The 57,671-nt window shown below is 57.0% G+C and carries 51 protein-coding genes, 1 tRNA gene and 1 pseudogene (1 of these 53 running past the window's edge); 41 read left to right on the forward strand and 12 right to left on the reverse strand.

Annotation, left to right across the window (positions count from 1 at the left end; translation table 11 throughout):
• The first annotated feature begins 1 nt into the window (after position 1).
• The 5 genes from QN399_RS17305 (at position 2) to QN399_RS17325 (ending at position 3,262) form a co-directional block, all read left to right on the forward strand.
• A tRNA-Glu gene (locus QN399_RS17305) sits at positions 2-77 on the forward strand.
• A gap of 206 nt (positions 78-283) precedes the next feature.
• On the forward strand, positions 284-823 hold the full coding sequence (locus QN399_RS17310; protein ID WP_322179573.1) for a TetR/AcrR family transcriptional regulator: 540 nt from the start codon (positions 284-286) through the stop codon (positions 821-823).
• 69 nt (positions 824-892) lie between these two features.
• The gene (locus QN399_RS17315; protein ID WP_322215852.1) at positions 893-1,726 is read left to right on the forward strand and encodes an alpha/beta fold hydrolase; all 834 of its coding nucleotides are present in this window, start codon (positions 893-895) and stop codon (positions 1,724-1,726) included.
• Between the two features lie 60 nt (positions 1,727-1,786).
• Positions 1,787-2,227, forward strand: a complete 441-nt coding sequence (locus QN399_RS17320) for a thioesterase family protein (RefSeq protein ID WP_322179571.1) — start codon at positions 1,787-1,789, stop codon at positions 2,225-2,227.
• A gap of 75 nt (positions 2,228-2,302) precedes the next feature.
• Complete coding sequence (locus QN399_RS17325; RefSeq protein WP_322179570.1) at positions 2,303-3,262, forward strand: tRNA-dihydrouridine synthase; 960 nt, start codon at positions 2,303-2,305, stop codon at positions 3,260-3,262.
• A 69-nt stretch (positions 3,263-3,331) separates the two neighbouring features.
• Here QN399_RS17325 and QN399_RS17330 read toward each other — a convergent pair.
• Together QN399_RS17330 and QN399_RS17335 are read right to left on the reverse strand one after the other, a co-directional pair.
• Positions 3,332-6,160, reverse strand: a pseudogene (locus QN399_RS17330) (EAL domain-containing protein); the annotation flags it as partial.
• Between the two features lie 129 nt (positions 6,161-6,289).
• Positions 6,290-7,162: a LysR family transcriptional regulator gene (locus QN399_RS17335; RefSeq protein ID WP_322179569.1), complete on the reverse strand. Its 873-nt coding sequence runs from the start codon at positions 7,160-7,162 to the stop codon at positions 6,290-6,292.
• A gap of 149 nt (positions 7,163-7,311) precedes the next feature.
• On the opposite strand from QN399_RS17335, the gene leuC reads away from it, so the two are divergent.
• The 5 genes from leuC (at position 7,312) to asd (ending at position 12,610) form a co-directional block, all read left to right on the forward strand.
• Positions 7,312-8,736, forward strand: a complete 1,425-nt coding sequence (leuC, locus tag QN399_RS17340; protein WP_330201311.1) for a 3-isopropylmalate dehydratase large subunit — start codon at positions 7,312-7,314, stop codon at positions 8,734-8,736.
• A 10-nt stretch (positions 8,737-8,746) separates the two neighbouring features.
• The gene (gene leuD / locus QN399_RS17345) at positions 8,747-9,388 is read left to right on the forward strand and encodes a 3-isopropylmalate dehydratase small subunit (protein ID WP_322179567.1); all 642 of its coding nucleotides are present in this window, start codon (positions 8,747-8,749) and stop codon (positions 9,386-9,388) included.
• Positions 9,389-9,511: 123 nt separating this feature from the next.
• Positions 9,512-10,276: a class I SAM-dependent methyltransferase gene (locus QN399_RS17350; protein WP_322179566.1), complete on the forward strand. Its 765-nt coding sequence runs from the start codon at positions 9,512-9,514 to the stop codon at positions 10,274-10,276.
• Between the two features lie 81 nt (positions 10,277-10,357).
• A complete protein-coding gene (gene leuB / locus QN399_RS17355; protein WP_330201312.1) occupies positions 10,358-11,440 on the forward strand; it encodes a 3-isopropylmalate dehydrogenase in 1,083 nt (360 codons plus the stop codon).
• 57 nt (positions 11,441-11,497) lie between these two features.
• Complete coding sequence (gene asd / locus QN399_RS17360) at positions 11,498-12,610, forward strand: aspartate-semialdehyde dehydrogenase (protein ID WP_219060782.1); 1,113 nt, start codon at positions 11,498-11,500, stop codon at positions 12,608-12,610.
• An 81-nt stretch (positions 12,611-12,691) separates the two neighbouring features.
• On the opposite strand, the gene QN399_RS17365 is transcribed toward asd, so the two are convergent.
• The gene (locus tag QN399_RS17365) at positions 12,692-13,849 is read right to left on the reverse strand and encodes an acyltransferase (RefSeq protein WP_322179564.1); all 1,158 of its coding nucleotides are present in this window, start codon (positions 13,847-13,849) and stop codon (positions 12,692-12,694) included.
• A gap of 430 nt (positions 13,850-14,279) precedes the next feature.
• Here QN399_RS17365 and QN399_RS17370 point away from each other — a divergent pair, with 430 nt between their 5' ends.
• From QN399_RS17370 to QN399_RS17390, 5 genes are read left to right on the forward strand one after another with little or no spacing between them, the layout of a single operon-like run.
• On the forward strand, positions 14,280-15,272 hold the full coding sequence (locus QN399_RS17370) for a 2-dehydro-3-deoxygalactonokinase (RefSeq protein WP_330201313.1): 993 nt from the start codon (positions 14,280-14,282) through the stop codon (positions 15,270-15,272).
• Between the two features lies 1 nt (position 15,273).
• Positions 15,274-15,894: a 2-dehydro-3-deoxy-6-phosphogalactonate aldolase gene (locus QN399_RS17375; RefSeq protein ID WP_322179562.1), complete on the forward strand. Its 621-nt coding sequence runs from the start codon at positions 15,274-15,276 to the stop codon at positions 15,892-15,894.
• A gap of 45 nt (positions 15,895-15,939) precedes the next feature.
• A complete protein-coding gene (gene dgoD, locus QN399_RS17380; RefSeq protein ID WP_219060786.1) occupies positions 15,940-17,088 on the forward strand; it encodes a galactonate dehydratase in 1,149 nt (382 codons plus the stop codon).
• 55 nt (positions 17,089-17,143) lie between these two features.
• Complete coding sequence (locus QN399_RS17385; protein WP_322179561.1) at positions 17,144-18,454, forward strand: MFS transporter; 1,311 nt, start codon at positions 17,144-17,146, stop codon at positions 18,452-18,454.
• Positions 18,455-18,510: 56 nt separating this feature from the next.
• Positions 18,511-19,329 (forward strand): IclR family transcriptional regulator, encoded by an 819-nt coding sequence (locus QN399_RS17390; protein ID WP_322179560.1) that lies wholly within the window; start codon positions 18,511-18,513, stop codon positions 19,327-19,329.
• 1 nt (position 19,330) lies between these two features.
• On the opposite strand, the gene QN399_RS17395 is transcribed toward QN399_RS17390, so the two are convergent.
• Positions 19,331-20,383, reverse strand: coding sequence for an NAD(P)-dependent alcohol dehydrogenase (locus tag QN399_RS17395; RefSeq protein ID WP_322179559.1), 1,053 nt, complete (start codon positions 20,381-20,383; stop codon positions 19,331-19,333).
• A gap of 182 nt (positions 20,384-20,565) precedes the next feature.
• Here QN399_RS17395 and QN399_RS17400 point away from each other — a divergent pair, with 182 nt between their 5' ends.
• Positions 20,566-21,465, forward strand: coding sequence for an AraC family transcriptional regulator (locus QN399_RS17400; protein ID WP_322179558.1), 900 nt, complete (start codon positions 20,566-20,568; stop codon positions 21,463-21,465).
• An 81-nt stretch (positions 21,466-21,546) separates the two neighbouring features.
• Here the strand turns inward: QN399_RS17400 and QN399_RS17405 are convergent, their stop codons facing one another.
• Positions 21,547-23,211: an electron transfer flavoprotein-ubiquinone oxidoreductase gene (locus QN399_RS17405; protein WP_322179557.1), complete on the reverse strand. Its 1,665-nt coding sequence runs from the start codon at positions 23,209-23,211 to the stop codon at positions 21,547-21,549.
• Between the two features lie 402 nt (positions 23,212-23,613).
• On the opposite strand from QN399_RS17405, the gene QN399_RS17410 reads away from it, so the two are divergent.
• From QN399_RS17410 to QN399_RS17450, 9 genes are all read left to right on the forward strand, one after another.
• Positions 23,614-24,363: an electron transfer flavoprotein subunit beta/FixA family protein gene (locus QN399_RS17410; RefSeq protein ID WP_219060792.1), complete on the forward strand. Its 750-nt coding sequence runs from the start codon at positions 23,614-23,616 to the stop codon at positions 24,361-24,363.
• The gene (locus tag QN399_RS17415) at positions 24,364-25,293 is read left to right on the forward strand and encodes an FAD-binding protein (RefSeq protein WP_322179556.1); all 930 of its coding nucleotides are present in this window, start codon (positions 24,364-24,366) and stop codon (positions 25,291-25,293) included. It abuts the gene before it with no gap.
• 123 nt (positions 25,294-25,416) lie between these two features.
• Positions 25,417-26,241 (forward strand): transporter substrate-binding domain-containing protein, encoded by an 825-nt coding sequence (locus QN399_RS17420; RefSeq protein WP_322179555.1) that lies wholly within the window; start codon positions 25,417-25,419, stop codon positions 26,239-26,241.
• Between the two features lie 10 nt (positions 26,242-26,251).
• Positions 26,252-26,605: a DUF4398 domain-containing protein gene (locus QN399_RS17425; RefSeq protein ID WP_322215865.1), complete on the forward strand. Its 354-nt coding sequence runs from the start codon at positions 26,252-26,254 to the stop codon at positions 26,603-26,605.
• A gap of 8 nt (positions 26,606-26,613) precedes the next feature.
• Entirely contained in the window at positions 26,614-27,429 is an 816-nt protein-coding gene (locus QN399_RS17430; RefSeq protein WP_322179553.1) for an OmpA family protein, read from the forward strand.
• A gap of 217 nt (positions 27,430-27,646) precedes the next feature.
• Positions 27,647-29,086, forward strand: coding sequence for a PLP-dependent aminotransferase family protein (locus QN399_RS17435; RefSeq protein ID WP_322179552.1), 1,440 nt, complete (start codon positions 27,647-27,649; stop codon positions 29,084-29,086).
• A 270-nt stretch (positions 29,087-29,356) separates the two neighbouring features.
• Positions 29,357-29,815 (forward strand): translation initiation factor 2, encoded by a 459-nt coding sequence (locus tag QN399_RS17440; protein WP_323567051.1) that lies wholly within the window; start codon positions 29,357-29,359, stop codon positions 29,813-29,815.
• 98 nt (positions 29,816-29,913) lie between these two features.
• On the forward strand, positions 29,914-30,171 hold the full coding sequence (locus QN399_RS17445) for a YkgJ family cysteine cluster protein (RefSeq protein ID WP_322179550.1): 258 nt from the start codon (positions 29,914-29,916) through the stop codon (positions 30,169-30,171).
• Positions 30,172-30,243: 72 nt separating this feature from the next.
• A complete protein-coding gene (locus QN399_RS17450; RefSeq protein ID WP_330201314.1) occupies positions 30,244-30,849 on the forward strand; it encodes an START domain-containing protein in 606 nt (201 codons plus the stop codon).
• Between the two features lie 107 nt (positions 30,850-30,956).
• Here the strand turns inward: QN399_RS17450 and gltA are convergent, their stop codons facing one another.
• Positions 30,957-32,246: a citrate synthase gene (gltA, locus tag QN399_RS17455; protein ID WP_322179548.1), complete on the reverse strand. Its 1,290-nt coding sequence runs from the start codon at positions 32,244-32,246 to the stop codon at positions 30,957-30,959.
• Between the two features lie 364 nt (positions 32,247-32,610).
• Between gltA and sdhC the strand changes: the two genes are divergently transcribed.
• The 12 genes from sdhC to QN399_RS17515 all read left to right on the forward strand — a co-directional run bounded on the left by sdhC (position 32,611) and on the right by QN399_RS17515 (position 46,996).
• Complete coding sequence (gene sdhC, locus QN399_RS17460) at positions 32,611-32,985, forward strand: succinate dehydrogenase, cytochrome b556 subunit (RefSeq protein WP_322179547.1); 375 nt, start codon at positions 32,611-32,613, stop codon at positions 32,983-32,985.
• Positions 32,979-33,347 carry a succinate dehydrogenase, hydrophobic membrane anchor protein gene (gene sdhD / locus QN399_RS17465; RefSeq protein WP_219060803.1) on the forward strand — a complete coding sequence of 123 codons (369 nt, stop codon included), beginning with the start codon at positions 32,979-32,981 and terminating at the stop codon, positions 33,345-33,347. The genes sdhC and sdhD overlap by 7 nt, the downstream gene beginning before the upstream one ends.
• Before the next feature lie 3 nt (positions 33,348-33,350).
• A complete protein-coding gene (sdhA, locus tag QN399_RS17470; protein WP_219060804.1) occupies positions 33,351-35,123 on the forward strand; it encodes a succinate dehydrogenase flavoprotein subunit in 1,773 nt (590 codons plus the stop codon).
• Positions 35,124-35,134: 11 nt separating this feature from the next.
• Entirely contained in the window at positions 35,135-35,839 is a 705-nt protein-coding gene (locus tag QN399_RS17475) for a succinate dehydrogenase iron-sulfur subunit (protein WP_219060805.1), read from the forward strand.
• A gap of 277 nt (positions 35,840-36,116) precedes the next feature.
• Positions 36,117-38,948 (forward strand): 2-oxoglutarate dehydrogenase E1 component, encoded by a 2,832-nt coding sequence (locus QN399_RS17480; RefSeq protein WP_322179546.1) that lies wholly within the window; start codon positions 36,117-36,119, stop codon positions 38,946-38,948.
• A gap of 42 nt (positions 38,949-38,990) precedes the next feature.
• Positions 38,991-40,217, forward strand: a complete 1,227-nt coding sequence (gene odhB / locus QN399_RS17485) for a 2-oxoglutarate dehydrogenase complex dihydrolipoyllysine-residue succinyltransferase (RefSeq protein WP_330201315.1) — start codon at positions 38,991-38,993, stop codon at positions 40,215-40,217.
• A 124-nt stretch (positions 40,218-40,341) separates the two neighbouring features.
• Positions 40,342-41,778, forward strand: coding sequence for a dihydrolipoyl dehydrogenase (gene lpdA / locus QN399_RS17490; protein WP_322179544.1), 1,437 nt, complete (start codon positions 40,342-40,344; stop codon positions 41,776-41,778).
• A gap of 217 nt (positions 41,779-41,995) precedes the next feature.
• Entirely contained in the window at positions 41,996-43,162 is a 1,167-nt protein-coding gene (gene sucC, locus QN399_RS17495; protein WP_322179543.1) for an ADP-forming succinate--CoA ligase subunit beta, read from the forward strand.
• Positions 43,162-44,043: a succinate--CoA ligase subunit alpha gene (gene sucD / locus QN399_RS17500; RefSeq protein ID WP_322179542.1), complete on the forward strand. Its 882-nt coding sequence runs from the start codon at positions 43,162-43,164 to the stop codon at positions 44,041-44,043. The genes sucC and sucD overlap by 1 nt, the downstream gene beginning before the upstream one ends.
• A gap of 316 nt (positions 44,044-44,359) precedes the next feature.
• A complete protein-coding gene (gene brnQ / locus QN399_RS17505; protein ID WP_330201316.1) occupies positions 44,360-45,673 on the forward strand; it encodes a branched-chain amino acid transport system II carrier protein in 1,314 nt (437 codons plus the stop codon).
• A gap of 193 nt (positions 45,674-45,866) precedes the next feature.
• Positions 45,867-46,610 (forward strand): DUF599 family protein, encoded by a 744-nt coding sequence (locus QN399_RS17510; RefSeq protein ID WP_322179540.1) that lies wholly within the window; start codon positions 45,867-45,869, stop codon positions 46,608-46,610.
• Positions 46,607-46,996 (forward strand): MAPEG family protein, encoded by a 390-nt coding sequence (locus QN399_RS17515; RefSeq protein ID WP_322179539.1) that lies wholly within the window; start codon positions 46,607-46,609, stop codon positions 46,994-46,996. The genes QN399_RS17510 and QN399_RS17515 overlap by 4 nt, the downstream gene beginning before the upstream one ends.
• A 51-nt stretch (positions 46,997-47,047) precedes the next feature.
• Here the strand turns inward: QN399_RS17515 and QN399_RS17520 are convergent, their stop codons facing one another.
• Entirely contained in the window at positions 47,048-47,305 is a 258-nt protein-coding gene (locus QN399_RS17520; RefSeq protein WP_322179538.1) for a hypothetical protein, read from the reverse strand.
• A gap of 158 nt (positions 47,306-47,463) precedes the next feature.
• Between QN399_RS17520 and QN399_RS17525 the strand changes: the two genes are divergently transcribed.
• The 4 genes from QN399_RS17525 to QN399_RS17540 all read left to right on the forward strand — a co-directional run bounded on the left by QN399_RS17525 (position 47,464) and on the right by QN399_RS17540 (position 51,184).
• A complete protein-coding gene (locus QN399_RS17525) occupies positions 47,464-47,943 on the forward strand; it encodes a PaaI family thioesterase (protein WP_322215874.1) in 480 nt (159 codons plus the stop codon).
• Entirely contained in the window at positions 47,940-48,383 is a 444-nt protein-coding gene (locus QN399_RS17530; protein ID WP_322179536.1) for a PaaI family thioesterase, read from the forward strand. Before QN399_RS17525 ends, QN399_RS17530 begins: the two co-directional genes overlap by 4 nt.
• Before the next feature lie 103 nt (positions 48,384-48,486).
• Positions 48,487-50,391: a molecular chaperone HtpG gene (gene htpG / locus QN399_RS17535; protein ID WP_330201317.1), complete on the forward strand. Its 1,905-nt coding sequence runs from the start codon at positions 48,487-48,489 to the stop codon at positions 50,389-50,391.
• A 64-nt stretch (positions 50,392-50,455) separates the two neighbouring features.
• Positions 50,456-51,184 (forward strand): dienelactone hydrolase family protein, encoded by a 729-nt coding sequence (locus tag QN399_RS17540; protein ID WP_322179533.1) that lies wholly within the window; start codon positions 50,456-50,458, stop codon positions 51,182-51,184.
• A gap of 104 nt (positions 51,185-51,288) precedes the next feature.
• On the opposite strand, the gene QN399_RS17545 is transcribed toward QN399_RS17540, so the two are convergent.
• The 5 genes from QN399_RS17545 to fabB form a co-directional block, all read right to left on the reverse strand.
• Entirely contained in the window at positions 51,289-52,149 is an 861-nt protein-coding gene (locus tag QN399_RS17545; protein ID WP_330201342.1) for a pirin family protein, read from the reverse strand.
• Positions 52,150-52,206: 57 nt separating this feature from the next.
• On the reverse strand, positions 52,207-52,626 hold the full coding sequence (locus QN399_RS17550) for an OsmC family protein (protein WP_322179532.1): 420 nt from the start codon (positions 52,624-52,626) through the stop codon (positions 52,207-52,209).
• A gap of 50 nt (positions 52,627-52,676) precedes the next feature.
• Positions 52,677-55,661, reverse strand: coding sequence for an EAL domain-containing protein (locus QN399_RS17555; RefSeq protein ID WP_330201318.1), 2,985 nt, complete (start codon positions 55,659-55,661; stop codon positions 52,677-52,679).
• Complete coding sequence (locus QN399_RS17560; RefSeq protein WP_330201319.1) at positions 55,649-56,860, reverse strand: substrate-binding domain-containing protein; 1,212 nt, start codon at positions 56,858-56,860, stop codon at positions 55,649-55,651. The genes QN399_RS17555 and QN399_RS17560 overlap by 13 nt, the downstream gene beginning before the upstream one ends.
• Before the next feature lie 96 nt (positions 56,861-56,956).
• Positions 56,957-57,671: the 3' portion of a beta-ketoacyl-ACP synthase I gene (gene fabB, locus QN399_RS17565; protein ID WP_322179529.1), read on the reverse strand. Its footprint extends 506 nt past the window's final position; the window shows 715 of its 1,221 coding nt (coding positions 507-1,221); its start codon lies beyond the right edge, outside the window — the gene reads right to left on this strand; it ends in the stop codon at positions 56,957-56,959.

The raw sequence follows: 57,671 nt of genomic DNA on the forward strand, positions 1-57,671 counted from the left end.
CGTCCCCTTCGTCTAGTGGCCTAGGACACCGCCCTTTCACGGCGGTAACAGGGGTTCGAGTCCCCTAGGGGACGCCACGATTGCCCGTTCTACGGGACCAAGGGTCATTCAATTATTGAATGGCCCTTTTGTTTTTGTGCTGCGTTTTACCCCTCCTGCCGTATTTTCCGTCAACCCCTTCCTGCGCTGTATCGCATTCGTCCTGCCGACCGGCGGCATGACAATCTGCTTGCCAATAAATATTATGGAGATAATATTATATCCATAATATTTGGAGGCGAGCATGAACGATAAAAAGGCGCAAACCCGCGAGCGTATTCTTCAGGCCGCCAGCTCTGCTCTGATCCAGCAGGGTCCGGTTGAGCCGAGTGTCAGCAACGTGATGGGTGCTGCCGGCCTTACGGTGGGTGGTTTTTACGCGCACTTTGAAAGTAAGGATGCCTTGATGCTCGAGGCCTTTAGTCAATTGCTCGGCCAGCGCAGGGCGCTGATGGCGCAAATTGACGAGCACTTGGCTGGCGATGAGCGCCGAGCGCTGGTCGCTGCCTTCTATTTGTCGCGTAAGCATCGGGACGCTACGGAGCATGCCTGTCCGTTGCCATCAACCGTGGGTGAGCTGTCGCGTCTGCCTGACGGTTTTCGTGCGGTATTGGCCGAGCATGTGGAGTTGATGGTGGCGCAATTGGCGGACAGCCCTGAGGACGCCGACAAGGTCCTGGCGGACATGGCATTGATGACCGGCGGTCTGGCCTTGGCGCGCGCTTTAGGCCCTTGCGAATTATCTGACCGGGTGCTCCGGGCCGCAAAGTCGGCGGTACTGTGATCAACGCTGTTTGCAGTGCCAGAATTTAAAACACACAACGCAACGCAGTGGGTTTGCAGGAGAGAAGCGATGAGCAGGTTAGGCTGGATTCGCGGAGTCAATGGCACCTTGGGTCGGCTGGCACCCAGGTTGGTGGCAGCAAAAATGCATCTGGCGTTCACTACCCCGCAGCATCGATTGCCGTCTGACTGGGAGTTGCCAGTCCTGGCCCGTGCCGAGCGCGTGACCTTGCGCTTCGGTCTTTCCGCCTTGCGTTGGGGGGCGGGTCCTACGGTGTTGCTCATGCATGGCTGGGAAGGGCGCCCAACCCAATTCGCCAGTTTGATAGAGGCCTTGGTCACTGCGGGTTATACCGTCGTGGCGCTTGACGGTCCAGGCCATGGACAGTCCCCCGGTCATGAAGCTCATGTGGTGTTGTTTGCCAGGGCGCTGCTGGAAGCTTCGGCAGAGCTTCCGCCACTCAAAGCCGTAATTGGCCATTCCATGGGCGGCGCCAGCGTGCTGCTGGCGACTCAGATGGGCCTGCGCAGCGAAACCCTGGTGAGCATTGCCGCGCCGAGCCGTGTATTGGGGGTGCTGCGTGGTTTTGCGCATCGGGTTGGATTGCCACCTGTTGCGCGCTCTTCGTTCATCAGGCAGTTCGAACGCGAGGTGGGCATGGCGGCGTCTGCGCTGGATGTCAGCCGCTATGAGCTGAATGTGCCAGGCTTGATCGTGCATGCGGAGGATGACCTCATGGTGCCGGTGGACGAAGCGCAACGGATCCACGATGCCTGGTTTGACAGCCGCTTGTTGCTCCTCAAGCAGGGCGGACATCAGCGGGTGCTGGCCGATCCGAAGGTGATCGAGGGCGTGTTGGCGTTGCTGGCCGGCAGCGCACACCCGCAGCGCCAATCTGCCTGAGCTTCCGTTACACTGCTCGCGAGTTGCTCTCCACGTTGGGGCACACATCAAGGAGCGAGCATGAGCTGGGATCTGGCAACGCCATTCGTCATTGACCTGAGTGTGGTGGCTGAAGACATCGATGGGCTGGGTCATGCCAATAATGCGGTGTACGTGACTTGGCTGGAGCGTTGCGCATGGCGACATTCACAACGGCTTGGCCTGGATTTGAGCGAGTACCGTCGAATCGATCGGGCGATGGCGGTGGTCCGGCATGAAATCGACTACCTGGCCAGCGCCTACGAGGACGACGAGCTGCAATTGGCAACCTGGATCGTCGATTGGGATCAACGCCTGAAGATGACCCGCCGTTTTCAGCTCAAGCGGCCAAGTGACGGTCTGACGTTACTGCGCGCGCAAACCACCTTCGTCTGCATCGAACTGTCCAGCGGTAAACCCAAACGTATGCCTGCCGAGTTCATCGAAGGCTATGGTCCGGCGCTGGTCAACCCGCAAGCCTGACGCCAAACGGCGTATAAGCGTTTCCAATCCAGTGGACGCCCCGTAAACTGCCGGACTTTTTTTCGAGTGTGACCCATGCAAATTGCCTTGGCGCCCATGGAGGGGTTGGTCGACGACATCCTGCGCGATGTGCTGACTCAGGTTGGCGGCATCGATTGGTGTGTGACCGAATTCATTCGTGTGTCCGAGCGCCTGATGCCGGCCCACTACTTCTACAAATACGCCTCGGAGTTGCACCAGGGGGCGAAGACCGATGCGGGTGTGCCCTTACGCCTGCAATTGCTGGGTTCCGATCCTGTGTGCCTGGCCGAAAACGCAGCCTATGCCTGTGAGCTGGGTGCCCCCGTGCTGGACCTGAACTTCGGTTGTCCGGCCAAGACCGTCAATCGTTCCCGTGGCGGCGCGATCCTGCTCAAAGAGCCGGAGTTGCTGCACAGCATCGTCAACCATGTACGGCGCGCTGTGCCTGCGCATATCCCGGTGACGGCGAAAATGCGTCTGGGTTATGAAAGCCCGGAGGGCGCTCTCGATTGCGCCCGGGCACTGGCCGATGGTGGTGCGGAGCAGATTGTGGTCCATGCTCGGACCAAGGTCGATGGCTACAAACCGCCAGCGCACTGGGAATGGATCGCGCGTATCCAGGAAGTGGTCAAGGTCCCGGTCGTTGCCAACGGCGAAATCTGGACCGTTGACGACTGGCGACGCTGCCGGGAAATATGTGGCGCCCGAGACATCATGATCGGTCGCGGGTTGGTCGCGCGCCCTGATCTGGCCCGGCAAATTGCGGCTGCCGAGGCGGGCGAAGACGTGATCGAGATGACCTGGACGCAACTGCAGCCCTTCCTGCAAGACTTCTGGCAACAGGCGTTGAACAAAATGACCCCGATTCAGGCCCCCGGCCGTTTGAAGCAATGGCTGGCGCTGCTGACCAAAAGCTATCCCGAGGCGACAACGCTGTTTAACACCCTGCGGCGTGAGACCGATTGCGAGCGGATCGGACAGTTGATTGGATTTGTTCACAGCGAGGCGGCTTGAAATCATTCTGGCTCAAGAAAGGCGCCCTGATCGGCGCCTTTCTTGTTTATGGGCTTATGGCGGCCAAACTCATGGCTCTTGTTCCTGACTCAGCATCCCCATAAACCCCTCCAGCGGCAGCGCCTCGCTGAACAAATACCCTTGATATAAATGGCAACCCAATTGTTCGAGAAACCTCAGTTGTTCCGGTTTTTCCACGCCCTCGGCGATCACTGCCAGGTTCAGACTCTGGGCCATGGCCACGATGGCGCGGATGATTTCGGCGTCGTTGGGGTCAGTGGTTGCATCGCGCACGAACGATTGATCGATTTTGAGCGCGTCCACCGGCAAGCGCTTGAGATAGGTCAGCGACGAGTAACCCGTGCCAAAATCATCCATCGCGAAGCTGACGCCCATTTTCTTCAAGCGACGCATTTTGGCGATGGTGTCGTCCAGGTTCTGGATTACGATGCCTTCGGTGATCTCCAGCTTGAGAAGCCGGCTGGGTAGGCGATGAACGCGCAGGCTACGTTCGACGCGCTCGACGAAGTCATTCTGGCGAAACTGCCGGGGACTGATGTTGACGCACATGCTGAAATCATCCGCGTCGATCAACGCTTCCCTTAATAGCTGTCCGCCTGCCTTGCACGCTTCATCAAGAATCCAGCTACCGACTTCCAGAATCATTCCGCTTTCTTCCAGCACCTGAATGAAGTGACTCGGTGCCATCGCGCCCAATTGCGGACGCTGCCAGCGCAGCAACGCTTCGGCACCGACGATGCGGTTGTCTCGTGCGTCCACCTGAGGCTGGTAGTGTAAGCTGAACTCGCCGCGGGGCAGGGCCAGGCGTAAATCGTTTTCCAGGCTCAGGCGCTCACTGGCGGCTTTCTGCATGGTGCTGTGGAACAGTTGTGTGGTGTTGCGCCCAGAATCCTTGGCCCGGTACAAGGCAATGTCCGCACGCTTGAGCAGGTCAGCCGGGGTTGACCCATGATCGGGGATCAAGGCCACGCCAATGCTCGGTGTCACCTGCAGACGTTGACCGTCGAGGAACATCGGCTCTGCCAGTAACTCACGCAGGGTGTCAGCCAGGCCGCGTACCTGATGGGTGACTTCGGCCCGCGTGCCTTCCAGTCCGGTGATCAGGACCACGAATTCATCGCCGCCCAGACGCGCCACCGTATCCTCGGTGCGCACGCTGGCTTCCAGGCGTGCGGTGATGACCTTCAACACGCTGTCGCCGACCGGGTGACCGAGAGAGTCGTTGATGTGCTTGAAGTGGTCGAGGTCGAGAAACAATAGCGCGCCCCGCAGGTTATGACGTTTGAGCAGGGCAATCTGCTGGCTTAGACGATCCATCAGCAACGCGCGATTGGGCAGGTCGGTCAGCGGGTCGTGGTAGGCCAGGTGCTGAATCTGCGCCTGAGCGTTCTTCAATTGGCTGATGTCGCGGGCAGTCATCAGCAGGCACGGCGTTTCATTCAGGGTGATGGGCTCCACTGACACATCAACCGTCAGCATGTCTCCATTTTTATTGCGTGCCAGCATTTCCCGGTGATGGACGCGGCCTTGGTCCTGTAAATCACTGATTATCAGGCTGCGCTGCGCCGGTTCAGCCCAGATGCCCACGTCGTAGGCAGTGCGTCCTATCACCTCTTCGGAGCTGTAGCCGGTCAACCGGCAGAAACCGTCGTTGACCTCAAGGTAGCGACCCGAATCGCGCTCGGTGATGGTGATGGCGTCGGGGCTGGAGTGGAACGCTTTGGCAAACTTCTCTTCGCTGGCCTTGAGCGCCGCTTCGGCACGTTGCTGTTGGGTGATGTCGCGCAGGGTGGTAACAATGCACGGTTGTTCGTCGACCACGATCAAGCGGCTGGAGATGACGCAGGTCAGCAGTTCGCCTTCCTTGTTCTTCAGCAGCACCTCAAGATTGTCCAGGCCCTTGTCGCGGATGATTTGCTTGTTGCGTTGCTGGCGTTTTAACGGGTCCGCCCAAAAACTGATATCCGTAACGTTCAGGCCGATGATTTCATCGGCTTTCCAGCCAAATGTCTGGGTGAAACTGGGGTTGATCTCGACGAATTGGCCGGTCTCGAAATGGGTGACACATACCGGGTCAGGGCTGGCTTGAAACAGGCTGGCGAACTTCTCCTCTGAACTGCTCAGGCGTTGCTCGCGCTCGACCTGGTCGCTGATGTCCAGCAACGTACCGGCCATGCGCAGCGGTTCGCCGTTTGCATCACGGTAGAGCCGGGCGCGGCTTTCGAGAAAGCGCGAAGTGCCGTTCTCCAGCTGAATGCGGTAGGTGATCTGATAATTGCCCGCCGGACCTTCGCGCAGGCTGCGATAGGCCTGACGCATGTGGTCTCGGTCTTTGCCGGGCACACCCTCGAAAAAAGCATCGAATGATTCGTGAAAAGGCTCCGGTGCCAGGCCGTGCAACTGCGCGGCTCGGGCTGACCCATACAACATGCCGGTGGGGATGTGCCAGTCCCACGTGCCCAGTTGCGCCGAATCCAGTGCCAGGTCCAGACGCTCCTGACTTTCTTTGAGGGCCAGTTCGGCACGCTTGTGTTCGGTGTTGTCCAGAAAAGTGCTGAGAAGATAGGCGCAGTTATCCAGCACGATCTTCTGTGCGCAGAGCGTGCCATCGTGAACCCGGCCATTGCTGGCGTGCAATTGCACCTCAAGGGTAACGGGTTTGGGTTCGCCCTTGACCATGTCGTGAACCTGTTGACGTTGTGCCGGAACAGCCCACAGCCCGATTTCCACGCTGGTACGGCCCAGAATATCTTTGATTGGCCAGCCCAGCAGGCTTTCGAAATGTCGATTGGCCTCACAGATAAGGCCGTCTTCCAGCCGGGTCAGAAGGACTACATTGGGACTGAGGTTATACAGAGTCTCAAAGCGTTTTTCCGACTCGCTGGAGTCGGTGACCTGGTGAAACGCCGGGAGTAGGAGGCCGTCAGCTGTTTTGGGCATCGGTCAACAAGCCTTGAGAAAGTGGGCAAAGACGTTGATTGTTTTAAGCGCTTTTATGCTCGGAGACTACGTTATTTGCGCATCCAGTAATGCCATGAATGCTCGTGCGGCATTGGAGAGTGTCCTTTCAGTGTGCACAATGTAGCCTAGCTGGCGAGTGAGCTGAATGCCCGGCAAAGGGATGCGCGCTACTTGATCATCAAGCATGGTGCGTGGCAAGACGCTCCAGGCCAGGCCAATGGAGACCATCATTTTGATGGTCTCCATATAGTTGGTGCTCATGGCGATGTTCGGTTTCAGGCCTTGAGCTTCGCACAGGCGGCTGACGATGTGATGGGTGAATGTATTTTCTCCGGGAAACACCGCTGGATAGCGCGCTATATCCATCAGGCTTACAGCGCCGCTGTTGGCCAAGGGATGTTCTGGGGCTGCGACGAAATCCAGTGGGTCGTCCCAGACCACTACCGCCTTGACCAGCGTATGCGGTTGCGGAGCGAGGGTGATCACCGCCAGTTCGGCGCGCCCATGGAGGATTTCATCGTAGGCCACTTCCGAGTCGAGAAACTGGATGTCCAGCGCGACCTCGGGGTATCGCCGTGTGAACTCGCGCAATAAGGGAGGCAGGCGATGCAGGCCGATGTGGTGGCTGGTTGCCAGGGTCAGGCGTCCGCTGATCTCGCCGCTGAGGTTAGTCAATGCGCGGCGAGTGTCGTCCAGCACGCTAAGGATTTGATAGGCTCTGGGCAGCAGTGCCCGGCCAGCCTCGGTCAGGCTGACTTCACGACCCAGTCGGTCGAACAGCCGAACCTTGAGTTGCTGCTCCAGACCGGCAATTCGTTTACTGATCGCTGGCTGGGTCAGATGCAAGCGTTCCCCTGCCGCTGAGAAGCCTCCTGTCTCGGCAATGGCAATAAACGCGTTGAGATTGGCTAGATCCATTTTAGGATTCCAATTGGTTATCCAAAGCATAAAAAATATGAATTTGAGTTATTTAATCATACCCCATAGGATCTTCCTCACAAGCCAAAGGGTTATTGAGCCACGTCATCGATAACCGGCATAGAAACAAGCTGATGAGGAAACGTCTGATGGCCGGCAAAACGCTCTACGACAAGCTCTGGGATTCGCATTTGGTCAAACAGCGCGACGATGGTTCGGCGCTGATTTATATCGACCGTCACATCATTCACGAAGTGACCTCGCCGCAAGCCTTCGAGGGTCTGCGTCTGGCCGGGCGCAAGCCATGGCGGATCGATGCCAACATTGCCACTCCAGACCATAACGTGCCGACGACACCGGAGCGTAAAGGCGGGATTGAGGCCATCGTCGATCAAGTGTCTCGTCTGCAGGTGCAGACCCTTGACGACAACTGCGATGAATATGGCATTACCGAATTCAAGATGAATGACCCACGTCAGGGCATCGTTCACGTCATTGGCCCTGAGCAAGGCGCTACGTTGCCGGGTATGACCGTGGTCTGCGGCGATTCGCACACCTCGACTCACGGTGCGTTTGGCGCGTTGGCCCATGGCATCGGCACTTCCGAGGTCGAGCATGTGCTCGCTACGCAGTGCCTGGTCGCCCAGAAAATGAAAAACATGTTGGTGTCGGTCGAAGGCACATTGCCGTTTGGCGTCACGGCCAAAGACATCGTTCTTGCTGTTATCGGCAAGATCGGTACGGCGGGCGGCAATGGTCATGCTATCGAGTTCGCAGGCAGCGCGATTCGCGACCTGTCCGTCGAAGGGCGTATGACCATCTGCAACATGTCCATCGAAGCCGGCGCTCGCGTGGGCCTGGTGGCGACTGATGAAAAAACGGTCGCTTACGTGAAGGGTCGTCCGTTTGCCCCTAAAGGTGCGGAGTGGGACTTGGCTGTCGAAGCCTGGAAGGACCTGGTGTCCGATGCCGACGCCACCTTCGATACCGTGATCAAGCTCGATGCCGCTCAGATCAAGCCGCAAGTCAGTTGGGGCACTTCACCGGAAATGGTGTTGGCCGTCGATCAAAGCGTGCCTGACCCGGCCAAAGAAACCGATCTGGTCAAGCGGGGTTCTATCGAGCGCGCGTTGAAGTACATGGGCTTGCATGCCAATCAGGCGATCACTGACATTCAGCTGGATCGTGTGTTTATCGGCTCCTGCACCAACTCGCGGATCGAAGACTTGCGTGCTGCGGCAGAGATCGCCAAAGGCCGCAAAGTTGCTTCCACCGTCAAACAGGCCATCGTGGTGCCAGGCTCGGGTCTGGTGAAGGCGCAGGCGGAAAAAGAAGGGCTGGACAAGATTTTCATCGAGGCCGGTTTTGAATGGCGTGAACCGGGCTGCTCGATGTGCCTGGCGATGAACCCGGACCGTTTGGAGTCCGGCGAGCATTGCGCGTCCACATCCAACCGTAACTTCGAAGGCCGTCAAGGCGCCGGTGGCCGTACTCACCTGGTCAGCCCAGCCATGGCGGCAGCGGCGGCGGTCAACGGTCGATTCGTCGACGTTCGTGACTTGATCCAACACTAAGGAGCCCAGCATGAAAGCATTTACTCAGCACACCGGCCTCGTCGCTCCTTTGGATCGTGCCAACGTCGACACTGATCAGATCATTCCCAAACAGTTTCTCAAATCGATCAAACGCACGGGCTTTGGTCCTAATCTGTTTGACGAGTGGCGCTATCTGGATGTGGGGCAACCTTATCAGGACAACTCCAAGCGTCCATTGAACAAGGATTTCGTGCTCAATAACGCGCGTTATCAAGGTGCCAGCGTATTACTGGCTCGCGAGAATTTTGGCTGCGGTTCCAGCCGTGAACACGCGCCTTGGGCGCTGGAAGAATATGGCTTTCGCAGCATCATTGCGCCGAGCTATGCCGACATCTTCTTCAACAACAGCTTCAAGAACGGTCTGCTGCCGATCATCCTCAGCGATGCGGAGGTCGATGAGTTGTTCGAACAGGTCGAGGCCACGCCGGGTTATCAATTGAACGTTGATCTGGTGGCGCAGACCGTGACCCGTCCTGACGGCAAAGTCTTGAGCTTCGAGATCGATGCGTTCCGCAAGCACTGCCTGCTCAACGGCCTGGACGACATTGGTCTGACGCTGATGGATGGCGAGGCGATTGCCCGCTTCGAAAGCATGCATCGCGCCAGCCAGCCGTGGTTGTTTCGCGACTGATTGATAGACCGCGTCAAGCTGACCGCGGGCAAGCCCGCTTCTGCAGAATGCGTACTGTTCTTGTAGGAGCGGGCTTGCCCGCGATAGCGTCCCGACAGTCGAAGCCTATTAAGGAACTCCATGATGACCCACACCGCGCACACCCAAGTCGTCCAGCGTCAATTCGGTGAACAGGCAGCGGCCTATCTGAGCAGTGCTGTGCACGCTCAAGGCACCGAGTTCGCGTTGCTACAGGCCGAAGTGGCCGGGCGTGGCGATGCGCGAGTGCTGGATCTGGGCTGTGGCGCCGGCCATGTGAGTTTTAATGTGGCGTCGTCGGTGGGCGAGGTGGTGGCTTACGACCTGTCGCAGCAGATGCTCGATGTGGTCGCCAGCGCGGCGGTAGAGCGTGGACTGAGCAACGTGCAAACGGTCTGTGGGGCCGCCGAGCGCCTTCCGTTCGAGGACGGCGAGTTCGATTTTGTGTTCAGCCGTTACTCGGCGCATCACTGGAGCGATCTGGGCCTGGCCCTGCGTGAAGTGCGACGCGTGCTGAAACCGGGTGGCGTTGCGGCGTTTATCGACGTCATGTCGCCAGGCAGTCCGCTGTTCGATACGTATCTGCAAAGTGTTGAAGTGCTGCGCGACACCAGCCACGTCCGCGACTATTCTGCGGGTGAGTGGTTGCGCCATGTCAGCGAGGCCGGGTTATTCACCCGCAGTCACAGCCGTCAGCGCTTGCACCTGGAGTACAGTTCGTGGGTCGAGCGTATGCGCACGCCACAGGTGTTGCGTGTCGCGATTCGTGAGTTGCAGGAGGCAATGGGTGCAGAAGTGCGCGAGTATTTTGAGATCACTGACGACGGCTCCTTCAGCACCGATGTGCTGGTGTTGTGGGCAGAACGTTAGTCTTGTTGCTTCTATAAAAAGCAGTGATGGTTCTTTTTGCAGGCGCACGATCGCGCGCCGTTTAAATGGATTGAGGAACGTATGAGCAAGCAGATTCTGATTCTCCCAGGTGATGGTATCGGTCCGGAAATCATGGCCGAAGCGGTCAAGGTGCTGGAGTTGGTCAATGACAAGTTTCAGTTGGGCTTCGTGCTCAGCCATGACCTGATCGGTGGCGCGGCCATCGACAAGTATGGCGTGCCTTTGGCCGATGAAACCCTAGCCCGCGCCCGCGCTGCCGATGCTGTGCTGCTCGGTGCCGTCGGTGGCCCGAAATGGGACACGCTGGACCGTGCAATTCGTCCGGAAAAAGGCCTGCTGAAGATTCGCTCCGAGCTGAAACTGTTCGGCAACCTGCGGCCAGCCATTCTGTATCCGCAATTGGCTGAAGCGTCCACCTTGAAACCGGAAGTGGTGTCGGGCCTGGACATCCTGATCGTTCGTGAGCTGACCGGCGGTATCTACTTCGGTACGCCACGGGGTATTCGTACCCTCGACAACGGCGAGCGCGAGGGTTACAACACTCTCCCGTACAGCGAGAGCGAAATCCGTCGTATCGCCCATGTAGGCTTTGACATGGCCCGGCTTCGCAGCAAGAAACTGTGCTCGGTGGACAAAGCCAACGTCATGGAATCCAGCCAGCTCTGGCGTGAAGTGGTCGAACAGGTCGCCAAGGATTATCCTGATGTCGAGCTGAGCCACATGTACGTCGACAACGCGGCGATGCAACTGGTACGTGCACCCAAGCAGTTCGATGTGATCGTCACCGATAACCTGTTCGGCGATATTCTGTCAGACGAGGCTTCGATGCTCACCGGTTCTATCGGCATGCTGCCTTCGGCGTCGCTGGATGCCAACAGTAAGGGCATGTACGAACCCTGCCACGGCTCGGCTCCAGACATCGCAGGGCAGGGCATTGCCAACCCGCTGGCAACGATTCTGTCGGTCGCGATGATGCTGCGTTACAGCTTCAATCAGCTGGCTGCTGCTGAGGCGATCGAACGGGCTGTGAGCCTGGTACTGGATCAAGGTTTGCGTACCGGCGACATCTGGTCGATTGGTAACGCCAAAGTAGGTACGCAGGAAATGGGCGAGGCCGTAGTCGCCGCGCTGCTCAATCTGTAATATCTCGGGCCCGCTCTTATCGGAGCGGCCCACTTTTTCGTTAAAGGTGCAGTTGCGATGAAACGTGTAGGTCTGATCGGTTGGCGCGGTATGGTCGGTTCCGTGCTCATGCAGCGGATGCTGGAAGAGCAGGATTTTGATCTGATCGAGCCGGTGTTCTTCACCACGTCCAACGTCGGTGGCCAAGGCCCGGCCGTGGGCAAGGATATTGCGCCCCTGAAGGACGCTTACAGCATCGAAGAACTCAAAACCCTCGACGTGGTTCTGACCTGTCAGGGTGGCGACTACACCAATGAGGTCTTCCCGAAACTGCGCGAAGCCGGCTGGCAGGGGTACTGGATCGATGCCGCTTCCAGCCTGCGTATGCAGGATGACGCGGTAATCGTGCTGGACCCGGTAAACCGCAAGGTGATCGATCAGCAGCTCGATGCCGGGACCAAAAACTTCATTGGCGGCAACTGCACGGTCAGCCTGATGCTGATGGGCCTGGGCGGTTTGTTCGAAGCCGGTCTGGTGGAGTGGATGAACGTCATGACGTATCAGGCGGCCTCCGGTGCCGGCGCGCAGAACATGCGTGAACTGATCAAGCAGATGGGTGCTACTCACGCTGCCGTGGCCGACGACTTGGCCAACCCGGCCAGCGCGATCCTCGACATCGACCGCAAGGTTGCCGAAGCCATGCGCAGCGAAGCCTTCCCGACTGAGAACTTCGGCGTGCCATTGGCCGGCAGTTTGATTCCGTGGATCGACAAAGAGTTGCCGAACGGTCAGAGCCGTGAAGAGTGGAAAGGCCAGGCCGAGACCAACAAGATCCTGGGTCGCTTCAAGAACCCGATCCCGGTCGATGGTATCTGCGTGCGCATCGGCTCCATGCGTTGCCACAGCCAGGCGCTGACCATCAAGCTGAACAAGGATGTGCCAATCGCCGACATCGAAGGCATGATCAGCCAGCACAACCCATGGGTGAAGCTGGTACCGAACCACCGTGAAGCGAGCATTCAAGAGCTGAGCCCAACGGCGGTAACCGGGACAATGAGCATTCCGGTGGGACGTCTGCGCAAGCTGAACATGGGCTCGCAATACTTGGGCGCGTTCACTGTTGGCGACCAGTTGCTCTGGGGCGCCGCCGAACCGCTGCGTCGTATGTTGCGGATTCTGCTGGAACGTTAATGCGTTAGCTGTTTCAAAAAAAACCGCTTCTCGTTTGAGAAGCGGTTTTTTATTGCGCGTGTGAAAGCGTAGCGAGCGAATTCATTCGGGAAGGCGTGGTGCCAGGCTTGCCGCGGTCAAGCGGTCCTTGCTCCATCGCTTGCCAAGCGCGATGCCGCGCAGTTCGATGTGGCGATAGCTCAGCACCGAAACAGCCAGCACCGCCGCCACTTCAATGACCATCAGTAGATTGTCGAGTGCCATGCTGCCGGTATCGATATAGCGGATAACCACGCCAACGATTTCGCTGGGTAGGTCTATCAGCAGCGGCAGGTGGGTAAGCTTGGCGACAATCATCACCCCGATCGACATCGCGAAAATCACCGCTGCGTGGGTCATATAGATAGAAAACGACAGCATGCCAAGCCAGGTGAACAGAGATTTTCGCAGCAGCGTCGACACCCAGCCGGCTTCGAACGCAAACACCCAGATCGCCACGCAGAACAGCAGGCTCAGGAGAATATCCTGGGGCGTATCGCTGTAAATCATGATCAGGTAGATCACACCCAGAACCAGCACCTCAAGCGCGCTGCCAAGCAGTGGACTCAGGTGCAGGCTTGGCAGTTTTGCGTATACCCGGTAAGTAACGCCCCCCGCAAAAAAACAGCCCAGACCTTTCAGCGCATTGTCCGTTACCAGCGTGCTCTTGAAGTAGAGCGCGAGGAAAGCGAGTACCGCGATGGCTACGAAAACCTTGCGCGCCTGCGTCGGCAAGGCCAGGGCGATCAGGCCGAAGATCAGGTACAGGTAGTATTCGACGCTGATGCTCCACGACGGATAGTTGAACGACAGCGCGTTGAAACTCGGCCACCAGGACTGAATCAACAGCAGGTTCGGCACAATCTCGTCGGGCGCCCGGGCGCCGGTGAAGCTCGGGGCGTTGAAGGACATCCCGTAGCGCTCGACCACGACTTTCAATACTTCGAAGCCGATGAATACCGCCAGCATCACAACGTGCAGCGGGTACAGGCGGCAGGTGCGAGTGATCACGAAACGGCGCAACTGCTCGACCGAGCCCAACCGGTTCGCATAGGTGTGATAAAGCACAAAGCCGCTGAGGACGAAGAAGAACTCGACGAGGTAGTTAGCGTTCTTGAAAAACGTCAGTTCAGTAAAGCTGCGCAGCGCGTGGGAGTGATGCATCACCACCGCCAAGGCACACAGACCGCGAAAACTATCGAGCACCAGAAATCGCTTCATGGCAGTTGTCCTTGCAGATGAGAAGTGGGTCTGACGACTTTTTTGGCAACGCGGCAATGGCCGCACAAACGCAATGCGCACGGCATGACCACAACCCTGGAAACCTGTGCGCGACAAAGCGTCAACAGGCCAGAGACAGAGAACACACGGGGAGGGAACGGGCGAAGAATTTAAGGATAGTTACCACCCTCGGCGCAGGGGCCGATTGGAGGGTGGATCAACTTGGGGAATGCTTGGGCAGTATGCCGTATTTGGCAGAAATGATGCCAGTGCTGACGTGCTGCGTACAGGCGCGTTTGTCGGCACTTTATGTATGGCTTGTAATTCCCTATATATGGGATATGAATTTACATATTGAGACGATGCAGGCTTTGGGTCTATAGTCGTCGCGCACTCACTTATCTCGCAAAAAAATAAAACAGGTGAAGCGATGCACGCGCAATTGATCGCGCTCGATTGGGGGACAACCTCTCTGCGTGCCTATCGGCTCGGGGAACAGGGTCAGGTTCTGGAACAGCGCTCACTGAGCGCAGGCATCATGCAGTTGCCGACGGCCCCTCGGCTGATTGCCGGCGTGATGTGTGTCGATGGATTTGAGCTGGCGTTCGATCAGGCGTGTGGTGATTGGCTCGACGCCGAGCCCGGGACGCCTGTCATCGCCTGCGGCATGGTTGGCAGCGCCCAGGGATGGAGTGAAGCGGTGTACCGCGAAACCCCTGCGGATGTGGCGGGTCTCAGCGCAGCCCTGCAAACCGTACGCAGTGTCCGTGGGGTCGATGTACACATCGTTCCTGGCGTGCTGCAGCGTTCTGTGTTGCCCAATGTGATGCGCGGTGAAGAAACCCAGGTTATGGGTATTCTCGCCAGCTTGCCCGCCGAAAAAAATCACGACCCATTGTTGATCGGCCTGCCTGGCAGCCACTCGAAATGGGTGCAGGTCACCGATGGCTGCATCGTGCATTTCGACACGTTTATGACGGGCGAGGTCTATGCCGCCCTGAGTGCACACACCATCCTCGGTCGAACCCTGCAGCACAGCGAGGCGTTCGACGCCGAGGCATTTGATCGCGGTGTCGCTGTCGCAGGGTCTGCCGACGGTGCAGCCGGGCTGCTGTCGACGATATTCAGCTGTCGGACCCTTGGCTTGACCGGTGAACTCAGCGCCACCGCGCAGTCCGACTATCTGTCCGGTCTGTTGATCGGTCACGAATTGGTCGCGCTTGTCGCCTTGCAGCAGCGAGCCCGCGAACACCTCCCTCCCATCATCCTGATCGGCAATAGCCAGCTGTGCGCGCGTTATTCACGTGCGCTGGCCGCCTGCGGTTTCGCTCAGGTGACCGTGGCCGAACAGGCTACCGAACGCGGTTTATGGCAATTGGCGGTACAGGCCAACTTGCTCAAGCCCACTCTTGTAGAGGTCTGACATGCTCAAACAAACACTGGCTAAAAACGGCTTGATCGCGATCCTCCGTGGTCTGCGTCCTGAAGAGGCGGCGTCCATCGGTGAGGTGCTGTATCAAGCGGGTTTTCGCGTCATCGAAGTGCCGCTTAACTCACCTGAGCCTTACGACAGCATCCGTATTCTGCGCGCAACGTTGCCCGCCGATTGCCTTATCGGCGCTGGCACGGTGTTGACGCCTGAGCAAGTGGGGCGGGTCAAGGAGGCGGGCGGTCAAGTGATCGTCATGCCGCACAGCGACCCAAAGGTGCTGCGCGCAGCCAAAGCGGCGGGCTTGTACCTGTCGCCGGGTGTTGCCACGCCGACCGAGGCCTTCGCCGCACTGGCTGAGGGCGCGGACGTACTCAAGCTGTTTCCCGCCGAGCAAATGGGGCCCGCAGTGGTCAAGGCCTTCCTTGCTGTATTGCCAGCCGGTACCGCACTGATCCCGGTGGGCGGCATTACCCCGGACAACATGCAGGTCTTTATCGACGCCGGTGTGTGCGGTTTCGGACTTGGCTCCGGGTTGTTCAAACCGGGGATGAGCGCCGCTGAGGTTGCCGAGCGCGCCGATGCCTACGTATCTGCATGGAATCAATTGAGCTGAGCTGATCGGCGCCCTGAGCGTCGCCTCCAATAAGAGAGCGCACACATGAAAATCACCAAACTCACGACGTTTATTGTTCCGCCACGCTGGTTGTTCCTGAAAATCGAGACCGACCAAGGTGTGACCGGTTGGGGCGAGCCGGTGGTCGAAGGCCGTGCGCACACGGTCGCTGCGGCGGTGGATGAATTGTCCGATTACCTGATTGGCAAGGACCCGCGCAACATCGAGGACATCTGGACCGTGCTCTATCGCGGCGGTTTTTATCGGGGTGGGGCGGTGCACATGAGCGCCCTGGCCGGGATTGATCAGGCGTTGTGGGACATCAAGGGCAAGGCCCTGGGTGTGTCGGTCAGCGATTTGCTCGGCGGTCAGGTGCGCGACAAAATCCGAGTGTATTCCTGGATCGGCGGTGATCGCCCAGCCGACACCGCTCGCGCTGCCAAAGAGGCCGTGGACCGTGGTTTTACCGCCATCAAGATGAACGGCACCGAGGAGTTGCAGTTCCTCGACTCCTTCGAAAAAGTCGACCTGGCGCTGGCCAACGTCGCCGCCGTGCGGGATGCCGTCGGGCCTAACGTCGGCATTGGCGTCGACTTCCATGGCCGGGTGCACAAACCCATGGCCAAGGTGCTAATGAAGGAACTCGATCCGTACAAGTTGATGTTCATCGAAGAACCGGTGCTCAGCGAGAACTACGAAGCACTCAAGGAACTGGCGCCCCTGACCAGCACCCCGATTGCCTTGGGTGAGCGATTGTTTTCGCGCTGGGACTTCAAACGAGTCCTGAGCGAAGGCTACGTCGACATCATTCAGCCCGATGCCTCGCACGCAGGCGGGATCACCGAAACCCGCAAAATTGCCAACATGGCTGAAGCTTACGATGTCGCCCTCGCGCTGCATTGTCCGCTAGGGCCGATTGCCCTGGCTGCCTGTTTGCAACTGGATGCGGTTTGCTACAACGCGTTTATCCAGGAGCAGAGCCTGGGCATCCATTACAACGAAAGTAACGACCTGCTCGATTACATCAAAAACCCGGAAGTATTCGACTACGACAAAGGCTTCGTGAAGATCCCCAACGGCCCGGGCCTGGGCATCGAAATCAACGAAGAATACGTCAAGGAGCGCGCCGCCATCGGCCATCGCTGGCGTAACCCGATCTGGCGCCATGCCGATGGCAGTTTTGCCGAGTGGTGATTCAGTAATCCCCCGCTCCGTGTTGTCCTCAAATAATCATAATAAGAGGCACCCCATGCAACCTCAGACCTTCGCAGGAAAGACGTCATTAGTGACGCCGAGCCGTAAGCGTTTTTTCATCATGGTGCTGTTGTTCATTACGGTAGTGATCAACTACCTGGATCGCGCCAACCTGTCGATTGCTGCACCGGCCCTGACCACGGAGCTGGGGATCGATCCGATTCATGTCGGTTTGATCTTTTCCGCTTTCGGCTGGACCTACGCCGCGATGCAGATCCCCGGCGGCTGGCTGGTGGACCGCGTACCGCCGCGGATTCTCTATGCCGTCGCGCTGTTGCTGTGGTCACTGGCGACCATCATGCTCGGCTTCGCGGCCAGTTTTATCGCGCTGTTTGTTCTGCGTATGGCAGTGGGCGCCCTGGAAGCGCCGGCTTATCCAATCAACAGCCGCGTGGTGACCACTTGGTTCCCGGAGCGTGAACGGGCGACGGCGATTGGGTTTTATACGTCCGGGCAGTTTGTCGGGCTGGCGTTTCTGACGCCGGTTCTGGCCTGGTTGCAGGCGCAGTATGGCTGGCACATGGTTTTCGTCAGCACTGGTGCCGTGGGTGTCATCTGGGCACTGGTGTGGTTTTTGGTGTATCGCGAGCCGCGTGATTTCAACGGCGTCAATCAGGCGGAAATCGAGCTGATTCGCGACGGGGGCGGGCTGGTGGATATCCAGACCAGTACCGAGAAAAACAAACGCGGTTTCAGCTGGCCGGATCTGGGGATCGTCCTGAGCAAGCGCAAGCTCTGGGGCATCTATTTGGGCCAGTTCTGTCTGAACTCGACGCTGTGGTTCTTCCTGACCTGGTTCCCGACTTACCTGGTGAAGTACCGTGGCATGGACTTCATAAAGTCCGGTTTACTGGCCTCACTGCCGTTTCTTGCGGCATTCGTGGGTGTGCTCTGTTCGGGTTTCTTCTCCGATTGGCTGATCCGTCGCGGCAGCAGCGTGGGTTTTGCCCGCAAGTTGCCGATTATCGGCGGGTTGCTGATTTCGACCTCAATCATAGGCGCCAACTACGTCGAGTCGACACCGCTGGTGATCGCCTTTCTCGCGCTAGCGTTCTTCGGTAACGGGCTGGCGTCGATCACCTGGTCGCTGGTGTCGACTCTGGCGCCAGCCCGATTGCTGGGATTGACCGGCGGCACCTTTAATTTCATCGGCAACCTGGCGGCGATCACCACACCCATCGTGATCGGTTTTCTGGCAACAGGGGATTCTTTTGCGCCCGCGATCACCTACGTAGCCGTGTTGGCGCTGGTAGGGGCGCTGTCGTACATTCTGTTGGTGGGGAAGGTCGAGCGCATCGAGTTGTAACCGAGGCAAGCTGGCGACAATAATGCCGTCAGCTTTCTGAATGAATAAGGCGTGATATGCAGCACGATTCACTCAACCCTGCGATAAGCAACGCCACCAAGGACGTCTCGCCAACCGGTACCCAAACCCTGTTGCGTGGGCTTGGTGTGGTTCAGGCCGTGGCCAGCGGTGCCCGTGACCTCAAGGAAATTGCCCGGGTTATCGGCACCACGCGCAGCACGACCCATCGCCTGGTCAGTTGTCTGGTGGAGGAGCGTTATCTGCGGGTTTTGCCACAGGTGGGTTACCTGCTCGGGCCCAAGCTGATCGAGCTGGGTTTTCAGGCCCGTGAGGAAGTGCCGCTGGCAATTTTGGCGCGTCCATACCTCGACGAGTTGTCAGCGCTGACCGGGGATACCGTGCACTTGGCGATTCGTGAGGGTGATGACGTGCTGTATCTGCACAAAAATCCAGGTCGCAATGGTCCCGAAATGCGCTCGCGGGTCGGTCATCGCATGCCGTTGGCGCGCACCGGGATTGGCAAGGCGTTGATGATTGATTGCACGCAGGACGAGTGGCAGCGTCTGTATCAGGTCAGTTTGCCAGTCGACGGAAAATCCATGGTGTGGCCGCAGCATCAGGAACAGTCCTGGGAACAGTTCCAGCAGCGAATGCAGGACTATGTCGCGGGGGGCTATGCGTTTGATCTGGAGGACAACGAACCGTCGATTCGCTGTGTCGCCGCGCCGGTACGTGATGCCAGCAACCGAATCGTTGCTGGCATCAGTATTGCCAGTACCGTGCCTTATATGCCCCTGGAGAAAATGGCCGAGCTGATCCCGCTGATCAAACAGACCGCAGCGCGACTCTCGGCCGAGTTAGGGGCCAAAGCCTGAATCAGGCTTTCAAGCTCGCCATGTCGATGACGAAACGGTACTTCACGTCGCCCGCGACCACTCGAGTGAAGGCGTCGTTGATGTTGCGGATGTCGAGCATCTCGATGTCGCAGGTGATGCCATGCTCGGCGCAGAAGTCCAGGACTTCCTGGGTTTCCGCCATGCCACCGATCATCGAGCCTGCCAGCACGCGACGTTTCGTGACCAGGTTGGCCGAATGCACTGGAGGTTCCACCGGCTCGACCAGCCCCACCAGAATATGCACGCCATCGAAACGCAGGGTTTGCAGGTAGGGGTTGAGGTCGTGTTGCACCGGAATGGTGTCCAGCAGGAAGTCGAAATGGCCGGCTGCGGCTGCCATCTGTTTGGCATCGGTTGACACGATTACATGGTCGGCGCCCTGACGACGGCCTTCCTCTGCCTTGGCCTCGGAGCGGGTGAACAGGGTCACTTCGGCGCCCATGGCTTTGGCGAATTTGATACCCATGTGACCCAGACCGCCCATGCCGAGGATGCCGACCTTGTCGCCCGGTTTCACGTTGTAGTGCTTGAGTGGCGAGTACGTGGTGATCCCTGCGCAGAGAATTGGCGCCGCGCTGGCCAAGTCCAGTTTCTCTGGGATGCGCACGACGAAACGCTCGCTGACCACGATACTGTCAGAGTAACCACCCATGGTGATACTGCCGTCGACGCGGTCTTTCGACGCGTAAGTCTGGGTCGGTCCTTCCAGGCAATACTGCTCCAGGTCAGCGTTGCAGGCTTCGCATTGGCGGCAGGAATCGACCATGCAACCGACCCCGACCTTATCGCCGACTTTGTAGCGGCTGACGTCTGCGCCGACAGCGGTCACCTTGCCAACGATCTCGTGGCCTGGCATCAAGGGATAGACGGCGATCCCCCATTCGTTGCGTGCCTGGTGGATATCGGAGTGGCAGACGCCGCAGTAGAGAATCTCGATGGCCACGTCATCGGCCCGAGGGCTGCGGCGTTCGAAGTTCATGGGGGCGAGGGGGGCGGTGGCCGACTGGGCGGCGTAACCGATGGCTTTATACATAGTGAACCTCGCAAAACAATGACTGGGTGATGCGAGCTATTGTCCCCGTGCAAGGCATGACCGGCCATGGTCATTCCTCCGGCTATCTTGCCTATTCCTCCGGCATCAGCGCTGATTGGCTATTTTTTTGGGCGGATCTGCGATGATGGCGCTGTCTATTCCTCTTGCGAAGCTGGATTCCCATGTTGTTGACCCGCCACCTTGATGCCAATGCAACACTGGTCTCGTTGATCCAGCCGCTCGCCACTCGTCCGGGGTTTCTGCCGACGCTATTGCCTGAGGTGCAAATCGTTTCGGCTCGCAGCAATGTGGCGCGTTGCCCGCAGATTTACGAGCCAAGCCTGATGATCATTGCTCAAGGCAGCAAACTGGCCTACCTGGGGCCGCGCACTCTGGAATATGGCGCGGGGCGCTATCTGGTTCAGGCGTTGTCGATGCCCTTCGAGTGCGAAACCTTTGCCACACCCGAAGTGCCGTTGCTCGGCATCTCGATTGGCATTGACCGGATCATGCTGGGGGAGTTGGTGCTGGCCATGGGGCTAATGCCGGGGCGTGACACTCAACCCCAGACCCTGGAGTCCATGAGCTCCGCCGCGCTTGACGCGGGCATGCGCGAAAGTGTCGAGCGCTTGTTGCGCTGCCTGCATGATCCGATGGAGTGTCAGATCATGGGCCGCACGCGTTTGCGAGAGGTACTGTATGCCGCGCTGCGTGGCCCTCAGGCGAGTGTGTTGCGGGCGCTGGTCGAGCAGCAAGGGCCGTTTGCCCGTGTTGCTGCATCGTTAAGCCATTTGCATGCGCATTATGCGGAACCGCTCAGCGTCGAGACCCTGGCTCGCTGCGCAAACATGAGTGCCTCGACCTTCCATGAGCACTTCAAGCGCGGCACCCTGTTGTCCCCGGTGCAGTATCTGAAGCGTCTACGACTGCTCAAGGCGCAGCGGATGTTGATCGCCGAAGGCATCGGTGTGGCGCAGGTTGCCCTGCGCGTGGGGTATCAAAGTACGTCGCAATTCAGTCGGGAATATAAGCGTTACTTCGAGCACAGCCCGGGGGATGAAGCGATGGGTGCTCATCCATAATGCTGATCGTTCAGGTGCAGGCAGGTGGTTTTTCGGACTCAACAAAAAGGCTCCCGAAGGAGCCTTGATGTTTGATCAGCCTTACATGTTCGGGTAAGTCGGACCGCCACTGCCTTCAGGCGCTACCCAGGTAATGTTCTGGGAAGGGTCTTTGATGTCGCAGGTTTTGCAGTGCACGCAGTTCTGCGCGTTGATCTGGAAGCGCTTCTCGCCGTCTTCCTTCGTCACCACTTCATACACGCCGGCAGGGCAGTAGCGCTGCGCCGGTTCGTCGTACAGCGGCAAGTTGGTGCCAATCGGGATGCTTGGATCGGCCAGCTTCAGGTGGCAGGGTTGTTCCTCTTCATGGTTGGTGTTGGAGAGAAATACCGAGCTGAGCTTGTCGAAGCTGAGCTTGCCATCGGGGCGTGGGTAATCGATCTTTTTCGAGTCGGCCGCGAGCTTCATGCACGCATAATCCGGCTTGGTGTCGTGCAGGGTGAACGGGATCTTGCCGCCGAAGAAGTTCTGATCGATGAAGTTGAACGCACCGCCGAGGATCGGACCGAACTTGTGCAGCGCCGGGCCGAAGTTACGGCTGGCGAACAGTTCATCGTAGAGCCAGCTGGCTTTGAAGGCCTCAACGTAGGTGTTCAGTTCGTCGCCGCCTTCCTTGCCAGCGAAGAGGGCATCAGCCACCGAATCAGCCGCGAGCATGCCGGATTTCATGGCGGTGTGGCTGCCCTTGATCTTGGCGAAGTTCAGGGTGCCGAGGTCGCAGCCGATCAGCGCGCCGCCCGGGAAGACCATTTTCGGCAGCGAATTCAAGCCGCCCTTGCAGATGGCGCGCGCGCCGTAGCTGATGCGCTTGCCGCCTTCGAGGTACTGTTTGATCACCGGGTGGTGCTTGAGGCGCTGGAATTCATCAAACGGTGACAGAAAGGCATTGGAGTAGGACAGATCAACGATCAGGCCGACCACCACCTGATTGTTTTCCAGGTGATAAAGGAAAGAGCCGCCAGTGTTCTCGGTGCCCATTACGTCCAATGGCCAGCCAGCGGTGTGGACCACCAGGCCTTGCTCGTGCTTGGCCGGGTCGACTTCCCAGATTTCTTTGAGGCCAATACCGTAATGCTGCGCATCGGCTTCGGTATCGAGGTTGAAGCGCTTGAGCAATTGTTTACCGATGTGGCCACGGCAACCTTCGGCGAACAGCGTGTACTTGCCGCGCAGTTCCATGCCAGGGGTGAAGTAACCCTCTTTAGGATGGCCTTCACGGTCAACGCCCAGATCGCCGGTAACGATCCCGCGTACCACGCCGTTCTCGTCGAACAGTGCTTCCTGGGCGGCAAAGCCCGGGTAGATTTCGACACCCAGGTTTTCAGCCTGCTGAGCCAGCCAGCGGCACAGATTGCCCAGGGAAATGATGTAGTTACCTTCGTTGTGCATGGTTTTAGGCACAAAGAGGTTGGGTACTTTAGTTGCGCTGTCGGCACTTTTGAGTACAAAGATATCGTCGCGCTTGACCGGGGTGTTCAGAGGCGCGCCGAGCTCTTTCCAGTTCGGAAACAATTCGTTCAGGGCGCGAGGTTCGAACACGGCACCGGATAAAATGTGCGCGCCCACTTCAGAGCCTTTTTCCACCACGCAGACGCTGATTTCCTTTCCGGCTTCGGCGGCCTTCTGCTTCAGTCGGCAAGCGGCGGAAAGACCCGCGGGGCCTGCGCCGACGATGACGACGTCGAATTCCATGTATTCGCGTTCCACAGGCTATCTCCTACTCAGGGCTCAACAGTTTTTTTTATATGAAGCAACTAGCGCGGGTCGCGAGTAACATTGACCGACCTGCGCGCCGCAAAGGCACGCATTATATCTGGACCATCGCTCAGGTCCAATACAAACGTTTGTTTGAATTTGCTGCAGGCCAGATAAATCAAAGACGCGCTGCTCATATCTGACCGTTTTAGCGTATTGACCAGAAAAGACGTTCCGGTCAAGATACGGGCGGTTTTGCGCTCGCCGTAGGCTGACCGCTGGTTTCAAAGGGCACCTCTAAAAAGCGTTGGAGCGCGGTGCAGTTGTTTTTAGAGGTGTCCTTTTTACCGACGCGTATCAATCGCCAGGTCCGCCCGGGCGATTTTCTTTTCACCGGAGAGTAACGAGGAATCCATGAAGGTTCTTGTAGCTGTCAAACGAGTGGTCGACTACAACGTCAAGGTTCGCGTCAAAGCGGACAACTCCGGCGTCGATCTCGCTAACGTCAAAATGTCGATGAACCCCTTCTGCGAAATCGCTGTAGAAGAAGCCGTCCGCCTGAAAGAAAAAGGCGTTGCGACCGAGATCGTCGTCGTTTCCATTGGTCCGACCACCGCTCAGGAGCAACTGCGTACCGCATTGGCTCTGGGTGCTGATCGCGCCATCCTCGTTGAGTGCGCCGACGAACTGAACTCCCTGGCCGTGGCCAAGTTGCTCAAGGCTGTGGTCGACAAAGAACAACCGCAGCTGGTGATCCTGGGTAAACAGGCCATCGACAGCGACAACAACCAGACCGGCCAGATGCTGGCTGCACTGAGCGGCTACGCTCAGGGCACCTTCGCCTCTAAAGTCGAAGTGTCTGGCGACAAAGTCAGCGTCACGCGTGAAGTCGACGCCGGCCTGCAGACGGTGTCCCTGAGCCTGCCCGCGATCGTGACCACAGACCTGCGTCTGAACGAGCCACGTTACGCCTCCTTGCCAAACATCATGAAAGCCAAGAAGAAGCCTCTTGAAGTGCTGACTCCGGACGCTTTGGGCGTTTCTACCGCCTCCACGACCAAAACCCTGAAAGTTGAAGCGCCGGCTACCCGCAGCGCAGGCATCAAGGTCAAGTCGGTGGCTGAACTGGTCGAGAAACTGAAAAACGAAGCGAAGGTAATCTAAATGACTATCTTGGTTATTGCTGAACATGAAAATGGTGTCGTTGCCCCGGCAACCCTGAACACCGTGGCTGCCGCTGTAAAAATCGGTGGTGATATTCACGTACTGGTGGCCGGTGCCAACGTCGGTGCAGTCGCCGAAGCAGCAGCGAAAATCGCCGGTGTTTCGAAGGTACTGGTCGCTGATAATGCGGCTTACGCTCATCAGTTGCCGGAAAACGTCGCGCCGCTGGTTGCCGAGCTGGGCAAGGCTTACAGCCACATCCTGGCTGCTGCTACGTCCAACGGCAAAAACATCCTGCCGCGTGTTGCTGCGCAGCTGGACGTTGACCAGATCTCCGAGATCATCGCCGTTGAAAGCGCTGACACCTTCAAGCGTCCGATCTATGCCGGTAACGCCATTGCGACAGTGCAGTCTTCGGCTGCGGTCAAAGTGATCACCGTGCGTGCCACCGGTTTTGATCCGGTGGCGGCTGAAGGCGGTTCGGCTTCTGTTGAAGCGGTCTCGGCTGCTCACGATGCTGGCAAGTCCACCTTCGTTAGCGAAGAACTGGCCAAGTCCGATCGTCCAGAACTGACGGCTGCCAAAATCGTCGTTTCCGGCGGTCGTGGCATGCAGAACGGCGAGAACTTCAAACACCTGTACGCCTTGGCCGACAAGCTGGGCGCTGCTGTGGGTGCTTCGCGCGCCGCAGTCGACGCAGGTTTCGTACCCAACGACATGCAGGTCGGTCAGACCGGCAAAATCGTTGCGCCACAACTGTACATTGCGGTCGGTATTTCCGGCGCGATCCAGCATTTGGCCGGTATGAAAGATTCCAAAGTGATCGTTGCGATCAACAAGGATGAAGAAGCGCCGATCTTCCAGGTGGCTGATTACGGCCTGGTGGCTGATTTGTTCGAAGCCGTTCCTGAGTTTGAGAAGCTGGTTTAATCCAGGCTCTTCACTTATAAAGAGAACCCGTTCATTTCGGGCTGTGTGAAATTGCGCTACGCCGCAGATTCCCACGGCCTTCGATGAGCGGGTTTTTTATTGGATTCGATTAAGGATTGACCTATGAGCAGGCCTCGGCTGCTATTGCCATCGCTTCTTTTAGGCGTGTTCATGTTGCCATCACTGAGTTTCGCCGCGGGCAAATGTGAGCGTCTGATCGTGACAGGCAGCCCTGATGCGCCGCCTTATTTATGGCGTGACCCCCAAGACCCGAAGCACCTGATGGGCGCCAATGCCGACCTGCTCAAACAAGCAGCTGAAGAGTTGGGCCTGAAAGTAGAGCTGCTGTATGCAGGTAAGCGCAGTCAGGCGTTGGAAGAAGTGCGCAGTGGGCGTATGGACCTGTTGGCCGACGCGCCGTTGAAGACGTCGGAACTTGAATCGCTTGATTACATTCATCCTTCGATCACCCAGAACGAAATCGTTGTCTGGACTCGACATGATCATGCGCAGCCCTTCAATGTGCTTGCCGATCTGCGCGATCACCCAGGCGCGGTATCGAACAAAATTCGCTTCACACAACCCTTTGAGGCGCTAGTCAGTGAGCATCTGAGACTTGAACGCACCGAGAATCTGACTCAGGCGTTTCAAAAATTGATTCTGGGGCAGGTTGAATATGTACTGGCGGGCCGTTACGCCGGTCTGGCGATGGCCCAGGCATTGGGGGTGTCTGCGGACCTGGTTGCGCAGCCTTTGCCACTGGATAAGCAGGGGCTGTACTTGGCGTTGTCATTCAATTCAGCCTGCAATGATCCTTGGTTACGCGGACAGCTGGCCAAAAAGATGACAGAATCGGCCGCCTCCGGCCTGTCAGGCGAGGCGGTGAAACGCAATCTGGAACTCTGGAAAGCGCAGTTGCTGCTGCCAGCCACCGCCCCAAACAAGTAGGAATGTTTTCGTGAGTATTCGAGCTTTATTCGCCGCCACAGCCTTTGCTGCTCTGGTCGGCTGTGCCAACGATCCGGCACCGATCGAACAGTTACGACTGACCGAGCAAGCAGTGGATCAAGCCAAGGCGGTGGGTGCCACCGAAGAAATCCCAGAGCTGACACTGGCCCAGTCGAAGCTGATTCAGGCTCGCGCCGACATGGCCAACCAATCATTCAAAGAGGCTCGCATGCAGGCCGAGCAGTCGGAACTCGATGCGCGGCTCGCCGAAGCACGCGTCCTGACCCAGAAGAGTCAGGAGCAAATAATGCAGCTGAACACTCGCCTCAATCGTCTGCGTAAGCAAGTGGGAGACGTTCAGTGAGTCGCTCAGTGAATCGTATCCCTCGTATCATCAGTGCAGTCATGCTGCTGGGTTCGGCTGGCCTTTATGGTTGTGCAGGGCACCAGAACAGCGAGCGGGCAGTGCAGCAAGCCAGTGCCGACTTCCAGAAAGTCAGAGAAGATACCAACGTTCTGCGCGGCGCCCCCAAAGATGTTATTCGTGCCGGCGAATTGTTAGGGCGTGCCGAGCGTTTGTCCGGCTATTGGGGCAGTGGCGCAGACGTCAGCCATTACGCTTACCTTAGCGGCCGCTACAGCGAAATTGCTCGCGAGCATACTAACCTGATGCTCAATCAGGAACAGTTGGCCAAGTCGGAGCTAGACCGTCAGCGCCTGCAACTCGCGTTGCGTGAAGCCAAATTGTCCAGTGTGCAGCAGCAAGGCAAATGGCTGGAGGAGCAGATGGTTGCTCTGGCCACCATCCAGACTGATCGCGGTCTGGTCATGACCCTGGGCGACGTACTATTTGATACGGGGAACGCTGAGCTAAAAAGTTCGGCCAATCGCACGGTGCTCAAGTTGGTGCAATTTCTCCAGCTTAATCCCAAGCGCGTCGTGCGGATCGAAGGCTATACCGACAGCACAGGCGGCAAGCAGGAAAACCTTGAGCTTTCCAGGGATCGGGCGCAGTCGGTGGCTGATTTGCTGATGGATCTGGGTATTGACGAGAAGCGTCTTCAGGTCGAAGGCTATGGGGATGAATTCCCTGTCGAAGCGAACGCCTCGGAGCGTGGAAGGGCGCAGAATCGTCGGGTTGAAATCGTTTTCTCCGACGACAAAGGCCATTTGGGTGCAGCGCGCTAGGCGTTCTCGTTAAAGAAACCCGGTGACCGCAAGGTGCCGGGTTTTTTTTGAGAAAAATGGGGGCGAACAGGGGGTTTTTCGATGGAATTGTTTTATCACTGCTGAGGAGGGCTATCATTTCTAGAAACTGTCCCCGTACACTTCCCTACTGTTACGGTAGTCACCCGTCTTGAACACTCTATAAAAATAAGTTGTCAGCAGCATCGAGGGCCGCGTCATGACCAATCTTCTACTTTATCAACGCATTGCTCAGCAGCTGGCTGAGGATATTCGCCGGGGTGTCTATCAGCCCGGTGAGCGCGTGCCCTCTGTACGCAAAATGAGTTCGCAGCTCAATGTGAGTCATGCAACAGTGTTGCAGGCCTATGCAAACCTTGAAGATCAAGGTTTGATCCGGGCGCGGCCGCAGTCGGGTTATTACGTGCACCAGACACCGGCGTTGACTGCGCCCACCCCGGACATTGCTCGCGTAGAGCGTCCTGGTCTGGTCACCCGCAGTAGCATCATCCAGCAGGTTTTAGTCGAGTCACGCCGTGAAGGTGTATTTCCGTTAGGGGCTGCAGTGCCTCACGTAGACTATCTGCCAGTGCGGGCGTTGCATCAGCAACTGGCAAAAGTGACGCGTTTTCAGAGTCCGCGCGCTTTTAGCTATATGTTCAGTCCCGGTTTCGAGCCGTTGCGCCGTCAGGTTGCCATTCGCATGCGCGATGCCGGGGTGGTGGTCGATCCGTCCGAGGTGGTGATTACCCACGGTTGTGTCGATGCGTTGCAAATGTCCTTGCGGGTACTGACCAGGCCCGGTGATCTGATCGCGACTGAGTCGCCCACCTATTATGGTTTGTTGCAAATGGCCGACCTTCTGGGGCTCAAGGTCATCGAGATTCCGAGTGATCCTGCCACCGGCATCAGCCTTGAAGCGTTGCAGTTGGCGGCCAACCAGTGGTCGATCAAGGCGTTGGTGATGACGTCGCGTCTGAGTAATCCATTGGGAGGGACCGTGCCTGAAGAGCGACAGAGGCATCTGTTGCGACTCGCCTCGGATTTTGATATTCAGATTGTGGAAGACGACATTTATGGCGAGTTGATGTTTGAACTCGGGCGAACCAAAGCGTTGAAGGCCTTTGATCGGTTGGGTAGGGTGATTTATTGCTCGAGTTTTTCCAAGACCTTGGCGCCTGGTGTGCGTATCGGCTGGACGATTGCCGGAAAGTATCAAGCAGAAATCCAGCGATTACAGACATTCAGCACTCATTCGGCATGCAGCGTCACCCAAATGGGCGTTGCTGCTTACCTGGAAAATGGCGGTTATGACCGACATTTAAGGTTCATTCGCCTGGAGTACCGCAAAAATTTGAGCGCGTTCCAGTTGGCGGTGCAACAGTACTTCCCTGAAGGGACTCAAATGAGTCGGCCGACGGGAGGATTTATTCTGTGGGTAAGCTTGCCTGGGCGGGTTAACACTCAAGAGTTGCATGTGCGCGCCCTGGAGCAGGGAATCAGCATCGCGCCGGGGCTTATTTTTAGCAATACAGAACAGTTCAATCACTGTATTCGACTCAACTGTGGTATCCCGTGGAACCGCGAAGCGGAGCGCGCACTGATGACCTTGGGCATGCTCGCCAAGCAACTGTGTCAAGAAACGGCGCAAGCTTACTGAGGTATTACCCCGCGGGTGAGTACTGTGCTCGGCGCCTCTTTACTCGTCCGGTTTGAATCTGCTGGCTTGTCATGAACCCTTCAACAGGCCAGCATATGGCCCTCTGCCTTGCTGCCATTTATGTCTATGAATTTTCTTCGTTGTATCGGGTTGCTGTTAATTGTACTGGCGAGTGCCTGTGGTCCTGAAAAACCTGCTGCGCCGGTGCCCAAGGTCGTGTCTGGGGCGGCGTCAGGTATACCAGTGGGCGCCGTGGGGGAGTCGGTCGTCGTGCCGCCTGCGCCAATCGCACCGCAGGTGCATATCCATGAGTTGAAACCTAACATTCCGGTGGTTCCGGTAGTGGTGACCTCCTCGGCCAGGGCGTCAGTACAAAAGACTGTCTCCAGCAAAGCCACATCCGAATCGCCCCCTGCCAAGCCTCGCGCACCAATGTCCAGCAAGACCAAGCCTGCGAGTGAAGTGGTGCGGCAAACTCGTCTCTCCCAGCCGAATCTGGACTTGAGTCTGCCGACAGATATGGTCAAGGAGATGGCACCCGTTGGTACGGTGGCGCCCATCGTTAACAAGTCTTTATTGCCACCCATGTTTGGCGAGAAAAAAACGGCTCCGGAAGGTCCTTTCCAGCTCAACGGCCGCTTACTGAATAACGCAATGAAGCTGCAAATGCGCGACGAAAATCGGCGGGAAGTCGAAGGTGCTGCCCTCGATTTCGAGTTCAAGCAGTAGCGCTAAAGAGCAGTCTGCCGTCAGACTGATTTCAAACGGGCGTTTAAACGGGTAATATCCTTCGATTTTAACCATTGCCGGTCGCGAGGATATTCGTTATGGACTGTCGTCCAGATTGCGGGGCCTGCTGCATTGCACCCTCCATCAGTTCGCCTATTCCTGGCATGCCCAATGGCAAGGCCGCAGGAGAACGTTGCCTGCATCTTTCTGTCGAATCGCTGTGTGCTTTGTTCGGCAGGCCTGATCGGCCTGCGGTGTGCAGTGCGTTTTCGGCGGATGAGGAGGTCTGCGGGTCGAACCAGGCGGAGGCTATTCGTCTGATTGGCTGGTGGGAGCAAGCGACCGCAGTGGCTTGATGGCCTTTACTTAAGCAGAACTGATTTCCCGCAAACCGGTTTACCAGAACTTCGACAACAAGGAATAAAACAATGGGTTCGCTGCATCGGATAGCTGTTGTGTGTGGTTTGACTGTATTGATGGCTGCTGCCGCTCAGGCTGAAGACTGGAAAGTTGCGAAGGATGAGGGGGGTATCAATATCTCCTTGAGCGATGTGGTGGGCTCCAAGTACAAGGCTTATCGCGGTATCACTATAATCAAGGCAAGTGTGGCCAAGTTGCGCGGCCTGCAGGAAGATGTTGTGGGCGCTTGTACCTGGATTCATGAATGCAAGTCGCAGAAGTTGCTCAAGTCTGACGGCGTCAGGACGTGGACTTACGCTCAGTTCAATACGCCTTGGCCTGTGACTCCGCGCGACTCAGTGTTGCTGGTGACTTCCGAGCAGGGCGCTGATGGCACCCTGACGCGCACGCTAAAGGGCGTGCCAACGTATATCCCCGAGGAAAAAGGCTTTGTGCGGGTTGCGCAAGTAGAAGGTCTCTGGAAGTTCGTTCCCAAAGGTGCCGATCAAACTGAAGTGACGTATCAGGTTCATACAGAGCCGGGTGGTAGCGTGCCGTCCTGGCTGGCCAACAAGTTTGTGGTGGACGCTCCTTTCAATACCTTGAAGGCGTTGAAAGAGAAGGCAGAGAAGTAATTGATTCTGATCGTCGGGGGGGCAACTTTCCCTGCGGTACAAAAAAGGGCTGCCAATGGCAGCCCTTTTTTATTCCCGATGGTTGAGGTCGAGAATGGTTTGCAGTCTTACTTACGATCTTCCAGCGGCACGATGTCGCGAGACACGTAGCCGGTGTACAGCTGGCGAGGACGGCCAATCTTGTACGGGCTTGAGAGCATTTCTTTCCAGTGCGAGATCCAGCCGACAGTCCGCGCCAAGGCGAAGATCACGGTGAACATGCTGGTGGGAATGCCGATAGCTTTCAGGATGATGCCCGAGTAGAAGTCTACGTTCGGGTACAGGGAGCGTTCGATGAAGTACGGGTCGGTCAGGGCGATCTCTTCGAGACGCATGGCCAGTTCCAGCTGCGGATCGTTGGTGATGCCCAGCTCTCTGAGTACTTCGTCGCAGGTCTGCTTCATCACGGTGGCGCGCGGATCGCGGTTTTTGTAAACCCGGTGACCGAAGCCCATCAACTTGAACGGATCGTTCTTGTCTTTGGCCTTGGCAATGAATTTGTCGATGTTCGAGACATCGCCAATTTCATCGAGCATAGCCAATACTGCTTCGTTGGCGCCGCCGTGTGCCGGACCCCAAAGGGCTGCGATGCCGGCAGCGATACAGGCGAACGGGTTGGCCCCTGAGGAGCCAGCCATGCGCACAGTAGAGGTCGACGCGTTCTGCTCGTGATCGGCGTGCAGGATAAAGATCTTATCCATTGCCTTGGCCAACACCGGGCTGATCGGTTTGATCTCGCAGGGGGTGTTGAACATCATGTGCAGGAAGTTTTCTGCGTAGTTCAGGTCGTTGCGCGGGTACATCATGGGTTGCCCCATGGAATATTTGTACACCATCGCTGCCAGAGTAGGCATTTTGGCAACCAGACGGATCGCGGAGATTTCACGATGCTGCGGGTTATTGATGTCCAGAGAGTCGTGATAGAACGCCGACAGGGCACCCACCACGCCGCACATAACGGCCATTGGGTGAGCGTCGCGACGGAAACCGTTGAAGAATGTCTTCAACTGTTCGTGCACCATCGTGTGGTTCTTCACGGTGATCACGAATTGGGCTTTCTGTTCAGTCGTTGGCAGTTCGCCGTTGAGCAACAGGTAGCAGGTTTCCAAGTAGTCCGATTGTGCAGCAAGCTGCTCGATCGGGTAACCGCGGTGCAACAGGATGCCTTTGTCACCGTCGATATAGGTAATCTTCGACTCGCAAGAGGCGGTCGACATGAAACCAGGGTCGAATGTGAAGTGGCCGGTGGCGGTTAGACCGCGAACGTCGATTACATCGGGACCCACGGTGCCGGTCAGAATTGGCAGCTCGACGGGGGCTGCGCCCTCGATGATCAACTGCGCTTTTTTGTCAGCCATGTGGCCTCCTATATATGCTTCAAATCATCAGACAGACCCCCCACGCAGGGCCCGCACCACTATAGTGAGATAAATCTTAAAGTCAATTTGCCTAAAGTCTTGCTGCTGGGGGCTTTGGGCGAGGTTTTTTCATGAAGATCCGAGCCGTTTACGCCTTTTATAAGTCGGGCGCAATTGCCTATTAGCGTGAAGTCTGCGCGTTGTCATTAGTGACCTAACTGTCTATACTCTGGCTCCGACCGCCGGGGGCTTTAGGGCCTGTTTCATAGGGGTCGTCACTCCCTGGGTGGTGGGTACCTGACCAGTGCACTTCCCAACAACTTTGCCCTGATTGTTAGGGGCTCTTCAAGTGTGAAAAAAAGCCGTGAATAGCCAACGACCTGTAAACCTCGACCTAAGGACCATCAAGCTCCCAGTCACTGCTTACACGTCCATTCTTCACCGTATTTCCGGTGTCATCCTCTTTGTCGGCCTTGCCATCATGCTTTATGCATTGGGCAAATCGCTGGGCTCTGAGGAAGGTTTCGGGGAAGTGAAGGCGTGTTTGACCAGTGTGCTAGCCAAGCTAGTAATTTGGGGCCTGCTGTCCGCCTTGCTGTATCACTTGGTGGCAGGTATTCGCCACTTGATCATGGACATGGGCATCGGTGAAACGCTGGAAGGCGGCAAACTGGGCTCGAAAATCGTTCTCGCCGTCTCCGCGGTGCTGATCGTTCTGGCGGGAGTATGGATATGGTAACCAACGTCACTAACCTGTCGCGTTCGGGCCTCTATGACTGGATGGCGCAGCGCGTATCTGCGGTCGTGCTCGCGGCTTATTTCATATTCCTGATCGGGTACCTCATCGCGAACCCTGGCCTGGGGTACGCCCAATGGCACGCGCTGTTCGCTAACAACGCGATGCGTATCTTCAGTCTGCTGGCCTTTGTTGCTCTGGGCGCTCACGCCTGGGTTGGCATGTGGACCATCGCAACCGATTACCTGACGCCGATGGCGCTGGGCAAGTCCGCGACTGCAGTACGTTTCCTCTTCCAGGCTGTCTGCGGCATCGCGATGTTCGCTTACTTCGTCTGGGGTGTGCAGATTCTTTGGGGTATCTGATTCATGGCTAACATTAATACGCTTTCTTTTGACGCTATCATCATTGGTGGCGGCGGCGCTGGCATGCGCGCAGCATTGCAGCTGGCCCAGGGCGGTCACAAGACCGCTGTAGTTACAAAGGTATTCCCGACTCGTTCCCATACCGTTTCTGCTCAGGGTGGCATTACCTGTGCCATCGCCTCCGCAGATCCAAACGATGACTGGCGCTGGCACATGTACGATACCGTCAAGGGCTCCGATTACATCGGTGACCAGGACGCTATCGAATACATGTGTTCCGTAGGCCCTGAAGCGGTCTTCGAACTTGAGCACATGGGTCTGCCGTTCTCCCGTACCGAGCAAGGCCGCATCTATCAGCGTCCATTTGGCGGTCAATCAAAAGACTTTGGCAAGGGCGGTCAGGCTGCACGTACTTGCGCAGCTGCCGACCGTACCGGTCACGCGTTGTTGCACACTCTTTACCAAGCCAACCTGAAAGCCGGCACTGTATTCCTCAACGAATACTATGCAGTGGATCTGGTGAAAAACCAGGACGGCGTGTTCGTCGGTATCATCGCGATCTGCATCGAAACCGGTGAAACTTCGTACATCCGCGCAAACGCGACGGTACTGGCCACTGGCGGCGCTGGTCGCATCTACTCGTCGACCACCAACGCACTGATCAATACCGGTGACGGTATCGGCATGGCGCTGCGTGCAGGCGTGCCGGTTCAGGATATCGAGATGTGGCAGTTCCACCCAACCGGCATCGCCGGCGCAGGTGTACTGGTTACAGAAGGTTGCCGTGGTGAAGGTGGTTACCTGATCAACAAGCACGGCGAGCGTTTCATGGAGCGTTATGCTCCGAACGCCAAAGACCTTGCTGGTCGTGACGTGGTAGCACGCTCCATGGTTAAAGAGATCATCGCCGGTAACGGTTGTGGTCCAGATGGCGATCACGTAATGCTCAAGCTCGATCACCTGGGCGAAGAAGTGTTGCACAGCCGTCTGCCAGGTATCTGCGAATTGTCCAAGACATTCGCTCACGTCGATCCAGTGACCGATCCGGTTCCTGTGGTTCCGACATGCCACTACATGATGGGTGGTGTTGCCACCAACATTCATGGTCAGGCAATCACCCAGAACGCTGCTGGCGTTGACACCATCATTCCAGGTCTGTTCGCTGTCGGCGAAGTGGCTTGTGTATCGGTGCACGGGGCTAACCGTCTGGGCGGTAACTCGTTGCTCGACCTGGTGGTCTTCGGCCGCGCAGCCGGTATCCATCTGGAACAAAGCCTGCGTGAAGGTGTTGAATACCGCCGCGCAACTGAAACCGATGTTGACTTCGCACTCGAGCGCCTTGCTGGCTTGAACGCGCGGACCACCGGTGAAGACGTCGCTTCGCTGCGTAAAGAATTGCAAAGCTGCATGCAGAACTACTTTGGTGTGTTCCGTACTGGCGAATACATGCAGAAGGGTATTGCTCAGTTGGCAGGCCTGCGCGAGCGCATCGCCAACGTCAAGATCAACGACAAGAGCCAAGCGTTCAACACGGCTCGGATCGAAGCTCTGGAACTGCAAAACCTGCTGGAAGTTGCCGAAGCTACCGCGATTGCCGCAGAAAATCGTAAAGAGTCCCGTGGCGCTCATGCCCGTGAAGACTTTGAAGATCGCGATGACGTGAACTGGCTGTGCCACACCCTGTATTTCCCGGGTGAAAAACGCGTAGCCAAGCGTGCCGTGAACTTCTCGCCGAAGACTGTTCCGACTTTCCAGCCCATGATCCGCACTTATTAAGGGTGGCCGATATGTTGCAAGTCAGTGTTTATCGCTACAACCCGGATCAGGACGCTGCACCGTTCATGCAGGAATTCAAGGTCAATACCAACGGTAAAGACTTGATGGTTCTGGACGTGCTGGCCCTGATCAAAGAGCAGGACGAGGGTTTCTCCTATCGTCGCTCTTGCCGTGAAGGCGTGTGTGGCTCAGACGGCATGAACATCAACGGTAAAAACGGCCTGGCATGTATCACGCCGCTGTCTGCCGTGGTCAAGGGCAACAAGCTGGTGGTCCGTCCACTGCCTGGTTTGCCGGTTATTCGTGACCTGGTCGTCGATATGAGCATCTTCTATAAGCAGTACGAGAAGGTGAAGCCTTACCTGCTGAACGACACGCCGGCTCCGGCCATCGAGCGTCTGCAGTCGCCAGAAGAACGCGAGAAGCTGGACGGTTTGTACGAGTGCATTCTGTGCGCTTGCTGCTCGACTTCCTGCCCGTCCTTCTGGTGGAACCCTGACAAGTTTCTCGGTCCAGCTGCACTGCTGCAAGCCTACCGTTTCCTGGCTGACAGCCGTGACACTCATACCCAGGAACGTCTGGCTTCGCTGGATGACCCGTTCAGCGTTTTCCGCTGCCGCGGGATCATGAACTGCGTGAACGTGTGTCCGAAGGGCCTGAACCCAACCAAGGCTATCGGTCACGTTCGCAGCATGCTGCTGCAAAGCGGCGTCTGATTTGACTGTTGTACTCGTAGCACCGCAACACCCGTAACTGATGTACCTGTACTGGCTGCGGCGCAGGCTTCAACCGGCGCCGTAGTTTTAACCTGAGCAGTAGCTCATAAAGCTGCGGCTCTTACTTTGAAGAAATGAGACCAGCAGGGGCATCCGGGCTGGTACCCGGACTATCTGCGTGAACCTTGGTGGCTTGTCTGAGTCGTTTCACATGGACTTTGTCAGGTTTACTGCGGTGTCTTCGCCGGTGGTGTCCCCTTACCGAGGGTGACCAAGCATGCAAGAAAGCGTGATGCAGCGCATGTGGAACAGTGCCCACCTTTCCGGTGGTAACGCTGCCTATGTGGAAGAGCTCTACGAGCTCTACCTGCACGACCCTAACGCTGTGCCAGAAGAATGGCGCACCTACTTTCAGAAGTTGCCAGCTGACGGCAGCACTGCCACCGATGTTTCGCACTCGACAATCCGCGATCACTTTGTGTTGCTGGCCAAAAACCAGCGCCGCGCCCAACCGGTTTCCGCCGGTAGCGTGAGCAGCGAACACGAGAAGAAGCAGGTTGAAGTTTTGCGACTGATCCAGGCTTATCGGATGCGGGGCCATCAGGGCGCCCAACTCGATCCGCTGGGATTGTGGCAACGTCCTGCGCCAGCCGACTTGTCGATCAATCATTACGGTCTGACGAACGCTGATCTTGATACAACCTTCCGCGCCGGGGATTTGTTCATCGGCAAAGAGGAAACTAGCCTACGCGAAATTCTCGAAGCGTTGCAGCAGACATATTGCCGCACCATTGGCTCTGAATTTACCCATATTGTCGATTCCGAGCAGCGTAACTGGTTTATGCAGCGCCTCGAAAGCGTGCGCGGGCGTCCAGCGTTCTCCGCTGACATCCAAAGCCACTTGCTCGAGCGCGTGACTGCCGCTGAAGGCCTGGAAAAATACCTGGGTACCAAATACCCCGGCACCAAGCGTTTCGGTCTGGAAGGCGGCGAAAGCCTGATCCCGATGCTGGATGAGTTGATCCAGCGTTCGGGCTCTTACGGCACCAAAGAAATCGTGATCGGCATGGCCCACCGGGGACGTCTGAACGTCCTGGTCAACACCTTCGGCAAGAACCCGCGCGATTTGTTCGACGAGTTCGAAGGCAAGAAAAAGGTCGAGCTCGGTTCCGGTGACGTTAAATATCACCAGGGCTTTTCGTCCAACGTGATGACAGCCGGTGGCGAAGTCCACTTGGCGATGGCATTCAACCCGTCTCACCTGGAGATCGTTTCTCCTGTGGTAGAAGGGTCGGTGCGTGCACGTCAGGATCGTCGTAACGATCCGACCGGTGACAAGGTTCTGCCAATTTCCATCCACGGTGACGCTGCGTTCGCAGGTCAAGGCGTGGTCCTGGAAACCTTCCAGATGTCGCAGACTCGCGGCTTCAAGACGGGCGGCACGGTCCATATCGTCATCAACAACCAGGTTGGCTTCACCATCAGCAACCCGGAAGACGCGCGCTCCACTGAGTACGCAACCGACGTTGCCAAGATGATTCAGGCGCCGATTCTCCATGTGAATGGTGATGACCCTGAAGCCGTCGTGTTTGTGACCCAGTTGGCCATCGACTACCGCATGCAGTTCAAGCGTGACGTGGTGATCGATCTGGTCTGCTACCGTCGTCGTGGCCACAACGAAGCTGACGAACCAAGCGGTACCCAGCCGTTGATGTACCAGCAGATTGCCAAACAGCGCACCACTCGCGAGCTGTATGCCGAGCGCCTGACCCTGGCTGGTATTCTCGACGACGCGCGCGTGCAGGCAAAAATCGACGACTATCGCAATGCGCTGGACGACGGTCTGCATGTAGTAAAAAGCCTGGTCAAAGAGCCGAACAAAGAACTGTTCGTCGATTGGCGTCCATATCTGGGCCATGCCTGGACTGCTCGTCACGACACCCGTTTCGACTTGAAGACCTTGCAAGAACTGTCCGCCAAACTGATGGAGCTGCCAGAAGGCTTCGTGGTTCAGCGCCAGGTGTCGAAGATCTACGAAGATCGTCAGAAAATGCAAGTTGGCGGCCTGCCGATCAACTGGGGTTACGCCGAAACCATGGCGTACGCGACCCTGGCATTCGAAGGTCATCCGATTCGCATGACCGGTCAGGACATCGGCCGTGGTACGTTCTCGCACCGCCATGCGACGCTGCATAACCAGAAAGATGGCGCTACCTACATTCCTCTGCAGAATCTGTACAAAGGTCAGCCACGTTTCGACCTGTACGACTCCCTGCTGTCGGAAGAAGCGGTATTGGCGTTCGAATACGGTTATTCGACCACCGAGCCTAATGCACTGGTTATCTGGGAAGCCCAGTTCGGCGACTTCGCCAACGGTGCCCAAGTGGTTATTGACCAGTTCATCACCAGTGGCGAGCACAAGTGGGGCCGTCTGTGCGGTCTGACCATGCTGCTGCCGCACGGTTATGAAGGTCAGGGGCCAGAGCACTCGTCTGCGCGTCTGGAGCGTTACCTGCAATTGTGCGCCGAGCACAATATTCAGGTGTGCGTACCGACGACCCCGGCTCAGATCTACCACTTGTTGCGTCGTCAGGTCATTCGTCCGCTGCGTAAACCGCTGATTGTGCTGACGCCGAAGTCCCTGTTGCGCCACAAACTGGCAATTTCGACCCTGGAAGATCTGGCTGAAGGTTCGTTCCAGACTGTTATTCCAGAAGTCGACGTGCAGGATCCGGAAAAAGTAGGTCGCCTCGTGCTGTGTAGCGGCAAGGTCTACTACGACCTCCTGGAAAAACGCCGTGCCGAAGGTCGTGATGACATCGCCATCGTACGTATTGAGCAGCTGTACCCGTTCCCGGAAGACGACTTGATCGAAGTCCTGGGCCCGTACAAAAACCTCAAGCACATCGTCTGGTGTCAGGAAGAGCCAATGAACCAGGGCGCCTGGTACTGCAGCCAGCATCACATGCGTCGTATCATCAGCGGTCACAACAAGGCATTGGTCCTTGAGTACGCTGGTCGTGACGCCTCTGCGGCTCCTGCTTGTGGTTATGCATCAATGCACGCCGAGCAGCAGGCAAAACTGCTGCAAGATGCCTTCACTGTTTAACGCCTTCGTGCATTAGAAACCGAATTTAAGGAATTACAGATAATGGCTATCGAGATCAAAGCCCCCTCTTTCCCGGAATCAGTTGCCGATGGCACCATTTCCAAATGGCATAAACAGCCGGGCGAAGCGGTAAAGCGTGACGAGCTGCTGGTCGACATCGAGACTGACAAAGTTGTTCTCGAAGTGTTGGCTGAAGCTGACGGCGTGTTGGCATCGATCGTGAAGGGCGAGGGCGAGACTGTCCTGTCCAATGAACTGATCGCAACCCTGGATGCAGGCGCTACTGCCTCTGCTGCTCCAGTGGCTGCCGCTCCTGCTGCAACAGCCCAAGCAGCGGCGGCTCCAGCCGCTGCTGCTGGCGACGAAGATGCAATCGGTGCTCCAGCTGCGCGCAAGCTGGCTGAAGAAAACGGCATCAACCTGAACAACGTCAAAGGCACGGGTAAAGATGGTCGTGTGACCAAGGAAGACGTGGTCGCTGCGATTGAAGCGAAGAAATCCGCTCCAGCCGCTGCCCCTGCGCCTGCCAAAGTCGCTGCGGCTGCTCCAGTGTTCTCTGCCGGTGATCGGGTTGAGAAGCGCGTTCCTATGACCCGCCTGCGTGCCAAGGTTGCAGAGCGTCTGGTTGATGCTCAGTCGAACATGGCGATGCTGACTACGTTCAACGAAGTCAACATGAAGCCGGTCATGGACCTGCGTTCGAAGTACAAGGAGCTGTTCGAGAAGTCGCACAACGGCGTACGTCTGGGCTTCATGTCGTTCTTCGTGAAAGCGGCCACAGAAGCGCTGAAGCGCTACCCTGCGGTCAATGCCTCGATCGACGGCACTGACATCGTTTACCACGGCTACTCCGACGTCGGTGTTGCCGTGTCCAGCGACCGTGGTCTGGTTGTGCCGGTGCTGCGTAACGCCGAACTGATGAGCCTGGCTGAAATCGAAGGCGGCATTGCCAACTTCGGCAAGAAAGCCAAAGACGGCAAGCTGACCATGGACGACATGACTGGCGGTACCTTCACCATCTCCAACGGTGGTACCTTCGGTTCGTTGCTGTCGACCCCGATCGTCAACCCGCCACAAGCCGCTATTCTGGGTATGCACAAAATCCAGGAGCGTCCAATGGCGGTCAAGGGTGAGGTCGTGATCCTGCCGATGATGTATCTGGCACTCTCGTATGACCACCGTTTGATCGACGGTAAAGAAGCAGTTACCTTCCTGGTTACCATCAAGGACTTGCTGGAAGACCCGGCTCGTCTGCTGCTGGATATCTGATTTCGTCTGTCGGGCAGGGTCGCGGTTGATCGCGATGTCCTGCCTGATTGTTGAATGAACCAGCTTCGTCCCACGACGGTCCTCACAAGGGACCGTCCGGTTTGATTTGAAAAAGGAATGACTCATGACCCAGAAATTCGATTTGGTAGTGATTGGTGCTGGCCCTGGCGGCTATGTTGCCGCTATCAAGGCAGCGCAACTTGGTCTCAAGACTGCCTGCATCGAGAAATATCAGGACAAGGAGGGCAAACTGGCCCTTGGCGGTACTTGTCTGAACGTTGGCTGCATTCCTTCCAAGGCGCTGTTGGATAGCTCCTGGAAATTCTACGAAGCTAAAAACGGCTTCAAAGTCCACGGTATCTCGACGTCCGAAGTGACCATGGATGTACCCGCCATGGTTGGTCGTAAATCGGCCATCGTTAAAGGCCTGACTGGCGGCGTAGCCAGCCTGTTCAAAGCCAATGGTGTGATTTCCCTGCAGGGCCACGGCAAGCTGCTGGCCGGCAAGAAAGTCGAACTGACCCGCCCTGATGGCACGGTTGAAGTGATCGAAGCCGAAAACGTGATCCTCGCTTCTGGCTCGCGTCCAATCGACATTCCTCCTGCACCGGTCGATAACAACATTATCGTCGACTCCACCGGCGCCCTTGAATTCCAGCAAGTTCCGAAACGCCTGGGCGTGATCGGCGCTGGCGTGATCGGCCTTGAACTGGGTTCGGTCTGGGCTCGTCTGGGTGCACAAGTCACTGTCCTCGAAGCTCTGGAAAAATTCATTCCAGCGGCTGACGAGCAGGTTTCCAAAGAAGCCTTGAAGACCTTCACCAAACAAGGTCTGGACATCAAGCTTGGCGCACGCGTGACCGGTTCCAAGGTCAGCGGCGAAGAAGTTGTGGTGACCTACACTGACGCCACTGGCGAACAGACCATTACCTTCGACAAGCTGATTGTTGCTGTTGGCCGTCGTCCGGTGACTACTGAGTTGTTGGCTTCCGACAGCGGTGTGACCATCGACGAACGCGGCTTTATCTTCGTTGATGATCAGTGCGCTACCAGCGTTCCAGGCGTGTATGCCATTGGTGACGTGGTTCGTGGTCTGATGCTGGCGCACAAGGCCTCGGAAGAGGGCATCATGGTCGTTGAGCGTATCAAGGGCCACAAAGCCCAGATCAACTATGACCTGATTCCTTCGGTTATCTACACCCATCCGGAAATCGCATGGGTCGGTAAAACCGAGCAAACCTTGAAGGCTGAAGGCGTTGAAGTTAATGTTGGCACCTTTCCGTTTGCTGCCAGTGGCCGTGCCATGGCTGCAAACGATACCGGCGGCTTTGTAAAAGTTATCGCCGACGCCAGGACTGACCGCGTATTGGGCGTTCACGTTATTGGTCCAGGCGCAGCAGAGTTGGTACAGCAGGGCGCAATCGCTATGGAATTCGGCAGCAGTGCTGAAGATATCGGGATGATGGTTTTCTCTCACCCGACGTTGTCCGAAGCGTTGCATGAAGCAGCACTGGCAGTGAATGGTGGCGCCATCCACATCCAGAATAAAAAGAAACGTTAAGACAATAAGAAGCCACGACGGACTGCCCGTCGTGAGCCTTGCTAGCAAGTCTCACCGCGGAACGTCCGCCGGACTCAAGCTTATGGGCGCCTTCAGGAACGTACAGAGCATTGTTTCGGCACATTCCTGAGGTCATCCGAGGTAGCGGTCACAGGTGGTGCGGCACTTCTCGAAGTGCAGCACCGAATGCGCAGCACTAACGAAGACGGTAATAAGAATGAATCTTCACGAATATCAGGGTAAGCAGCTCTTCGCTGAATACGGCCTGCCAGTATCCAAAGGCTACGCAGTAGACACCCCGGAAGCAGCAGCAGAAGCTTGCGATAAAATTGGCGGGACCGAATGGGTCGTCAAAGCCCAGGTTCACGCGGGTGGTCGCGGTAAAGCGGGTGGCGTAAAGCTGGTTCGTAGCAAAGAAGAAGCCAAGGCTTTCGCTCAACAGTGGTTGGGCAAGCGTCTGGTGACTTATCAGACTGATGCCAATGGTCAGCCAGTCACCAAGATCCTGGTTGAAACCTGCACCGACATCGCCAAAGAGCTGTACCTGGGCGCTGTAGTGGATCGTTCGAGCCGTCGCATCGTGTTCATGGCTTCCACCGAAGGTGGTGTGGACATCGAGAAAATCGCTAACGACACCCCTGAGAAGATTCTTAAGGCCACTATCGATCCGCTGGTAGGCGCTCAGCCTTTCCAGGGCCGTGACCTGGCTTTCCAACTGGGCCTTAAAGGCGACCAGATCAAGCAGTTCACCAACATCTTCGTTGGCTTGGCCAAGCTGTTCCAGGACTACGACCTGGCTCTGCTGGAAGTGAACCCGCTGGTTATCAAGGCTGACGGCAACCTGCATTGCCTCGATGCCAAGATCAACATCGATCCTAACGCTGTTTACCGCCAGCCAAAGCTGAAAGCTTTCCACGATCCATCGCAAGATGATCCGCGCGAAGCTCACGCTGCCAAGTTCGAACTGAACTACGTGGCGCTGGAAGGTAACATCGGTTGCATGGTCAACGGTGCTGGCCTGGCCATGGGCACCATGGACATCGTCAATCTGCATGGCGGCAAACCAGCCAACTTCCTCGACGTTGGCGGTGGCGCTACCAAAGAACGCGTAACTGAAGCGTTCAAGATCATTCTGTCCGACAGCAATGTCGCTGCAGTGTTGGTCAACATCTTCGGCGGCATCGTTCGTTGCGACATGATTGCCGAAGGCATCATCGGCGCAGTGAAAGAAGTTGGCGTGAAAATCCCGGTTGTTGTTCGCCTTGAAGGTAACAACGCTGAACTGGGCGCTAAAGTACTGGCAGAAAGCGGTTTGAACATCATCGCGGCTACCAGCCTGACCGACGCTGCTCAACAAGTTGTCAAAGCTGCGGAGGGCAAGTAATGAGCGTCCTGATCAATAAAGACACCAAAGTCATCTGCCAGGGTTTCACTGGCGCACAAGGTACTTTCCACTCCGAGCAAGCCATTGCCTACGGCACCAAAATGGTTGGCGGCGTGACACCGGGCAAAGGCGGTACAGTTCACCTGGACCTGCCAGTGTTCAACACTGTGCGTGAAGCAGTAGAAGCCACTGGCGCTACCGCCAGCGTGATCTACGTTCCAGCACCGTTCTGCAAGGATTCCATCCTTGAAGCAGCATTCAGCGGTATCAAGCTGATCGTCTGCATCACTGAAGGCATCCCTACCCTGGACATGCTTGATGCCAAGGTCAAGTGCGACGAACTGGGTGTGGTCCTGATCGGGCCTAACTGCCCAGGCGTGATCACTCCAGGCGAATGCAAGATCGGCATCATGCCCGGTCACATTCACTTGCCAGGTAAAGTCGGTATCGTGTCGCGTTCCGGCACCCTGACTTACGAAGCTGTGAAGCAGACCACAGACGCCGGTTTCGGTCAGTCCACTTGCGTGGGCATCGGCGGTGACCCGATCCCGGGCGCAAGCTTCATCGACATCCTGAAGCTGTTCCAGGCAGACCCGAAGACTGAAGCGATCGTTATGATCGGTGAAATCGGCGGTTCGGCTGAAGAAGAAGCGGCTGCCTACATCAAGGCACACGTGACCAAACCGGTTGTTTCCTACATCGCTGGTGTGACTGCCCCTGCGGGCAAGCGCATGGGCCATGCTGGCGCAATCATCTCTGGCGGCAAAGGCACTGCAGACGAGAAATTCGCTGCGCTGCAAGACGCGGGTGTAAAAACCGTGCGTTCGCTGGCAGACATCGGTAAAGCTTTGGCTGAACTGACTGGTTGGGCTATCAAGTAAGCTTCTGCTGACCTGACAACGCAATCAACAAAGGCCACCTTCGGGTGGCCTTTGTGCTTTCTGGCATTTAACGACTGACAGGCGATCGCTGTCCTCACTGTCACAAATACGACATGGTAAGTCGTTAATGAGACAGTACGCCCTACAATAGTGCGTTCCATGGCCTGATTCGTTAGGCTACTTGCCATTTTGCGTACCCGGGTCCCATAAGGAGCCGTTTCGCTTTACGTGCCTGTCTTATAAGGACCGGCATCATTTCCCTAACCCTCCGGGAAATCCCCTCTAAATTCCGATTCAGTAGTGTGGTATTTCCGTAATGAAAGTGTTGAAAGGCCAGGACATTCTGGCACTTGGTTTTATGACGTTTGCCCTATTTGTCGGGGCTGGCAATATCATCTTCCCTCCCATCGTGGGTTTGCAGGCCGGGCCGCAGGTGTGGATGGCGGCGCTGGGCTTCCTGGTTACCGCAGTGGGTCTTCCGGTGGTCACGGTCATCGCTCTGGCCAAGGTCGGCGGCGCGATGGATGCGCTGAGCAGCCCGATTGGTAAAGTCGCTGGCGGCATTCTCGCGGCGGTCTGCTACCTCGCGGTGGGGCCGCTGTTCGCGACCCCACGCACGGCCACCGTGTCGTTCGAAGTGGGGCTGGCGCCATTGACGGGTGACAGCCCGCTGGCGCTGTTTCTGTATAGCCTGGTGTACTTCCTTGTCGTGTTCTGGGTGTCGCTGTACCCGGGTCGTCTACTCGACACCGTGGGTCGCTTCCTTGCCCCGCTAAAAATCTTCGCGTTGGCCGTACTGGGGATTGCTGCATTTGCCTTGCCCGCTGGCGACATCGGGGTTGCCGAGCCAGCGTACGTGGCTGCGCCGTTCTTTCAAGGCTTTATCAATGGGTACCTGACCATGGATACCCTTGGGGCGTTGGTGTTCGGCATTGTGATCGTCAACGCTATCCGCTCGCGGGGCGTTGATTCGCCACAGCTGATCACTCGTTACGCAATCATTGCCGGGCTGATCGCCGGCCTTGGTCTGGCACTGGTCTATATCTGCCTGTTTCGCTTGGGGGCAGGCAGCCATGCGATAGCGGCAGGGGCGAGTAACGGTGCTGTGGTGCTGCACGCCTACGTGCAACATACCTTCGGTTCGCTGGGCAGTGGATTTCTTGCGGTGCTGATCTCGTTGGCCTGTCTGGTGACGGCTGTCGGCCTGACCTGCGCCTGCGCCGAATATTTCAGCAAAATCTTGCCGCTGTCTTACAAAGCGCTGGTGATCCTGCTGGCTGGTTTTTCGTTGCTGGTGTCCAATCTGGGGCTGACCAAGCTGATTCTATTCTCCATCCCGGTGCTGACAGCGATCTACCCGCCGTGCATCGTCTTGGTGGCGCTGAGCTTCTGCAAGGACTTCTGGCACTCACAAAGTCGCATCGTCGCACCAGTGATGTTGGTGTCGTTGTTGTTTGGCATCATCGACGCCTGCAAGGGTGCGGGTCTCGCCGATTGGCTGCCGACTCGACTGGCGCATTTGCCGTTGAGTGAGCAAGGCCTGGCGTGGCTGGTGCCAGCGGTGATCACGCTGGCCGGTGCAGTCATCTGCGACCGGCTGCTGGGCAAGCGCCGCGAAGCGCTGGCCTGAAGTCACTCGCTAACATTGCACGGGTGGATCGCGCTCTTCCTGTCGCATGCTGCAACACTCAAACAGCCCTGCATTTAATAGTGCGGGGCTTTTTTTGCACGCGTGATCAGTGTCTTTTTCCATGGGGTGTCGTCGAAGCACAGAGAATGCTCTTTACTGTTCTCAATCCTGCCCACGCGCTTCGGAATACTGCATGTCGTTCATTCAAGCCAATCTAATTCATCTCATGGCAGCACTCTGGTTCATCATCTGCTGGGGTGGTTATACCCGCTATGCCAGCCTGAAGGCCGCCGACACTGCTTGCCTGGCCAGCGTTTTGCACCTTTATCGGGAGGACTGGATGCGCCGAATGCTGCTGCGTGACAACCGTATCGCCGATGCCAGCGTGATCGGTAATCTGGAACGTAACGCCTCTTTTTTCGCGTCGAGCACCTTGATCATCCTTGCCGGCATTCTCACTGTGTTGGGCGCTTCCGAGCGGGCAGTATCGCTGTTGGCGGACATTCCCATGGTCCAGCAGGTTTCGCAGGGCATGTCAGAAATCAAACTGTTGTGCCTGGCATCCGTCTTCGTCTACGCCTTTTTTACATTCAGTTGGTGCATGCGTCAGTACAACTTCGCGGCGGTGCTGATCGGCTCTGCGCCCATGGTCGGTGAGCGTCATGTCAGCGAGTTGGAGCGCAAGTCGTTTGCCTTACGCGCTGCCCGGGTTATCTCCATGGCTGCCAACCAGTTCAACTTCGGGTTGCGCGCTTACTATTTCGGCATGACGATGCTCGCCTGGTTTGTCAGCCCCTGGTTATTCATGTTGATGAGCACAGGGGTGGTGCTGGTGTTGTACCGGCGGGAGTTTCATTCCGATGTGTTGCAAGTGATGGTCTACACCCAAACGGAGGCTCCGACTGCGGAGCCCATCAAGGAGACGACGGCGTTATGAGTATCCCTTTCTGGTGTTTGTTTATCAGCGCGGTGTTGATTTATGTGGCGCGGATTCCGGTCGGCAAAGCGATGAAAGAGCAGGGTGGTTACAACAACCATTTGCCGCGTGCCCAGCAGGCGCAATTGACCGGTTATGGCGCCCGCGCATTGGCGGCGCATCAGAACAGTTTCGAAGCGTTCGTGTTGTTTTCGGCGGGGGTGTTTGTCGCCCATACCACGCAGACCCAAGGCTTTTTAATTGATGGGATCGCCGTGGTTTTCGTGATTGCGCGTTTGATTTTTCTGGGAGCGTATCTGGCGGATATTCCAACCGTGCGCAGCCTGGCCTGGTTTGTCGGGCTGTTGTGTTCGTTGGGATTAATGCTCAGCCCGTTGCTGCGCTGAGACTAATGAAGCCCGCTACGAGCGGGCTTCATGGCCTGAAAACGTCTCAGCTTACTTGGTAGTGGTTGGTGCTGGGGCCTGGCCGTTGGCTTCTTTGGCGCGCTCTTGAGCGGCTTCAGCATTCTTCTGGGCAGCGTCCTGACTTTCTTTGGCGGCGTCGTTGACTTTGTCTTGGGCCTTATTCATCGACTCTTGGGATTCTTGCGCTGCTTTGTTGGCATCTTGCTGTTTGTTCTCGCTGGCTTTATTGCACGCGGCGAGACCCAGAGTGGCAGAAAGCATCAGGACACAGGCTAAAGATTTACGCATGGGGTGTTTCTCCTTATCAAAGATATCTACTAGCCTTTCGAGCGCCGGCCCATAAATTTAGTTCCACCTGTCCTACAGATATATAAAGGTTGATGTTTTAGGCGCTTTACGCTGAGGCTATGCTGGCCTCCTATAAAAATAATCAGAGTCAGCGTTCAATGAGCGATAACCCCATTTTTGAGCGCGCGGTGCGCTTTATTTCGGTGCTCCGGCATTGCCAGGTTCTGGGCATGCGCGTGCACCGCGCAGATACCGAAGGCATGACCCTGATCCTCCCCTACAGTCCGCACATCGTTGGTGATCCGCAAACCGGCGTTATCCATGGCGGCGCGCTGACGTCGCTGATGGACACCGCCTGCGGGATTGCCACGCTTTGCGTGCTGCCGGAGTTTGAAGTGTGCCCGACTCTCGATCTGCGCATCGACTATATGCATCCCGCTGAACCACACAAAGACGTCTTTGGTTTTGCCCAGTGTTATCGGGTGACCACCGACGTTATGTTTATCCGGGGTTTTGCTTATCAGGCTGACCCGCAACAGCCGATTGCCCATGTGGTCGGGACGTTCATGCGCATGGGCAAGGGGGCTGCTGCAGGCAGTAAGGGGTTGGGCGGCTCGATCAATGGCGGTGCGTTATGACGATTGATTTCAAGGACCAGGTTCGCCAGGCTCGTGAACAGGGCAGCTATGAAAGATTGTTCGAGCTGATTCCCTACGCGAAACTGATCGGTATTGAATGTTCGCGTCAGGATGATGCGTTGCTGTTTCGCCTGCCTGCCAACAAGGACAATATCGGTAACCCCCTGTTACCGGCCCTTCACGGCGGCGTGATCGCAGGCTTCATGGAGTTGGCGGCAGCCATGCATTTGCTGGTTGCCACCGGATCGGGCTCAGTCCCCAAGATCATCGACTTCTCGGTCGACTACCTGCGTGCCGGTTATTTTCGGGACACCTATGCGCAGTGCCAGGTCTGGCGGCAGGGGCGACGGGTGGCCAATGTCGCTGTTACCGCCTGGCAGAGCACCTCGGCCGAGCCCGTTGCCACGGCGCGGGCGCATTTTAAAATCGAAGAATCATAGATCGACACGTATAAGCCCTTGAAAAATCGGACCCAGCCCCCATTTTGATGACATCCCGCCGCTGTGTATGCGGCTTGTGCCATCTGATTGGAGTTTGATAACCATGAGTGTGGAAACTCAAAAGGAAACCCTGGGCTTCCAGACCGAGGTAAAGCAACTGCTGCACCTCATGATCCATTCGCTGTATTCCAACAAGGAAATTTTCCTTCGCGAATTGATCTCGAACGCCTCTGACGCTGTCGACAAATTACGTTTCGAAGCGTTGTCCAAACCGGACTTGCTCGAAGGCGGCGCTGAGCTGAAAATCCGTGTGAGCTTCGACAAGGACGCGAAAACCGTCACGCTCGAAGACAACGGCATCGGCATGAGCCGTGAAGATGCGATTACCCACTTGGGCACTATCGCCAAGTCGGGCACTGCTGACTTCATGAAGAACCTGTCCGGCGATCAGAAGAAAGATTCGCACCTGATCGGCCAATTCGGTGTGGGCTTTTATTCAGCGTTCATCGTTGCCGACAAGGTTGAAGTGTTCAGCCGCCGTGCTGGCGTACCTGCCAGCGAAGGCGTGCATTGGGCGTCCAAGGGCGAAGGCGAGTTCGAAATCGCGACCCTTGAGAAAGCTGATCGTGGTACCCGTATCGTTCTGCACCTGAAAAGCGCTGAAGGTGAATTCGCCGACGGTTATCGTCTGCGCAACATCATCAAGAAGTACTCCGATCACATTGCTTTGCCGATCCAGTTGCCGAAAGAACAGGCCGCTGTCGAAGGTGAAGCTGCACCTGAGCTGGAATGGGAAACCGTCAACCGCGCCAGCGCACTCTGGACCCGTCCGCGCACTGAGGTGACGGACGAGGAATACCAGGAATTCTACAAACACGTCGCTCACGATTTCGAAAACCCACTGAGCTGGAGCCACAACAAGGTCGAAGGCAAGCTGGAATACAGCTCGTTGCTGTACGTTCCGGGCCGTGCGCCTTTCGACCTGTATCAGCGTGAAGCGCCGCGTGGGCTGAAGCTCTATGTCCAGCGCGTATTCGTCATGGACCAGGCTGAGTCGTTCTTGCCGTTGTACATGCGGTTCATCAAGGGCGTGGTCGATTCCAATGACCTGTCTTTGAACGTATCCCGTGAAATCCTGCAGAAAGACCCGATCATCGATTCGATGAAGTCGGCGCTGACCAAGCGCGTGCTGGACATGCTGGAAAAACTGGCGAAGAACGAGCCTGAGCAATACAAAGGCTTCTGGAAAAACTTCGGTCAGGTCATGAAAGAAGGCCCGGCAGAAGATTTCGCCAACAAAGAAAAAATTGCCGGCTTGCTGCGCTTTGCGTCGACCCATGAAGACGGCGGTGAGCAAGTTGTGGCGCTTGCTGAATATCTGGCGCGCGCCAAGGAAGGTCAGGACAAGATCTATTACCTGACTGGCGAAACTTACGCTCAGGTCAAGAACAGCCCGCACCTGGAAGTTTTCCGCAAGAAAGGCATCGAAGTGCTGCTGTTGACCGACCGTATCGATGAGTGGCTGATGAGCTACCTCAGCGACTTCGACGGCAAAGGTTTTGTCGACGTGGCCCGTGGTGACTTGGATCTGGGCAAGCTTGATTCCGAAGAGGACAAGAAAGCCCAGGAAGAAGTCGCCAAGGATAAAGAAGGCTTGATCGAACGGCTGAAAGTCGCTCTGGGCGACGCAGTCAGTGAAGTGCGGGTTTCCCACCGCCTGACCGACTCTCCTGCGATTCTGGCGATTGGCGAGCAGGACCTCGGTCTGCAGATGCGTCAGATTCTCGAGGCCAGTGGCCAGAAGGTTCCGGAGTCCAAGCCGATCTTCGAATTCAATTCGGCCCACCCATTGATTGCCAAACTTGATACTGAGCAGAGTGAAGAGCGATTCGGCGACCTGTCGCACATTCTCTTCGATCAGGCGGCCCTGGCCGCAGGTGATAGCTTGAAAGACCCAGCCGCTTATGTGCGCCGTCTGAACAAGCTCTTGGTAGAGTTGTCGGTTTAAACACCCGGTATGAAAATCCCGCCTCGGCGGGATTTTTTTATGTCATTTTCTTTGGAGGTCAGCAATGAGCAACGTGACTGTTCGTTCAGTGGTTTATCAGATTGATGGCCAGCCCTACGAGAGCCGTTTGGTGTTTGATTCCGGTGACGCGTCCTCGCGTCCGGGTCTGGTGATGGCACCCAACTGGATGGGCGTTAGCCAAGGTGCGGAAAAAATCGCTCAGGCGGTGGCAGAGCAAGGTTATGTCGTGCTGGTGGCCGACCTGTATGGTCAGGGTACGCGCCCGAAAAATGGCGATGAGGCGGGCGCAGCGATGATGCCGCTTAAAAATGATCGGGCATTGCTGCGCAAGCGCATGCAGGCTGCGCTCGACGCGTTGAAGTCTCAGGTAGACGCGCCTGTAGACACCCTCAAGTTGGCGACTTTCGGGTTTTGTTTCGGCGGCTGCTGCTCGCTTGAACTGGCCCGTACCGGTGCTGCATTGAAAGCGACGGTATCCTTCCACGGCACGCTGGATACACCCAGCCCGGCGGACGCAAAAAATATCCAGGGGGCGGTGTTGGTCATGCATGGCGCTTCCGATCCATTGGTGCCTAAAGAGCAACTGCCTGCGTTCGAAGCTGAAATGAACGCGGCGGGCGTGGACTGGCAATTGCTGAGCTACGGCGGTGCGGTGCACTCGTTCACCGATCCGGAAGCGAACACGCCGGGCATGATGATGTACGACGCCAAAACCGCGAAGCGAGCGTTTGCGTCGATGCACAATTTGTTGGATGAGGTGTTCAAAGGCTGATAACCGAGATCCTGTCGGGTCTATCGCGGCCTGCAAGCCCACTCATTCAATTTGTAGGAGCGGGCTTGTCCGCGATGGCGGAGTGTCAGGCACCCGGATTCAAACTAAGGCAACTCGATCCTCTCGCTTTCACCCGGCACCGTCGGCCAATCACCGGCCGCCCAGCGCGCTCGTGCCTGATCGATCAGCGCCGGGTCGCTGGCCACAAAATTCCAGTTGATCCGTCGTGGTCCGTCCAGCGCGGCGCCGCCAATCAGCACGGCATGACATGCGCTGTCAGCGCATAACGTCACGCTTTCTCCGACCGGCAGCACGATCAAACTGCGCGCCTCTATCGGCTCGCCATCCAGTTGCGCGTCACCGCTGACCACATACAGCGCCCGCTCTTCGTGGCCAGCGGGGATCGTCAGCGCAGTGGCGGTTTGCAGGCTTACTTCGGCATATAACGTAGTCGACAGCACCGGTACCGGTGATGACAGGCAAAACCCGCTGCCAGCAATCATCCGAATACAGACGCCGAGGTTATCGCTAACCGGCAGTGTCTGTGCGGGATGATGGCTGTAATGCCCTGGGCCTTGTTCGTATGGTTTAGGTAACGCCAGCCAGACCTGCAGTCCATGCAAGCGTGAGCCGCTGCTGCGCAGCTTTTCCGGTGTGCGTTCGATGTGGGCAACGGCGCTACCGGCCGTCATCCAGCTTACATCACCGGGTAGGACCAACTGGTCGCTGCCAAGGCTGTCCTTGTGCAAGAGCTGGCCTTCGAACAGGTAAGTGAGGGTAGACAAGCCGATATGCGGATGTTGACGGATATTCATGCCGCTGCCAGCTGGGTAATCCGTTTCCAGCATGTGATCAAAAAAAACGAAAGGGCCGATACTGCGGCATTTGGCTGACGGCAGCGGGCGTAGAATCGGTTGGCCTTCGACATCTTCTGTGCGGGGCTTGATTACGATCATGAGCGTCATCTCGGCAAGCAGTGCGGGTCGATGCACAAAGCATAACCCGCGTTGATGTGTCCGGCGTTATTGGTCGAAGGCGCCTTCTGTCAGGTGAGTTTCGATGCTGACTTCAGTCGTGGTCATCAGCTTGTGTACCGGACAGCGATCTGCGATGCGATGCAGCAGGGTACGCTGCTCATCGCTCAGCATGCCCTCAAGGGTCAGTTCGACATGCAGATGATACTTGCCTTCCCGCTCCTGACTGCTGTCGCGTGTGACCTCGACAGTGACACCGGTCAGCGGGATTTCGTGTTTTTCGGCATACAGCTTGAGCGTCAATGCCTTGCACGCGCCCAGGGCTGCATCGAAATAATCATGAGGATCGGGCGCGGAGTCTTCGCCGCCGAGGCCTACAGGAAGATCGGTCAGCAGCTTATGTTTGTGATTGATTTCAATGCTGTGGCGATAGCCGTTGCCGGACAGCGTGTTGACAGTGATGGTCATGGAAAACCTCTCAGAGATGAAGCGGCACTTTGCGGTATGGAACTGGCGTATTACAGCAGAAGCAGCTGCTCTATCTCTTGTGCCGAGACAGGCTTGCTGAACAGATAGCCTTGCATTTCATCGCAGCCGTTTTCACGCAGGAAAACTTTCTGTTGTTCGGTTTCTACGCCCTCGGCGATCACCTTGAGGTTCAGTTTATGCCCCAATGAAATCACGGCCGTGGCGATGGCCCTGTCATTCTCGTTATCGGGAAGGTCACGCACGAAAGACTGGTCAATTTTCAGTCGGGCAATGGGGAAGCTTTTCAGTGCGGCGAGGCTTGAGTAGCCGGTGCCGAAGTCATCGATCGAGAGGCTTATCCCCATCGCTTGCAGTTCCTTCATTTTGACAATGGCTTGCTTAAGGTCTTGCATGATCAAGCTTTCGGTCAGTTCCAACTCCAGGTACCTGGGGTCCAGCCCGCTGTCCTGCAACGCGTGCTGCACCCGGCTGACCAGGTCCCTTTCGATGAATTGGCGTGCTGAAATATTGACTGACATGGTGATTAGGGGCATGCCTGCATCCTGCCAGGCTTTGTTCTGTTTGCAGGCTGTGTGGATCACCCAGTCGCCAATGGGTACGATTAATCCGGTTTCTTCGGCTGGCGGAATAAACTTGATGGGGGAAACCATGCCGAGTGTAGGGTGCTGCCAGCGGATCAGTGCTTCCACGCCAATGACCTGACCTGAGTGTAAATCCACCTGGGGCTGATACAGCAACAGGAACTCCTCATGGTCAATTGCATTTCGAAGCCCGTCCTGCATGGCAAGCTTGCCCTTATGCTTGCTGTTCATCTCGCTGGTGTAGAACTGGTAACTATTGCGGCCCAGCTCCTTGGCCCGATACATGGCGGCGTCTGCGTTTCTGAGCAGGGTCTCGGTGTCGGTTCCATCGGCAGGGTAGGTGGCCAGTCCCATACTGCAGGTGACATGGAGTGTGTGCCTGTTGAGCTGGATGGGTTGCAGGATGGCTTCCTGGATTTTCTGCAGGACCGGGGTGATACCGTCGGCGTCAGAGGGCTGATCGAACAGGATGATCACGAATTCGTCGCCGCCCAGTCGAACGACCGTGTCGGTGCGTCGCACGCATTGGACCATTCGGCTGGCGACGGTTTTCAGCAGCTCATCCCCGGCGCTGTGGCCCAGACTGTCATTGACCAGTTTGAATTTATCCAAGTCGATGAACACCACCGTTACCCGGCGAGCACAACGTTGAGCGTAAAGGATGGCCTGTTTGAGGCGGTCTTCCAGCAGCGTGCGATTCGGCAGTCCGGTCAATGCATCATGGTCTCCCATGTAGCGGATGCGGTTTTCCGTGTGTTTGCGCTCAATTGCGATTCCGGCGAGGTGTGTCGCTATGCCAATCAGCTGCATCTCGACCTTGACGGGGCTGCGGACCGTACGGGAATACAAGGCAAAGGTTCCCAGGACCTTTCGATCATGGGACAGGATGGGGGTCGACCAGCAGGCGCGTAGGCCGTAGGGCGCTGCGATTGATCGATAATCTTCCCACAACGGGTCGTCCTCAATGTCAGCAACAATCACCGGTTCCCGTCGATATACGGCAGTGCCACATGAACCGACCTTCGGGCCGATTGCAACCCCGTCGATGGCCTGGGTGTAGGTCTTCGGCAGGCTGGGTGCGGCCCCATGCAGGAGATGAGTTCCCTCTTCGTCCAGCAGGAGGATGGACACCATCATGTCGTTCATCTGCGATTCAACCAGATGGGCCAGACTGTCGAGGACCTCCTGGAGTTCGGTACTTTTCGCGATCAGCTCAAGGACGTGACCCTGGCCGGTGCGTACAACGGCCTCCTGCTGCAATTGTGAGTTTTGCAAGGCGAGCCGTTCTTTGACGGTGCTCAATTCGGCGGTTTTTCTTTCAAGCTGCTGGCGATCTTTCAGAAACTGATTCACGGCGCGTGCCATGTCGCCGATCTCGTCCTTCTCCTGCACCTCCATCACTAGCGACGTATCGTCGGTACGCTCCTGCCGTAGCTGGCGGCTGATCTCATTCAGGCGCACGAGCACATGACGACCCATGAATATGCGCGTCACAAACCATGCAACTATCAGGCTGCCGCCCAGCATGATGAGGATCCATTGCTGGCTGCGATTGGAGGCCTCGACCAGATCCTGCACGGCTTCCCGGTAGTCTTGGGTGTACGCGGCGGATTGCTCGCGTGCGACCATCACCAAGGATTCTGCCTGGTTTTCCAGAGCGTCATGAAAGTGCTCTAGAACGTCGTGCTGGCTGATCAGTTTCAGGCGTAGGGAGAACGGATCTTGCGCCTCAGGATCAATGGGGTCAGGTTGTTGTGATTGCAGGGTGGCGACATCGTTTCGCACTGCATCGGGTAATTCGCGTGTCGCGGCGGCTTTGCGCATGAACCGCGTACGCAGCAGCTCCACCGCATTGCGGTCACTCACGACGGGCAAGTTGTACAGCAGAACCGCCAGTTCCGGGCTGCCTTGAGTTTGGGTGCCGATCAAGCGACTGGTACGATCCTTCAGGGTGCGCTCGAAGTCGACTTCGGTTTGCAGCATGCCTTCGCGCAGTTGAGCCACGATATTGGCGGTATTGCGAAATAGTTGACTTGACTGATGCACGTCAAGTATCGCGACAGCATTGCTCGCGGTTGTCAGCTGAACCACCAGGCGATCAAGTGCCTCAAGCTGTTTAACCGTCTCTGCATAGCTTGAACGCAGGGTATCGAAAGAGGGGGTGGTCAGTAGTTGATCCGTCTGGCGTTCGATCAGCAGAGTGCTCTGCAGCATGTCCTGTCCAGCTTGCATGCGGGCCAGTTGCTCTTTGGTCAGTTCTCGGGCGGCGTTGTTTGATGTACGCAGGGCGTAGACCGCCGTCGCGCCGCCCGCCAGGATCAACAGGGTCAGCGCTAGAAATGCAAGGATGAACTGAGCGCGTAGCGATTGCGGGAGTAGCTGGCGATACACGGCGGTGAGTCGGGACGTCACGTTCACGGTCAGCGGTTCCATAGGCGGCGGTACATAGTCCGGTAGCCATTGTCTGGGTCGTACTGGAACTTCTCCCCGCCATCGAAAGCGACGTTGTCGACATTGACCAGATGAACTGGCGCTACGAATCCGCTGACAGGGAGCCCTGCAAGGAGTCGGTTCAATTCATCCATCACCTGCCATCCGTGTAAATTCAGAGGCTCGGCCACTGTGACGGTTTGATAAGTTTTTGCCTGAATTCGCAAAAATGCGGAAGCGCTGCCATCTCCGGCAGACAGCAGATTGAGCCCATTGCTCGGTATCCCGGCGCTGGTCAACGTTGCAGTTGAGTAGTCGAAATAGATATCGTTGATGGCCAGCATATACGTCCAGCGTTTGCCGTATCGCAGGAGCAGATCCCTTGTAATCGCGGGCATACGCTCGCCACTCTCGGAGATTGCGACGTCGCGCACTTCCAGCAGGGTGCACCCTTTGCAGGATTGGATGACGTCTTCCATGGCCTTGGCCTTGGCTGTGGCGATGCTGTACCTGGAGTCGGTCAGGATGACCACGCCAGCATGACCCATTGATTGCGCTACTGCCGCCAATGCAGTGAGGCGCGCGACCTCCACCGGGTCGGTGGTGACGTTCATGGCGACAGGCGTGCCGGCAATCGGCCCCGGTTGCGCGCCCGCGTGCCAGGCAACGACAGGCACGCCTTGGTTGGCAAAGGTTTCCAGTGCTGCATGGTTCTCGCGTGCATCGGAGCCGCACAGGATAAGGCCGTCGGGGTTTGCTGCCAGCGCATCGGCAAAGGCTTTCGCGCGTCCGGCTGAAGATCCGCCGCCATCGAATATCTTGAGCGACCAGCCCATCACCGCTGCCGCCTCGCGTGCGCCTTGCGCAACACCGATAATTCCGCCATTGCGTAAATCTTCTGCCACAAAGGCAATGTTTTTTCCCCGAGGGGCGGGAGGGCCGGACTCGGGGCCGCTCCAGTGAGCTTTGAGGGTTGCCTTGGCAACGATCTGCTGTGCCTGGCTGACGAAGGCCGTGGCGTTTTTGACATCGTCTCTGGCCAGCGGACTTGGTGAATTTTGGGCATGCACGGGAACTGCAGCTAAAAAAAAGAAGGCTGTAATTGAAACTATACCGAGTAAGTAGGGCCTCTTCATTCGCTTGGGGTCGCTACCACGTGAGATGCCAGGCCTTGCGCCGACATTGCGATCATATTCGTCCATGGCATTCGGCTACGTAGGGAGGTGTCACAAGGTGCTGTGGGTGCGAAAAAAAGCGAAGAAAAACGGCACCCGAGGGTGCCGTTTTATATGCAGGTATTACTTACCCTGCCAGCGTTTCAGCACCAAGGTGGCATTGGTGCCACCGAAGCCGAAGCTGTTGCTCATGACCTGATCGACTTTTGCGTTTTCACGGGTCTTGAGCAGTATCGGCATGTCGGCGACAACCGGGTCCAGCTCTTCGATGTTGGCAGAGCCAGCAATGAAGTTGCCTTCCATCATTAGCATGCAATAGATCGCCTCGTGAACGCCGGCAGCGCCCAGAGAGTGACCCGACAAGCTTTTGGTCGAGCTGATAGCAGGCGCATTGGTGCCGAAGACTTCACGTACACCTTCCATCTCTTTCGCGTCGCCGACCGGAGTCGAAGTCCCGTGAGTGTTGATGTAGTCGATCGGGCCTTCAACAGTGGACAGCGCCATTTGCATGCAGCGAATAGCGCCTTCGCCGCTTGGGGCGACCATGTCGTAGCCATCTGACGTTGCACCGTAGCCGACGATTTCTGCGTAGATTTTCGCGCCACGAGCCAGAGCATGCTCCAGCTCTTCAACCACGACCATGCCACCGCCACCGGCAATGACGAAACCGTCACGTTTGGCATCGTAAGCGCGGGAGGCTTTCTCCGGCGTTTCGTTGTACTGGCTGGACAGAGCGCCCATCGCGTCGAACAGGAACGACTGGCTCCAGTGCTCCTCTTCACCGCCACCGGCGAAGACCACGTCCTGTTTACCCATCTGGATCTGTTCCATTGCGTTA

It is taken from the genome of Pseudomonas sp. 10C3 (assembly GCF_036346185.1).
Taxonomy (GTDB): domain Bacteria; phylum Pseudomonadota; class Gammaproteobacteria; order Pseudomonadales; family Pseudomonadaceae; genus Aquipseudomonas.

Coding starts and splice junctions, on each gene's coding strand:
- QN399_RS17310 (WP_322179573.1), top strand. CDS start 284: ATGAACGATAAAAAGGCGCAAACCCGCGAGCGTATTCTTCAGGCCGCC.
- QN399_RS17315 (WP_322215852.1), top strand. CDS start 893: ATGAGCAGGTTAGGCTGGATTCGCGGAGTCAATGGCACCTTGGGTCGG.
- QN399_RS17320 (WP_322179571.1), top strand. CDS start 1,787: ATGAGCTGGGATCTGGCAACGCCATTCGTCATTGACCTGAGTGTGGTG.
- QN399_RS17325 (WP_322179570.1), top strand. CDS start 2,303: ATGCAAATTGCCTTGGCGCCCATGGAGGGGTTGGTCGACGACATCCTG.
- QN399_RS17335 (WP_322179569.1), bottom strand. CDS start 7,162: ATGGATCTAGCCAATCTCAACGCGTTTATTGCCATTGCCGAGACAGGA.
- leuC (WP_330201311.1), top strand. CDS start 7,312: ATGGCCGGCAAAACGCTCTACGACAAGCTCTGGGATTCGCATTTGGTC.
- leuD (WP_322179567.1), top strand. CDS start 8,747: ATGAAAGCATTTACTCAGCACACCGGCCTCGTCGCTCCTTTGGATCGT.
- QN399_RS17350 (WP_322179566.1), top strand. CDS start 9,512: ATGACCCACACCGCGCACACCCAAGTCGTCCAGCGTCAATTCGGTGAA.
- leuB (WP_330201312.1), top strand. CDS start 10,358: ATGAGCAAGCAGATTCTGATTCTCCCAGGTGATGGTATCGGTCCGGAA.
- asd (WP_219060782.1), top strand. CDS start 11,498: ATGAAACGTGTAGGTCTGATCGGTTGGCGCGGTATGGTCGGTTCCGTG.
- QN399_RS17365 (WP_322179564.1), bottom strand. CDS start 13,849: ATGAAGCGATTTCTGGTGCTCGATAGTTTTCGCGGTCTGTGTGCCTTG.
- QN399_RS17370 (WP_330201313.1), top strand. CDS start 14,280: ATGCACGCGCAATTGATCGCGCTCGATTGGGGGACAACCTCTCTGCGT.
- QN399_RS17375 (WP_322179562.1), top strand. CDS start 15,274: ATGCTCAAACAAACACTGGCTAAAAACGGCTTGATCGCGATCCTCCGT.
- dgoD (WP_219060786.1), top strand. CDS start 15,940: ATGAAAATCACCAAACTCACGACGTTTATTGTTCCGCCACGCTGGTTG.
- QN399_RS17385 (WP_322179561.1), top strand. CDS start 17,144: ATGCAACCTCAGACCTTCGCAGGAAAGACGTCATTAGTGACGCCGAGC.
- QN399_RS17390 (WP_322179560.1), top strand. CDS start 18,511: ATGCAGCACGATTCACTCAACCCTGCGATAAGCAACGCCACCAAGGAC.
- QN399_RS17395 (WP_322179559.1), bottom strand. CDS start 20,383: ATGTATAAAGCCATCGGTTACGCCGCCCAGTCGGCCACCGCCCCCCTC.
- QN399_RS17400 (WP_322179558.1), top strand. CDS start 20,566: ATGTTGTTGACCCGCCACCTTGATGCCAATGCAACACTGGTCTCGTTG.
- QN399_RS17410 (WP_219060792.1), top strand. CDS start 23,614: ATGAAGGTTCTTGTAGCTGTCAAACGAGTGGTCGACTACAACGTCAAG.
- QN399_RS17415 (WP_322179556.1), top strand. CDS start 24,364: ATGACTATCTTGGTTATTGCTGAACATGAAAATGGTGTCGTTGCCCCG.
- QN399_RS17420 (WP_322179555.1), top strand. CDS start 25,417: ATGAGCAGGCCTCGGCTGCTATTGCCATCGCTTCTTTTAGGCGTGTTC.
- QN399_RS17435 (WP_322179552.1), top strand. CDS start 27,647: ATGACCAATCTTCTACTTTATCAACGCATTGCTCAGCAGCTGGCTGAG.
- QN399_RS17445 (WP_322179550.1), top strand. CDS start 29,914: ATGGACTGTCGTCCAGATTGCGGGGCCTGCTGCATTGCACCCTCCATC.
- QN399_RS17450 (WP_330201314.1), top strand. CDS start 30,244: ATGGGTTCGCTGCATCGGATAGCTGTTGTGTGTGGTTTGACTGTATTG.
- gltA (WP_322179548.1), bottom strand. CDS start 32,246: ATGGCTGACAAAAAAGCGCAGTTGATCATCGAGGGCGCAGCCCCCGTC.
- sdhD (WP_219060803.1), top strand. CDS start 32,979: ATGGTAACCAACGTCACTAACCTGTCGCGTTCGGGCCTCTATGACTGG.
- sdhA (WP_219060804.1), top strand. CDS start 33,351: ATGGCTAACATTAATACGCTTTCTTTTGACGCTATCATCATTGGTGGC.
- QN399_RS17475 (WP_219060805.1), top strand. CDS start 35,135: ATGTTGCAAGTCAGTGTTTATCGCTACAACCCGGATCAGGACGCTGCA.
- QN399_RS17480 (WP_322179546.1), top strand. CDS start 36,117: ATGCAAGAAAGCGTGATGCAGCGCATGTGGAACAGTGCCCACCTTTCC.
- odhB (WP_330201315.1), top strand. CDS start 38,991: ATGGCTATCGAGATCAAAGCCCCCTCTTTCCCGGAATCAGTTGCCGAT.
- lpdA (WP_322179544.1), top strand. CDS start 40,342: ATGACCCAGAAATTCGATTTGGTAGTGATTGGTGCTGGCCCTGGCGGC.
- sucC (WP_322179543.1), top strand. CDS start 41,996: ATGAATCTTCACGAATATCAGGGTAAGCAGCTCTTCGCTGAATACGGC.
- sucD (WP_322179542.1), top strand. CDS start 43,162: ATGAGCGTCCTGATCAATAAAGACACCAAAGTCATCTGCCAGGGTTTC.
- brnQ (WP_330201316.1), top strand. CDS start 44,360: ATGAAAGTGTTGAAAGGCCAGGACATTCTGGCACTTGGTTTTATGACG.
- QN399_RS17510 (WP_322179540.1), top strand. CDS start 45,867: ATGTCGTTCATTCAAGCCAATCTAATTCATCTCATGGCAGCACTCTGG.
- QN399_RS17515 (WP_322179539.1), top strand. CDS start 46,607: ATGAGTATCCCTTTCTGGTGTTTGTTTATCAGCGCGGTGTTGATTTAT.
- QN399_RS17520 (WP_322179538.1), bottom strand. CDS start 47,305: ATGCGTAAATCTTTAGCCTGTGTCCTGATGCTTTCTGCCACTCTGGGT.
- QN399_RS17525 (WP_322215874.1), top strand. CDS start 47,464: ATGAGCGATAACCCCATTTTTGAGCGCGCGGTGCGCTTTATTTCGGTG.
- QN399_RS17530 (WP_322179536.1), top strand. CDS start 47,940: ATGACGATTGATTTCAAGGACCAGGTTCGCCAGGCTCGTGAACAGGGC.
- htpG (WP_330201317.1), top strand. CDS start 48,487: ATGAGTGTGGAAACTCAAAAGGAAACCCTGGGCTTCCAGACCGAGGTA.
- QN399_RS17540 (WP_322179533.1), top strand. CDS start 50,456: ATGAGCAACGTGACTGTTCGTTCAGTGGTTTATCAGATTGATGGCCAG.
- QN399_RS17545 (WP_330201342.1), bottom strand. CDS start 52,149: ATGACGCTCATGATCGTAATCAAGCCCCGCACAGAAGATGTCGAAGGC.
- QN399_RS17550 (WP_322179532.1), bottom strand. CDS start 52,626: ATGACCATCACTGTCAACACGCTGTCCGGCAACGGCTATCGCCACAGC.
- QN399_RS17555 (WP_330201318.1), bottom strand. CDS start 55,661: ATGGAACCGCTGACCGTGAACGTGACGTCCCGACTCACCGCCGTGTAT.
- QN399_RS17560 (WP_330201319.1), bottom strand. CDS start 56,860: ATGGACGAATATGATCGCAATGTCGGCGCAAGGCCTGGCATCTCACGT.